Genomic DNA, 56,655 nt, shown 5'->3' on the forward strand with positions numbered 1-56,655 from the left:
CCGCCGCAAGGTGTAAGGGTTCGAGTCCCTTTCCCGGCACCATTTTCAAATCAGCAGCTTAGGAACCGTAGGGCGCGGCGAAAGCTCGCCATTCTAGGGTTTTTGATGCCGCTTTGCAGCACTGACCTGCGCGCGTCTCGCGTTCCCCTCGCCGTTGACCTCAGGCCGCGCGCCGTCGTGAGGGGAGGGAGTGACCGGCAGGCGCGGCTCCCCGGCAGTGTTCACGCCTGTTCCGCCCGATGCGGCGACTGCGTCGCCTGTGTCGAAATCGGTGCTGCATCGCTGATCGCGCGTACTGCCGGATGCGTCAAGCGACGTTCGACCGAGATCGCGTAATAGGTTTCGACGACGCCTCTCGCCTCGCCCAGCACGCGCATGTCGCCATGCGACAGCAATTCGTCGCCGATCAGCGATGCCGCGGGGAACACGCCCGCGCCAGCTTCGCCAAAGGCGCGCATCAGGGCGCTGTCGTCGAATTCGCCGACGATCCTCGGCCGCAACTTGGCGGCTTCCAGCCAGCGCAACAACGGCCCGCGCACCGCCGCCTCCAGGCCGGGCAGCAACAGTGGTGCGCCGTTCAGGCAGTCGGGGAAATTGCCGTGCAGGGCGCCGGCGACGGCTGCCGAGGCGTAGAAGCCGATCGTCGACTCTCCCAGCGTATGGCTGTAGCCGCGCACGTCCATGTTGGGCGGCAGCGGGCTGTCGGCCAGAACGACGTCGAGCTTGTGGATGGCCAACTCGCCCAGCAGGCGCTCGAGCTTGCCTTCGCGGCAGATGATGCGCATCGGCTCGGCCAGCGTCATCGATGGCGCCAGCAGGACGTAGGCGATCGCTTTCGGCACGACGTCGGCGATGCCGACGCGGAATGGAACCATGCGGCCGGTGGCCCGGCTCTGGATCGCTTCTTCCAGTTCGTTGCCCAGGCGGAAAATTTCTTCGGCATAATCGAGGGCCACGCGTCCGGTCTCGGTCAGCACCAGGCGTCGGCCCTGGCGCTGGAACAGCGTGACGCCGAGGTCCGCCTCCAGCGTCGCGATCTGGCCCGACAGTGTCTGCGGCGCGAGGCCGGAACGTTCGCTGGCGCGCACGATGCCTCCCGCGCGGGCGACCGACCAGAAATGGTGGAGTTGCTTGTAGTTCAGCATGGGCGACGTACGGTGATTGTGTCGAGAATTGAATGTATCGAAAAATTCGGATAAAAATTCAGTCGAACTGAGGTTTTATCGAACAGTCAGAGGGGTAGCATCGCAAGTGGTTCCCGCTCGTGCGGTGCATACCCATTCAAAAGGAGATCCTGCATGCGAATCGATCTGCATTGTGACAACGTCGAAGCGGCACCCGGCCTGCGTGACTACGTGGCTCGGCGCATGAGTTTCGCGATCGGCCGTTTCCAGGACCACATCCAGTGGGCGCGAGTGAAGGTCGCCGACGTCAATGGCCCACGGGGTGGCGCGGACAAGCGATGCGTCGTGCAACTGCGGCTGCGCAACCTGCCCGACGTCGTCTTCGCGATCACCCAGCTCGACGTCCGGGCCGCAGTCGATCAGGCAGCGGACCGCGTCTCGCGTGTGCTGGCCCAGCGCCTGCGTCGTCACCAGAAGCCCGAGCGCGTCGCGCTCGCACATGCGGCGCCGGCGGTGGCCTGATCGCGAAGTGACTGCCTTAGCGCCCGTTACCAAAACAACATCCATCCTCCAAGGAGTGTGACCCAACATGGAAAACCGCCTGACAACGATGACCCGCTCGGAGGCTTCCGTCCTCTCGACGAACAAGGTCATCCGCAACACCTACATGCTGCTTTCGCTGACGCTGGCTTTCTCGGCGGTGACCGCCGGGCTGTCGATGGCGCTTGGCCTGCCGCATCCGGGCATCCTCATCACGCTGGTCGGCTACTTCGGCCTGCTTTTCCTGACGACGAAGTTCCGCAACAGCGGCCTGGGCGTGCTGTTCGTGTTTGCCCTGACGGGCTTCATGGGCCTGACCCTGGGCCCGGTCGTGTCGAAGTACCTGGCGCTGCCGAACGGCTCGCAGATCGTGATGCAGGCGATGGCGGGCACCGCGGCGATCTTCCTCGGCCTGTCTGCCTATGCGCTGACCACCCGCAAGGACTTCTCCTTCATGGGAGGCTTCCTGTTCGTGGGCGTGCTGGTGGCCTTCCTCGCGGGCCTGGGTGCGATCTTCTTCTCCATCCCCGCGCTGTCGCTGACGGTATCGGCCGCCTTCGTGCTGCTGATGTCGGGTCTCATCCTGTATGAGACGAGCAACATCATCCACGGCGGCGAGACCAACTACGTGATGGCGACGGTGTCGCTGTTCGTGTCGATCTTCAACCTTTTCACCAGCCTGCTGCAGATCCTTGGCGTGATGAGCGACGACTGATGCACAACCGCGCCACAGGCCGCGCGAAGGAGCGAGCACCGGTAACAGGGTGCCCGCTCCTTTTTTCATGCATCGCCGGCTGGCCTCGCCGGGCCGCTGGCCGCCGGGGTGTCGTCACCCGGCTGAACATCGTCCGCAAGCTCCGCATCGGCTGGCGAGGGGCCTGACGCCTGGGTCGGCCGATGGCCCTTGCGCCTGTCCTCGGCGAGGGCTGCGCGCAGCAGCATCATGGTGGTCACCGGCGCGGTGACGACGATGAACACGGCGATCAGCAACTCGTGCAGCACCAGCTTGCTTGCCAGCGCCGAAGATGAAACCAGCGACGCGAGCAGGATGCAGCCCAGGCCCAGCGTGGTGCCCAGCGTGGGCGCATGGACGCGCGAATAGAAGTTCTTCAGCCGCAGCAGGCCCAGCGCGCCGATGAGCGCCAGCACGCTGCCGACGCACATCAGCAGCGCCGCCGGGATTGCAGTCCACGGGGAAAGTTCGCTCATCACGGCTCGATCACCTCGCCGCGCAGCAGGAACTTGGCCAAGGCGCTCGTTCCCACGAAGCCGAACAGGGTCATCAGCAGGGCGACGTCGAAATATACCGACGTGCTCGAGCGCAGCGCCATCACCAGCACCATCATGACGCCGATGATGTACATGGTGTCGAAGGCAAGGACGCGGTCCCGCGCGCCCGGGCCGATGACGAGGCGGACTGTCGCCAAGGCCATCGCGAGGCCGAGGCAGACGAAGGCGAACAGGGTGGCGAAGTCGATGATCGTCGCGGTCATTCGAAGATCTCCATCAGCGGTCGCTCGTAGCGCTCCTTGATCGTACGCTGCCAGGCCGATTCGTCCTCGAGTTCGAGGATATGAAGCGTCAGCACACGGTGGTCGGGCGAAGTCTCGGCCCACACCGTCCCGGGGGTCGCCGTCACGATCATCGACAACACCGCGAGGCCGTGCGGATCACGGAGGTCGAGCGGAACCTGGATGAAACCCGGACGCTGGCGCCGTCGCTCGGGGCCCAGCACGATGCCGACCACCGTGACGTTCGAGCGGATGATGTCCGCCAGCACGCGCAGCAGCAGGCGGATCGCCATCAGCGGGCGGCGCACGCGTGCCTGCAGCGGCCGCGCCGATGGCAGCATGGCGGCGACCATCAGCGCCAGCATCAGGCCGAGCAGGAGATGGCCGGCCGAGAAGCTGTCGTTCAGCACGAGCCAGACGAGCAGCAGCACCAGGACAGCGGGCAGCAGGGAAGGGTAGGTGGGTCGTTTCATCGGCCGGCTTCCCTCGACAGGCTCATGACGGCCTCGACGTATTGCGACGGGTCGTGCAGCGACTTCGCGGTTGCCTGCATGAACTCCATTGCCGGCTGGGCAGCCAGCGCCAGCGCGATGCACAGGCCGATCAGGACGGCCGCCGGCACCGCCTCGGTCACCAGGAGTTGCGGCGTCGTCCGCGCCTCGCCGCTCCAGAAGATGCGCATGCCGAGCCGCGACAGCGTGATCATCGCCGTCAGGCCCGAGCCGAGGATCGCTGCCATCAGCAGCCAGACCTCGGTGGGCACGGCAGCGCCTTCCGCTGCCCCGAACGCGGCGATCAGCAGTGCGAACTTGGCGATGAAGCTCGACAACGGCGGCAGGCCGGCGATGATCACGGTGCAGGCGATGAAGGCCATGCCGATGAAGGCCATCGCGCCGGGAATGGCAAAGCCCACCACGTCCTCGCTCATCGCTGTTTCCTCAGGCGTGTCCATGCCGAAGGCCTCAATCGTCACCGAGAGCAGGTCCGCACCATAGGGCTTGCAGCGTTCCGTCATCTCGATGACCAGGTAGAACGCGCCCATCACCAGCACCGACCCGGTCAGGTAATAGAGCAGGGGGGCGGTCACATCCCGCATGCCCAGGCCGAACGCCGCCAGCAGCGTGCCCGACGAGGCGATCACGCTGTAGCCGGCGACGCGGTCCAGCTTCTGCACGCCCAGCACGCCGATGGCGCTGTAGCCCAGGGTGAGCAACCCCAACATGAAGATGACGTCGCCGAGCAGCGCGAACGCCCCCGCCGGTTCCAGCACCGAGCCGATGCGCAGCAGGGCATAGACGCCGACCTTGGTCATGATCGAGAACATCGCGGACACCGGCGCGCTGGCCGCGCTGTAGGTCGACGGCAGCCAGAAGTTGAGCGGCCAGGCCGCTGCCTTGACGAGGAATACCAGTGCCAGCAGGGCGATGCCGACGGCGAACAGGGCGCGGTCGTCGGCCGGCAGGGCCGGTACGCGATGCGCGAGGTCGGCCATGTTGAGCGTGCCGGTGATGCCGTAGATGAGCGCCGCGCCGATCAGGAACAGCAGCGAAGCGGCCAGATTGACGACGATGTAGGCCAGGCCCGATCGCACCCGATCGGCGCCCGAGCCATGCAGCGCAAGGCCGTAGGACGCCGCCAGCAGCACCTCGAAGAATACGAACAGGTTGAAGATGTCGCCGGTCAGGAAGGCGCCATTGAGCCCCATCAGCATGAACTGGAACAGCGGATGGAAATGCACGCCTGCACGATCCCAGCGCGCGAGCGCATAGGTCAGCGCAGGCAGCGCGAGCACCGCGCACAGGGTCAGCATCAGCGCCGACAGGCGGTCGACGACCAGCACGATGCCGAACGGCGCACTCCATCCGCCGAGCCGATAGACCTCGATGCCGGTCGATGTCGCATCTGAGTTCGCCGCCGCCGACAGCAGCGCGATGGCCACGGCCAGTTGCAGCGCCGTGGCGACGAGCGCCACCGCCGCGCGCGCGCGCCGATGTGCATCGTCGAGCAACAGCAGCCCGGCGCCGGCAAGCAGCGGAATCACGATCGGCAGGATGGGCAGGTGCTGCAGCCAGCCGCTCACGATTCGGCTCCGTCTTCCACGCCGTCTACGTGGTCGGTGCCTGTCAGGCCGCGCGAGGCGAGCAGCACCACCAGCAGCAGCGCAGTGGTGGCAAAGCCGATGACGATGGCGGTGAGCACCAGGGCCTGCGGCACCGGGTCGGCATAGCGGGCAGGATCGACCGCCTGCATGGGGTCGATGATCGGCGCGCGGTCCAGGTTCAGGCTGCCCATGCTGAAGATGAAGAGATTCACCGCGTAGGACAGTAGCGTGAGGCCGATGATGACCTGGAAGGTCCGCGGGCGCAGCAGCAGCCAGGTGCCCGAGCCCGCCAGGATTCCGATCGCCATCGCATAGATGATCTCCATCAGCTCGTCCCTTCCTCTTCGGCGCGACGCTTCGCATTGCCTTCCGCCGGCCGTCGCCACTGCAGGTGCTGGCCGCGCAACGACTGGTGGGCAAGGGCGACGAGGATCAGTGAGGTGGCGCCCACCACCAGCATGTACACGCCCAGGTCGAAGGCGAGCACGGTGGAAAGATGGATGTCGCCGATCAGCGCAAGTTCGCCGTGCCAGCCCAGCGCGGAGAGGAAGGGGCGCGCTGCCAGCCATGCTCCCGCGCCGGTGAGTCCGGCGGCGAGCAGGCCGAAGGCGATCCACTGCTGCGGCAGCACGCGCAGCCTCGCTTCCGTCCAGATGACGCCGCTGAACATGTATTGCACCAGCAGCGCGGTGGCGAGGACGAGGCCGCCGACGAAGCCGCCGCCCGGCGCGTTGTGCCCGCGCAGCAGGAAGAAGATCGACACCAGCACGGCCACGGGCAGCACGAGCCGGATCAGCACCGCGGGCAGCATCAGGTAGGCGTCGGGCAGCGCGCGTTGCGGATCGGGTGGCTCGGGCACCGCCTGCTCGCGTTGCTGGAGCGGGGGGGCGACGCTTTCAGGGGCTGGTCGGAAGCGGCGCAGCAACGCATACACCGTCAGCGCGACGATGCCGACCACGGTGATCTCGCCCAGTGTGTCGAAACCGCGGAAATCGACCAGGATGACGTTCACCACGTTGAGGCCCGCGCCCTGCGGCAGCGATTGCGTCAGGAAGAAGGGCGCCAGTCCTTCGGCCACCGGCCGGGTGAGCATCACGTAGGAGAGCAGCGCCATCCCGGCGCCGACGCAGATCGCCACCGCGAAGTCGCGTACGCGGCGCAGGCGGGCGCGAAGGGGCGCGCGCTCCGGCGGCCGCCCCTCCTCCTGTGCCTGGATGCGGCGCGGCAGCCAGCGCAACCCGAGCAGCAGGAGCAGGGTCGTCACCACCTCGACCATCGCCTGGGTCAACGCCAGGTCCGGTGCCGAAAACCAGGCGAAAGTCAGCACCGTCGCAAGGCCTGCGCCGCCGGCGAAGATCAGTGCCACCAGGCGGTGGTACTTGGCCTGATAGGCCGCGCCCAGCGCGCACAGCCCGCCCACCAGCCAGAGCAGGCCGAAGGCCGGGTCCGCAGGGAGGCGACTCAGGCTGCCCCAGGGCACTCCGGTCTGCCACAGCGGCAGCATCACCGCACCGACCGCAAACAGCACCAGCACCAGCAACTGCATCTGCAGGCGGCGCGAGGCGGCATGCTCGACCAGCCAGCCGGCGTAGGCGGACAGTCGCGCCAGGCTCCACTCGAAGGCGCGCTTGCCGTCGAGACGAAACACGAACAGCACGCCGGTGGCCCGCTGCCGCTGCAGCACAAGGTAGAGCGCGGTGCCGCCGGCCAGCGCGACAGCGCTCATCAGCAGGGGCAGGTTGACCCCGTGCCACACCGCAAGGCTGTAGGTCGGCGTGTCGTTGCCGAGCATTGAGTAGGCCGCCATCGCCAGCGGCGCGCCGAGCGCCCAGCCGGGGAGGATGCCCACCACGAGGCAGGCCAGCACCAGCAGCGCGCTGGGCAGCAGCATCCAGCGCGGCGGTTCATGGGGCTGGCGCGGCAGGCCGGTGGCGCGCGCGCCGAAGAAGACCTTCAGCACGAACCGCAGGGAATAGGCCACGCTGAACATGCTCGACGCCACCGCCAGCAGCGGCAGCAGGAAATGGGAGGGATCGGCGCGGTCGAGGAATACCGTTTCGGCAAAGAACATTTCCTTGGACAGGAAGCCGTTGAGCAGCGGCACGCCGGCCATGGCCGCTGCCGCCACGAGCGCGAGCGAGGCGGTCAGCGGCATTGCGTGGCGCAACCCGCCCAGGCGTTCCATGTCGCGCGTTCCGGTTTCATGGTCGACGATGCCTGTCGCCATGAACAGCGAGGCCTTGAAGGTGGCGTGATTGACCACATGGAACACGGCCGCGACGAGCGCCAGTGGGCTGTTCAGGCCGAGCAGCAGGGTGATCAGGCCGAGGTGGCTGATCGTCGAATAGGCGAGCACGCCCTTCATGTCGCGCTGGAAGGCCGCCGCGTAGGCGCCCAGCACCAGCGAAGCCAGGCCTGCACCGCCAATGATCCAGAACCACGCCTCGGTGCCGGCGAGCACCGGCCAGAGCCGCGCCAGCAGGAAGACGCCGGCCTTCACCATGGTGGCCGAGTGCAGATAGGCCGATACCGGCGTCGGCGCGGCCATGGCGTGCGGCAGCCAGAAGTGGAAGGGGAACTGCGCACTCTTGGTCAGCGCGCCCAATGCGATCAGGGCGAGGGCGGCGGGATACCACGGGTGCTCGCGTATCGCTGCGCCCGCGGCGAACACCTGGTCGAGTTCGTAACCACCGGCCATCTGCCCGAGCAGGATCACGCCGGCGAGCATGGCGAGTCCGCCACTGCCGGTGACGATCAGCGCCATGCGCGCGCCGCGCCGGGCGTCGATGCGATGGTTCCAGTAAGCGATCAGCATGAACGAGACCAGGCTCGTCAGTTCCCAGAAGAACACGAGCTGGATGAGGTTGCCCGACAACACGACGCCCAGCATGGCCCCCATGAAGCCCAGGAAGAACGAGAAGAAGCGCGGTACCGGGTCTTCCGGCGACATGTAGTAGTGCGCGTACAGCACGACGAGCGCGCCCATCGCCGACACCAGTGCGGCGAACAGCCAGGCCAGGCCGTCGAGGCGCAGCGAGAAGTCGAGGCCCATCACCCAGGGCACGGCGTGTCGCACGACACCCGCCTGCGCAACCTCGCCATACAGGCTGGCCAGCAGCCCGGTGCACGCGAGCGCGACCAGACCCGCCAGCGCAGCGCCTGTGCGCCGCGCATGGGCGGGGAGGAAGGACGCGATCAGGCTGCCCGCGAAGGGCAGCAGGACGATCAGCGCCAGCTTCAAGCTTCGATCACTCCGGCGTCATCCAGCATCAGGTTTCCCAAAAAAAGTCGTGACTGTGCCCCGCAGGACGGAGCGCGGCGCAACTGCGCAGCGAGGCCCTGGCTCAGCGCCGCTGCGTCTGCGCCTGCTGGCGGCAAGACCTCCCTCGCGCGGGAGTGGAGGAACGATGGTGACTGGTCGCGGGCGATCGCACGTGGCGAAGGCCGACCACACGCACGTGGATCGCGCTTCAAGCCGCACTGCGCAGCCCCGATGACAGACGTCAGCACATCGGCAAAAGTTTCATCTCATGCCGGTGATGCTGGCGTCAAGGCTGGATGGGCGCGCAAGTCTCACGCGCGCATCCGACTTTGCGGCCGTGCAGGCTCAGTTGTCGGGGTGTTCGGTCGGTACGTTGCCGGCTTCGGGCTCGAGCGGGGGCGGCACCCGGCTGGCGAGGACCTTGTCGATGCGCTTGCCATCGAGGTCGACCACTTCCAGGCGCCAGTCGTCCCACACGGTGATGTCGCCGGTGTGCGGCAGGCGGCCGAGCAGCCACATGACCATGCCGGACAGCGTGTGATAGCGGCCGCGTTCTTCCTCGGGCACGGTCTTCAGGCCCAGGCGGTCCTTGAGCTCGGGAACCGGAATCAGCCCGTCGAGCAGCCAGGAACCATCTTCGCGCTGCACCGCCCAGGCTTCTTCCAGGCTGTGTGGCTGGAATTCGCCGGTCACGGCCTCGAGCACGTCCTGCAGCGTCACCATGCCCTGGACCTCGCCGTACTCGTCGATGACGAACACCGTATGTGTGCTCGAGGCTCGGAACTGCTCCAACAGCTCCATGCCGGTGAGCGATTCCGGTACGAACACCGGCATCTGCAACTGATGCGTGAGGTCGGCCTTACCGCCTTTCAGCGTCTGGTTGAAGAGCTGCTTGGAGGAGATGATGCCGAGGATCTCGTCGAGACCGCCGCGGCACACCGGGAAGCGCGAGTGGTTCGATTCGGCCATGCGCGCGAGGTTCTCGTCGAGCGGGCGGGTGGTGTCCAGCCACACGATGTCCGAGCGCGGCACCATCAGCGAGCCGATCTGGCGGTCATCCAGGCGGAACACGTTGCGCACCATCTCGTGCTCGCTCTTCTCGATGATGCCGGCTTCCGAGCCTTCCTCGAGCAGGGCGTGAATCTCCTCCTCGGTGACGCTGGGGCCGCTCTCGTCGCGCTTGCCCATCAGCTTGAGCAGCATGCCGGTCGACCAGGTCAGCAGCCGCACGAAGGGGCGCGACGCGATGGACAGCGCGTTCATCGGCCGCGCCACCAGGCGGGCGATGCCTTCCGGGTTGATCTGGCCGATGCGCTTGGGCACCAGCTCGCCGACGACGATCGACACGTAGGTGATCACCATCACGACCAGCACGGTGGAGACGACACCGCTGAGATCCTCGGCCATGCCGAGGTGCTGCATCCAGCGCGCGAACGGCGCGGCAAGTGCGGCCTCGCCGACGATGCCGTTGAGGATGCCGATTGAGGTGATGCCGATCTGGATGGTGGAGAGGAAGCGGGTGGGCTCTTCACCCAGCTTGATGGCTACTGCGGCCGCCACGTCGCCGTCTTCGGCGAGGCGTGCGAGTCGGGCCCTGCGTGCGGTGACGAGGGCGATTTCTGACATGGCGAAGAGGCCATTGACGATGATCAGTGCGATCAGGACGACTATTTCCATGGCGCGGAGCGCACTCGGCCCCGCTGCTCCTTCTTTTTGTTTCGACAGCAGAAATCATGCCCGACATGAGGTTCGCTGTCATCCATCTTTGCGCAAATCCTCGTCATGGAACGCCGCTACCGCATGAACGATGGCTTTTCTGCTGCACGCGGTACAATGGCGGCCATTTTTCGCTGAGAACGGCTGGATGAAAACCACCTTTCTGGATTTCGAACAGGCAATCGCCGAGCTCGACGCCAAGATCGAGCAGTTGCGCTTCGTGCAGGACGACTCCGCGGTCGACATCTCCGAGGAAATCAACCGCCTCGAGGCCAAGAGCCAGTCACTGACCAAGGATCTTTACGCCAAGCTCACGCCCTGGCAGATCGCGCAGGTGGCGCGCCATCCGCAGCGCCCCTACACGCTGGATTACGTGCAGCACATGTTCACCGACTTCGACGAACTGCACGGTGACCGCAGCTACGCCGATGACAAGGCCATCGTCGGCGGGCTGGCGCGTTTCAATGGGCAGAGCTGCGTCGTGATCGGCCACCAGAAGGGGCGCGACACCAAGGAAAAGATCTCGCGCAATTTCGGCATGCCGCGACCCGAGGGCTATCGAAAGGCGATGCGCCTGATGAAGCTCGCCGAGAAGTTCGGCCTTCCGGTGTTCACCTTCGTCGACACGCCCGGCGCCTATCCCGGCATCGGCGCCGAGGAGCGCGGCCAGTCCGAGGCCATCGGCCACAGCCTCTATCTGATGGCCGAGCTGAAGGTGCCGCTGATCTGCACCATCATCGGCGAAGGCGGTTCCGGTGGCGCGCTGGCGATCGCGGTGGGCGACCAGGTGCTGATGTTGCAATACTCGACCTATTCCGTGATCTCGCCCGAAGGCTGCGCCTCCATCCTGTGGAAGAGCGCGGACAAGGCCGCCGAAGCCGCCGAGACGATGGGCATCACCGCGGCGCGCCTGAAGTCGCTCGGCCTCATCGACAAGATCGTCAACGAGCCGGTGGGCGGCGCGCACCGTGACCACCGCGCCATGGCCACCTCGCTCAAGCGTGCGCTGTCCGAGGCGCTGCGCCAGGTGGATGCGCTGTCGCCAGCCGAGCTGGTCACGCAGCGCATCGACAAGCTGATGGGTTATGGCCGCTTCAAGGAGCAGGCCGCCTGAGGTGACCGGTCCGGTCGCCGGCGTGCTGGCCCAAGCCGGCGTGGCTGCCGGCTGCCGGGTGTGCTGCTGCCTTTCGGGCGGCGTCGATTCGGTCGTCCTGCTGCATCGCCTGTGCGAGTTGCGCCACGGACTGGATTTTGTGCTCAGCGCGGCCCACGTCCACCACGGGCTCAGCGCGAACGCCGACGACTGGCTCGCGTTCTGCAGTGAATTGTGCGCACGGCTGGAAGTGCCTTTCGTCTCCTTTCGCGTCGACGTACGGCGCGATCACCCCCAGGGCATCGAAGCGGCGGCGCGCGAAGCGCGCCATGCCGCGCTGGCGGAGATGGATTGTGACTGGCTGGCCTTCGGTCATCATCAGGACGATCAGGCCGAAACCCTGCTGTTCCGCCTCTTTCGCGGCGCGGGAGTGCGTGGCGCCGCGGCGATGGCGGCGGTGGAGCTGCCGTCGGCCGGACGTGCCGGGCGCCTGAGGCCGCTGCTCGGCCTGCGCCGCGCGCAGATCGAAGCCTGGGCGCGAGCGCACGCGCTTGCCTGGGTGGAAGACGAGAGCAACGCCGATCGCCGTTTCGCCCGCAACGACATCCGCCATCGCATCGTCCCGGCTGTCGAACAGGCTTTTCCTGGCGCCGTGCCGGCGCTGGCGCGCGCAGCGGAGCATTTCCACGAGGCTGCGGGCCTGCTCGACCAACTCGCCCGACAGGACGAGGCTGCATGCGGGGGGGCGACGCTCGATGGTGCGGCGCTGCTGCGCCTGGACGATGCCCGCATTGCCAACCTGTTGCGCTGGCAGATGCGGCAGCTCGGCGTTGCAGCGCCGGCGCGCAGCCGGCTTGCCGAGGCGCTGCGCCAGTTGCGCGCAACGCAGGCGCAGCGGCCGCTGCGTCTTGCTCTCGGCGCGCTCGCCTGCTGCGTGTATCGCGGACGCGTGTGGCTGGAGCGCGCCGCGCTTGCCGGGGCCCCGGCGCCACAGTCCTGGTGCGGCGAATCGCACCTGCCGTGGGCGGGCGGCCTGGTCGACTTCGAGCCTGGCGTCGGCCGCGGGCTTTCGCGCGCGATGCTGGAGCGCGCGACGAGCGTGCGGGTGGCCGCGCGCGTGCCGGGCATGCATCTTCGCCTGGCGGGGGACCGGCCGCGCCGCAGCCTCAAGAATCTGTGCCAGGAGGCCGGCATTCCGGCCTGGCTGCGCGAACGCTTGCCGGTGCTGGAAATCGACGGCGTCCCGGCGTGGGTCGGCGGCATCGGTGTTGCGGTCGATTTTGCCTGCAAGCCCGGTGAGTCCGGCATCGAGCCGGTGTGGCGCGAACGTAGCTGAGCGCCCGCCTCAACCGCGCAGCGTGGTCAGCATCTGCGCCAGTTCCACCGCCGAGCGCACGTGCATCTTCTCGAACACCCGCGAGCGATGTGCTTCCACCGTGCGCATGGAGATGGACAGGCGGTCGGCGATGACCTTGTTGTAGAGCCCCTCGAGGATCAGCTCCATGACCTCGCGCTCGCGCGCGCTCAGCGTCGCGAGGCGGGCCTCGATCGTATCGCGGTCGGCGGTGGCGCGCTGGCGCGCGTTGTCGTGGGCGATGGCCTTCTCCACGAGTGCCGCGAGGTCGAGGTCGTTGAAAGGCTTCTCGATGAAATCGAAGGCGCCTTTCTTCAGCGCCGACACGGCCATCGGCACGTCGCCGTGGCCGGTAATGAAGATCACCGGCATCGCGTTGCCGCGCGCGTTCAGGGCGTCGAAGCACTCCAGGCCGCTCATGCCCGTCATGCGGATGTCGAGCACGATGCAGCCGCGCCAGTCGGGTTGCCATTCGGCAAGGAACTCCTCGCCGCCCGGCCAGGGCCGGCAGGGCACGTCGCGCGTCTTGAACAGCCAGGCGAGCGCGTCGCGGATGGCCTCGTCGTCGTCGACGATGTGGGCGATGGCGGTGCTCATGCGGGCTCCACGGGAAGCGTGAGGATGAAGATGGTGCCGCCCTCGGGATTCGGCTCGAAGCTCAGGCGGCCATGGTGCAGTTCCGCAATCGAGCGGCAGATGTTGAGGCCCATGCCCATGCCCTCGGCCTTGGTCGTGTAGAAGGGCTGGAACAGCCGTTCGGCGATCTCGGGCGCGATGCCGGGCCCGCGGTCGGCAACGCGGATGGTGACATGCTTGCCGTCCGAGCGGGTGCCGATGCGGATCACCGGGCGCTCGGCGGCGGCGGCCTGCATCGCATCCATGCCGTTTCGCACCAGGTTCACCACGACCTGTTCGATCATCACCGCGTCGGCCTCGACGGCCGGCAGGTCAGGCGCGAGCTCGGTGACGACCTGCATGCCGCGCTTGCGCATGTCGGCCTCCAGCAGCCCCACCGCATCGCGGATCACCACATTGAGGTCCAGCGGTTCGCGCTTGGGTTCGGCGCGGCGCACGAAGTCGTGCACGCGGCGGATGATCTCGCCCGCGCGCCGCGCCTGGCGGCCGATCTTCTCGTGGATCTCGACCAGTTCGTCGCGGTCGGCCTCGGCCGTCTTCAGGCGGTTGATGCAGCCGCTGTTGTAGGTTGCGATGGCGGCGAGCGGCTGGTTCAGCTCGTGCGCCAGCGTGGAGGCCATCTCGCCCATCGTCACCAGGCGCGAGGTGGCCTGCAGGCGCTCCTGCTGCTGGCGGGCGAGCTCGCGTGCGCGCTTGCGCTCGGTGATGTCCAGCACCGAACCCATCCAGCCGGTGTGGCGGCCTTGCGCGTCGATGAGTGGCGCCTCGAAGACCAGCACGTCGAGCACCTCGCCGTTCTTGCGCCGCAACTGTACTTCGGTGCCCCCGGGCGCGGAGCCGCTGGTGAGGATCTGCCGGTGCAGTTCGTAGGTCTGCTCGAGGTGCTCCGGATCCCAGTACGGCATCGGCGCCTTGTGGCCGAGCAGTTCATCCGCCGTATAGCCGGTCATCTGGCAGAAGGCAGGATTCACGTAGGTGAGGCGGCCCTCGCGGTCGCGCGCGCGCATGCCGGTGATCATCGAATCCTCCATCGCCTTGCGGTAGGCGGACTCTTCGCGCAGCGCGGATTCGGCTGCCTGGCGGCGTGCGAGCTGGCGGCGCAACTGCCACACGCTCCACACGATGATCACACCGAACAACACGATGGCGCCGCCGAGCAGCATCATCACCCAGCGGGTTTCGGTCTTGTAGGCGGTCACCTGCAGGGTGAGGCCGTGGCCGGGGGGATCCAGGGGCGTGGTGTAGCTGACCTGCGCGGCCACCGGCGCGATCTTCGACCGCGCCGCGATTTCGTGGCCATCGGCATCGAGCACGGCGACCCGGTAGCGCTCGGCGAACCACCACGGAAGCTCGCGCACGATCAGCTTGGGCAGCGAATACACGCCGACGACCACGCCCTGCAGACCGTGATCGGTCCATACCGGAACATGCACTTCGAAGCGGTAGTCGTCGTCGGCCGCGCGGTAGACGGGGCCGTACACCGGCTGATCGCCGCCGCGTGCAAGGGCAAAGGTCAGCGCCTCCGCAGACCCTGCCGGCGACGCGTAGGTTCCGGCGTCGTCGGCGTGCGGCGGCAGCGCGCCGACGACGCGCTGGTCGGGTGACAGCCAGGTGACGCGAACGAAGCCGCGTTCGGCGCTCAGCAGATGGCGCAGTTGCGCCTCGATCGGCGGTGTCAGCGGACCGCCGCCGAGAAGTTCGGGGCCGAGCTGTTGCAGGCTGGTCTCGTTGCGGTCGAGCTGGAAGCGCAGGTTCTGCTCCATCCACAGCACGTCGCTGATCAGTGTTGCCTGTTGTTCGTCGGCATCGTGCTGGCGCGTCAGCCACACCAGCGCCGCGATCGCGCTGAGGAACAGGGCGAGGGCGATGTAGGGCAGGCGGCTGAGCCAGCGCGCGCGGGCGGGCGGTTCGACAGGAATGTTCGCCATTGCGGTCTGGCTCAGTGGCGGGCGCCGTCTGAGTCGCCGCTGGCGTTGTGGACGTCCACAATAGTCAGCCGCAAATCGCGCGGCTGATACTCGACGCGTGCCGTGCCGCGAGCGCCCGAAAACGCCCTCCCTGTGCGGCTCCCCGGCTGCCCGGCGATCCCTTTCCCGATGCGGGCGCGGAATACCAATGAGGCAAACGCCTGCAATGACGGAGGAGGCATCATGATGAAGATTCGCACACTTTTGGTTGGCCTGATCGCGGTCGGGTTGTCGGCGGCAGCCGTGGCGGCCGAGCCCATCGTGATCAAGTTCAGCCACGTGGTGGCCAACGACACGCCCAAGGGCAAGGGCGCCGAGAAGTTCAAGGAACTCGCGGAAAAATACACCGCTGGTGCGGTCAAGGTCGAGGTCTATCCCAACAGCACGCTGTACAAGGACCGGGAAGAGCTGGAGGCCTTGCAACTGGGTGCCGTGCAGTTGCTTGCACCGTCGCTCGCCAAGTTCGGCCCGCTGGGCGTGAAGGAGTTCGAGGTCTTCGACCTGCCCTACATCTTCGATGGCTACGACGACCTGCACAAGGTGACCTACGGCGCGGTGGGCAAGCAGCTCTTCACCAAGCTCGAAGGCAAGGGCATCAAGGGACTGGCCTACTGGGACAACGGTTTCAAGTCCTTCTCCGCCAACACGCCGATCAGAACGCCGGAGGATCTGAAGGGCAAGAAGATGCGCATCCAGTCGTCCAAGGTGCTCGAGGAGCAGATGCGCGAGCTGAAGGCACTGCCGCAGGTGATGGCCTTCTCCGAGGTGTACCGGGCGCTGCAGACCGGCGTGGTCGACGGCACCGAGAACCCGATCTCCAACCTCTACACGCAAAAGATGTACGAGGTGCAGAAGTACCTGGCGCTGACCGATCACGGTTACCTCGGCTACGCGGTGATCACCAACAAGAAGTTCTGGGACGGCCTTCCCGCCAACGTGCGCACCCAGCTCGACAGGGCGATGCAGGAATCCACCGAGTACGCCAACAAGATCGCCAAGGACGAGAACGACAAGGCGCTCGAAGTCGTTCGCGCCTCGGGCAGGACTCAGGTCACCAAGCTCACCGACGCCGAGCGCATGGCTTTCAAGAAGGCGCTGGTGCCGGTGCATAAGAAGATGGAGTCGCGCATCGGCGTCGAGCTGATCCAGTCCATCTACAAGGAAACCGGCTTCGATCCCTCGCGGCTCTGATTCTTCGCTCCACTCCGCTTGATGCCCGCCGATTGCCTGTGCGCGTGCGGGCTTCTTTTCTTGCAGGATGCTTTCATGCTGAGATTTCTCGATCATCTGGAGGAATGGCTGATCACCTTCCACATGGGCGCGGCAACGCTGATCATCTTCGTGTCGGTGGGGCACCGCTACGGATCCGGTCTGGATATCCCGGCGTTGTAGGACTGGCTGCCGGGAATCAACCTGGGTTGGGCGCAGGAACTGACCATCATCATGTTCCTGTGGATGGCCAAGTTCGGCGCCGCCTACGGGGTGCGCACCGGCATCCAGGTCGGAGTCGAAGTGCTCATCAACCGGCTCTCGGAACGCAACCGGGCCAAGTTCATCGTCATCGGCCTGGCGGCGGGCGCGCTGTTCACCGGCATCTTCACGCCGACCGAAGCGGCGGCCATGAGCGCGGTGTATGCGTTCTTCGTGGCGGTGTTCGTGTACCGGGACCTGGGCATGAAGAACGTGCCCAAGGTGCTGCTGAACTCGGCCAACATGAGCGCGATGCTGCTGTGCATCATCACCAACGCGGTGCTGTTCTCCTTCCTGCTCACGCACGAGAACATCCCGCAGGCAATGGCCGCCCTCATGATCGGCACCGGCGCGGGGGTGATCGGCTTCCTGATCATGGCCAACATCCTGATGCTGATCGCGGGCAACTTCATGGAGCCGTCGTCGATCGTGCTGATGCTGGCGCCCATCCTGTTCCCGATCGCCATCAAGCTCGGCATCGATCCGGTGCACTTCGGCATCACCAAGATGGGCACCACCGAGCTCACCGTGGCGGTGTGGCCCTGGCTGCTGTCGATGCTGGTGTTCCTGGTAGTGGTCACCTATGTGCCGGTGATCTCGCTGTGGCTACCGCGCACGCTCGGCATGACGTAGCTCCGGCGTGTGCGCTGGACCGAACGAAACCCGGCGAGCGCCGGGCTTCGTTCGTCTGCCGCGTGTTTCGCCGTGTTTCGTGACCGTCAGGCAGCGAGGCGCTCGGGTAGAATCGCGCGATTTCTTCCCGCGGACGCTTCATGGAATTCCTGGCTTTCTTCGTCGATCTCGTGCTGCACGTGGATCGACATCTCGCCGAACTGCTGGCGAACTACGGCAACTGGATCTACGCGATCCTGTTCCTGATCGTGTTCTGCGAGACCGGCCTGGTGGTCACGCCCTTTCTGCCGGGTGACTCGCTGCTGTTCGTCGCCGGTGCGCTGGCGGCCGGCGGCGGCATGGATCCGGCGATCCTGATCGGCGTGCTGTTCGCTGCCGCGGTGCTCGGCGATTCGCTCAACTACACCATCGGCCGCCGCTTCGGCGGCCGCATCTCGCAGTGGCCCGACAGCCGCTTCTTCAACCGTCGCGCACTGGAGAAGACGCACGAGTTCTACGAGCGCCACGGCGGCAAGACCATCATCATCGCCCGCTTCATGCCCATCATCCGCACCTTCGCGCCCTTCGTCGCGGGGATGGCGACGATGGACTATCGCCGCTTCCTCGCCTTCAACGTGCTCGGCGCGGCGCTGTGGGTGGCGCCGCTGGTGATGGCCGGCTACTGGTTCGGCAATCTTCCCATCGTCAAGAACAATTTGAGCCTGGTGATCTTCGGCATCATCGCGCTGTCACTGATGCCGCTCGTCATCGGCTGGTTGCGCCACCGCAACGAGGCGTCCCGCGCCGGGGTCTGAAGCCGGTGGCCGTCCGGTCAACGGGCGGACAGCAAAACCTGTTAAAATCCAACGTTTTCCCAAACACTGCCCGGAGTTTTCCATGGCCATCGAACGCACCCTGTCCATCATCAAGCCCGACGCCGTCGCCAAGAACGTGATCGGCCAGATCTACTCGCGCTTTGAGGCCGCCGGCCTGAAGATCATCGCAGCCAGGATGGTGCACCTGTCCGAGCAGGAAGCCGGCCAGTTCTACGCGGTGCACAAGGAGCGCCCGTTCTACAAGGATCTGGTGTCCTTCATGACCTCGGGCCCGGTGATGATCCAGTGCCTCGAAGGCGAGAACGCCATCGCCAAGAACCGCGAGCTGATGGGCGCCACCGACCCGAAGAAGGCCGACAAGGGCACCATCCGCGCCGACTTCGCCGACAGCATCGACGCCAACGCGGTGCACGGCTCCGACGCCCCCGAGACGGCTGCGGTGGAAGTGGCCTTCTTCTTCCCGGGCATGAACGTTTATTCCCGCTGAACGGTCAATTCGGGCGGCCCGTCGCGTGCATCCCGCGGTGCCCTGGCGCCGCGGGATGCACGCACGGGCCGTTTGCATTACGGTTCAGACGCTGCAGCAGGTGAAGATTCAGGCATGAGCACATCCAATCCGGTCAATCTGCTCGATTTCGACGTCGACGGTCTCGTCGCCTGGTTCGCCGGGCTGGGCGAGAAGCCGTTCCGCGCGCGCCAGGTGATGCGCTGGATGCATCACGAGGGCTGCGACGATTTCGATGCGATGACCGACGTCGCCAAGTCGCTGCGCGCCAAGTTGAAGGAGATCGCGGTGATCCGCCCGCCGGTGCCGGTGCGCGATTCGATCTCCACCGACGGCACGCGCAAGTGGCTGCTCGACGTGGGTAACGCCAATGCGGTCGAGACCGTGTTCATCCCCGAAACCAACCGCGGCACGCTGTGCGTGTCCTCGCAGGCGGGGTGCGCGCTCGATTGCGCGTTCTGCTCCACCGGCAAGCAGGGCTTCAACCGCAACCTGAGTGCGGCCGAGATCATCGGCCAGTTGTGGCTGGCCAACAAACTTCTGGGCGCGGCCGGAGATGCCGCCACCGACCTCGACGCGGGCGAGCAGGACAACGGCCGCATCATCAGCAATGTGGTGATGATGGGCATGGGCGAACCGCTGGCGAATCTCGACAACGTCGTCACCGCATTGCGCCTGATGCTCGACGACCACGCCTACGGCCTGTCGCGGCGTCGCGTCACGGTGTCGACCTCGGGCATCGTGCCGGCGATGGACCGCCTGCGCGACGAGTGCCCGGTGGCGCTCGCTGTGTCGCTGCACGCCTCCAACGACGCGCTGCGCGACCGCCTGGTGCCGATCAACCAGAAGTACCCGTTGCGCGAGCTGATGGCGGCTTGCCAGCGCTACCTCGAGCGTGCGCCGCGCGACTTCGTGACATTCGAGTACGTCATGCTCGACGGCGTCAATGACAGCGACGCGCATGCGCGCGAGCTCGTCGCGCTGGTCCGCGACGTGCCCTGCAAGTTCAACCTGATTCCATTCAATCCCTTCCCGAATTCCGGTTTCCTGCGCTCGGCGGCGGATCGCATCCGCCGCTTTGCCGGTATCCTGATTGACGCTGGCATTGTCACCACCACGCGCAAGACGCGCGGCGACGATGTCGATGCGGCCTGCGGCCAGCTCGCTGGCCAGGTCCAGGACAAGACCCGGCGCGTCGTGCGCCTGAAACAGGACATGGAGATGCGTCGATGATGCGCAAGGCGGCAATGCTGTGCGCGGCGATCGCGGCCGCGCTGCTTGCGGGGTGCGCCACCGTGCCGGGCTCGGGAGGCGCCGAGCCGACCAGCATGGGGCGCCCGCTCGCCGACCAGTCTCCGGTGGGCGAGGCGGAGACGCGCGCCCGCAACCACGTCGACCTCGCCATGGCCTACTTCGAGCTGGGGCGCTTCGACGTCGCGCTCGACGAGGCTCAGGTCGCGATGAACAACTTCGCCGGGTATGCCCCGGCCTATCACGTGACGGGTCTCGTTTACATGATGCTGGGCGAGACGGCGGCCGCGCGGGCGAACTTCGAGCAAGCCTTGCGCGCTGCGCCGGGCGACCCCGACTTCAACAATAGCTACGGCTGGTTCCTGTGCACCCAGGGGCAGGAGCGCGACGGGCTGGTGCGGCTTTCGGCAGCAGCGCGCAATCCCTATAACCGCTATGCGGCACGTCCGCTGACAAATGCCGGGCTGTGCCACCTGCGGCTGAATGAAGTGGCGGCGGCCGAACAGCAGTTCCTGCGCGCCCTCGAGCTCGATGCGCAGAATGGCCAGGCCATGCTGCAGCTTGCCGAGATCGCCTATCGCCGTGGCGACTATGAGTTGGCGCGCAGCCGGCTGGTGCGGCTGCACCAGCAGATGTCGCCGACCGCCGAGTCGGTGTGGCTGGGCCTGCGCACCGAGCGCCGGCTTGGGAACCGCGAGGCGGCGGCGAGCTATGAATCGCAGTTGCGCGGGCGTTTCGGCGATTCGCCCGAGTTCCAATCCTTGATGCAAGGGAAGTACGAGTGAGCAGCATGCAGGTCGATTCCGCGTCCCCGCCGACCATCGAAGGGGGCGCCCTCTCTGCCGGCGCACGTTTGCGCCAGGTGCGCGAGATGCGGGGCGAGTCCATCAACGAAGTGTCGCTGGCGCTGAAGCTGGCTCCGCGCCAGGTCGAGGCGCTCGAAAGCGGGCGTTACGAGGCCCTGCCGGGGCTGGCCTTCGTGCGCGGCTTCATGCGCAACTACGCGCGCTACCTGAACCTCGATCCCGCGCCGCTGCTCGCCGACGTGGACGCGGCGCTGGGCAACACGCAGGTCGACCTGTCGCCGGTCAGCAATGCGGCAGGGGATCTACCCGTGGGCGGGCGCCGACGCGCCAGCGCCGCGCCGGCGGGCATCATCGCCGCGGTACTGCTCGTCGCCGTGCTCGGCGGCTGGTATTTCGACTGGTTCGATACTGCGCCGCCGCCACAGATGGCCGAGGTGAGCGTGCCGCCGTTCGCCCCAGGGGCCACGCCGGAGGCAGGTGCTACGCCGACGGTGGCCGACGCGCCCGCGTCGTCCGCCATGCCTGTTACAGCGGCCCCCGTATCCGTGCCGCCCGCGCCTCCGATCGCCGCAGCGACGGCTCCTGACACCGCAGTGATGCCGGCTGTGCCGGCCGTCGCGGCCGCGGTGTCCGTCGCGGCTGAGCCGGCGGCCGAAGCGGTGGCGGCTGGAGTGAGCCAGCTCGCATTCCGCTTTGCAGGCCAGTCGTGGATGGAGGTGCGCGATGCATCCGGTGGGATCGTCTATTCCGGCACCAGCACGCCCGGCAGCACGCGCAACGTGCAGGGGCGTCCGCCCTTCGCCCTGGTCATCGGCAATGCTGCGCAGGTGAGCATGGAGCGCGACGGCCAGCCGGTGGATCTGGCGCCGCACATCAAGGGCACGGTCGCGCGCCTGAAACTGCAATGATGGACAGCTCAATGACGAACGATGGTTTTCTGGCGGGCCCGTCTCCGCGGCGGCTCACGCGACAGGTAAGGATCGGCCGCGTGCGTGTCGGCGGGGGTGCGCCGGTGGTGGTGCAGTCGATGACCAACACCGACACCGCCGACGTGCTGGGCACCGCGATGCAGGTGGCCGAACTCGCGCGCGCGGGCTCGGAAGTCGTGCGCATCACCGTGAACAACGAGGAAGCGGCGCGCGCGGTGCCGCACATCCGCGACCGCCTGCTGGCGCTCAACATGGATGTGCCGCTGGTGGGCGACTTCCACTACAACGGCCACACGCTGCTGGCGAAGTATCCGGCCTGCGCCGAGGCGCTCGCCAAGCTGCGCATCAACCCCGGCAACGTCGGCGCCGGCAGCAAGCGCGATCCGCAGTTCGCCGCCATCGTCGACATCGCCTGCAGGTACGACAAGCCGGTGCGCATCGGCGTGAACTGGGGCAGCCTGGACCAATCGGTGCTCGCCCGCATCATGGACGAGAACGCGACGCTGGCCGAGCCGCGCGACGCCGGTGCAGTGATGCGCGAAGCGCTGGTCGTGTCGGCGCTGGAGTCCGCGGCCAAGGCGGAGGAGTACGGCCTGCCGGGCGACCGCATCATCCTGTCGGCCAAGGTGTCGAGCGTGCAGGACCTGATCGCGGTGTATCGCGATCTCGCCCGGCGCTGCGACTATCCGCTGCACCTCGGCCTCACCGAGGCCGGCATGGGCAGCAAGGGCATCGTCGCATCCACCGCGGCGCTGGCGGTGCTGCTGCAGGAAGGCATCGGCGACACGATCCGCATCTCGCTCACGCCCGAACCCGGCGGCAGCCGCACGCAGGAAGTGGTGGTTGCGCAAGAGATCCTGCAGACGATGGGCCTGCGCGCGTTCACGCCCATGGTCACCGCCTGCCCGGGCTGCGGGCGCACCACCAGCACCTACTTCCAGGAGCTGGCGTCCGGCATCCAGGACTACGTTCGTGCACAGATGCCGGTCTGGCGCGAGCAGTATGACGGCGTCGAGAACATGACACTGGCGGTGATGGGCTGCATCGTCAATGGCCCCGGCGAGAGCAAGCATGCCAACATCGGCATCTCGCTGCCGGGTACCGGCGAGACACCGGCGGCGCCGGTGTTCGTGGATGGCGTCAAGACGGTCACGCTGCGCGGCGACAACATCGCCGCCGAGTTCCGCGCCATCGTCGACGACTACGTGGCCACCAGGTATGTGAAGAAGGTGGGCTGAGCACCGCCCGCAACGACAACGCGATCACACAAGACGTATCACTGATGAGTCAGACATTGCAGGCCGTGCGCGGGATGAACGACATCCTGCCCGACGAGGCCGAGATCTGGGAACACTTCGAGGACATCGTGCGCGACTGGCTGCGCAGCTACGGCTACCGCCCGATCCGCATGCCCATCGTCGAGCCGACGCCGCTGTTCAAGCGCGCCATCGGCGAAGTCACCGACATTGTCGAGAAGGAGATGTATTCCTTCGAGGACGCGCTGAACGGCGAGCACCTGACGCTGCGCCCCGAAGGCACCGCATCCTGCGTGCGCGCTGCCATCCAGCACAACCTGGTGGCCGGCCACGGGCCGCAGCGCCTCTACTACCAGGGGCCGATGTTCCGCCACGAGCGTCCGCAGAAGGGTCGCTATCGGCAGTTCCACCAGATCGGCGTGGAGGCGCTGGGCTTCGACGGCCCCGACATCGATGCCGAGCACATCCTGATGTGCGCGCGGTTGTGGGAGGTGCTCGGCCTCGAGGACGTGTCGCTCGAGCTGAATTCACTCGGCTCGGCGGAGGAGCGCGCCGCCCACCGCGCGGCGCTCATCGCCTATCTGGAGCAGCACCGCGAGCGCCTGGACGAGGACGGCAAGCGCCGCCTCTACACCAACCCGCTGCGCATCCTGGACACCAAGAACCCCGAATTGCAGGCCATCGTCGAAGCCGCGCCGCGCCTGGCCGATTACCTTGGCGAAGAGTCGCGCGCGCACTTCGATGCCGTGCAGCTCTTCCTCAAGGACGCAGGCATTCCCTACCGCATCAACCATCGCCTGGTGCGCGGCCTGGACTACTACAACCGCACCGTGTTCGAGTGGGTCACCACGCGACTGGGTGCGCAGGGCACGGTGTGTGCGGGCGGTCGCTATGACGGCCTCGTCGCGCAGCTCGGCGGCAAGCCGCAACCGGCGGCAGGTTTCGCGATGGGGGTGGAGCGCCTGCTCGCGCTGTGGCGCGAGAGCGGCGCAGAGCCCGAGCGCGCCATTCCCGACGTGTATGTCGTGCACATGGGGGCCGCGGCGCAGCGCCTCGCTTTCCGCGCGGCCGAGACCGTGCGCGAGCACGGTTTCGACGCGGTGCTGCATTGCGGTGGCGGCAGCTTCAAGTCGCAAATGAAGCGGGCTGACGGTAGCGGTGCCGCGGTGGCGCTGGTGATCGGCGAGGACGAGGCGGCCGCGGGCGAGGTCGGCATCAAGCCGTTGCGCGGGCCTGGGGCGCAGCAACGCGTGACGCTCGAGGCCCTGCCCGAGACGCTGGCGATGCTGATGTTCAGCGAAGAAGACGAAGACGAAGACGATTTTGACGAGGGGGCGCGCGATGGCGGTGTATGACCTGGAGGAACAGGAACAGATTTCCGAACTCAAGGCGTGGTGGACGCAGTACGGCAACCTGGTGACGACGCTGGCCACGATCGCAGCCCTGGCGGCGGTGGGCTGGCAGGGCTGGCAGTGGTACCAGAACCGCAACGCGGCCGAGGCCAGCGCCATGTATTTCGCGGTCGAGCAGGCGGTGGAACGGCAGGACGCGCAGCGCGCGCGTGACGCAGCCGGCCAGCTCATCGACAAGCAGGGCGGCACCACCTACGCTCAGCTCGGCGCCCTGCTGGCGGCGGGCCTGCAGTTCGACAAGGGCGAACTCGACAACGCCCGCCTGCAGCTCGAGTGGGCGGCCGACAAGGGCAAGGATCCGGCATTGCGCGATCTCGCGCGCCTGCGCCTTGCGGCAGTGCTGCTGCAGAAGGGCGAGCTCGACGGCGCGCTGGCGAAGCTTGAGCCCGCCCCCGTCGCCGCTTACAAGGCGCGCTTTGCCGACCTGCGCGGCGATGTGCTTGCCGCGCAAGGCAAGCCGGCCGAAGCGCGCGCGGCCTACCAGGCCGCGATCGATGCCTTGTCAGCGGGCGACGGGCAGGGGACGACCTTGCGCGAAGTGGTGCGCCTGAAACTTGAATCCCTCGAGGGCTGATCGATGAAACCCTTCATGCTGCGTGCCGTTCCTGTGGTGGCCGCGATCGTGCTGGCCACCGGATGCTCGTCCCTGTCATCCCTCAATCCTTTTGCCAGCAGCGCCCCCAAGCCTGCACCTCTGGTCGATTTCAAGCCCACGGCGAAGATCGTGCCGGTGTGGGAAGCGAACATCGGCAAGGCGGGCAATTATGTCTTCCAGCCCGCAGTGGTGGGTGACACGGTCTATGCGGCGGCGCGCAATGGTGACGTCGCCCGCTTCGAGAACGGGCGGGCGGTGTGGCGCGTGCGCGCGCCCGAGCTCTCCGCCGGCGTGGGTGCGGATGCCGCGCTGGCAGTGGTGGTGACGGTGGACGGCAAGGTCGTCGCGTTCGACGCGCAGACCGGCAAGGAGCGCTGGCGCAGCGCCATCGGCGCCGAGGTGCTGGCCCCGCCGGCGGTGAGCGGTGACGTCGTCGTCGTGCGCACTTCCGATCATCGCCTGTTCGCCCTCAATGCCGGCGATGGCGGGCGGCGCTGGGTGTACACGCGCAGCAACCCGTCGCTCGCCCTGCGCAGCCATGCCGGCGTCGTGATCGAGGGCGGCGTGGTGCTGGCCGGTTTTCCCGGTGGCAAGCTGGGCGTGATCAGCCTCGCCAACGGTGGCGCGATCACCGAGCTGACGGTCGCCGCGCCGCGTGGCGCGACCGAGCTCGAGCGTGTGGCGGATGTGGTCGGCACGCCGATCACGACGCGGCGTGAAGTGTGCGCAGTGGCCTACCAGGGGCGCGCGGCCTGCTTCGACGCAGGCAATGGCAACGCCCTGTGGTCGCGCGAGATCTCGAGCAGCGTGGGGATGGATCGCGACACCCGCTTTGCGGTGATCACCGACGATCGCGACGCGGTGAACGCGCTCGACGTCTACAGCGGTGCCAGCGCATGGAAGCAGGATGGTCTGGCGCGGCGCGGCGTGACGCGCCCGCTGCTGGTCGGCGACAACGTCGTCGTGGGGGATGCGCAGGGCTTCGTTCATGTGCTGGCACGCGACTCGGGCGCGTTCGCGGCACGTGACCGTGCCGACAGCAGCGCCATCGTCGCTGCCCCGCGTGCGCAGGGCACCGGTTTCGTGGTGCAGAGCCTGGACGGCCGCATCACCGCTTATGAATTGCGCTGAGGCGAAGATCCCGTCGTGAAACCCACCATCGTCCTCGTCGGCAGGCCCAATGTCGGCAAGTCGACCCTGTTCAACCGGCTCACCCGCACGCGGGATGCGCTCGTCGCCGATCAGCCGGGCCTGACCCGCGACCGCCACTACGGCATCGGCCGCGTCGGCGACCGTGAATACCTGGTGGTCGATACGGCCGGCTTCGATCCCGTCGCCAAGGACGGCATCATGCACGAGATGGCACGCCAGGCCGAGCAGGCAATTGCCGAGGCCGACGTGCTGATGTTCCTCGTCGATGGCCGTGCAGGACGCACCCCGCACGACGAGCAGATCGCCGCGCGGCTGCGTCGCGCGGGGCGTCCGGTGCATGTCGTCGTCAACAAGGCCGAGGGCCTGGATCGCGCCACCGTCGCGGCCGATTTCCACGCGCTCGGGTTCGGCGACCCTCTGGCGGTTTCGGCCGCGCATGGCGACGGCGTGAAGCAGCTCGTCGAGCTGGTGCTGGCGCCCTTCGCGCATGACGAGGAAGCCGCGGGCACGGAGGACGAAGGCCCCCGGGTGGCCATCGTCGGCCGTCCCAACGTGGGCAAGTCCACGCTGGTCAACACGCTGCTCGGCGAGGAGCGCGTGATCGCCTTCGACATGCCGGGCACGACGCGTGACGCGATCTCCATCCCCTTCGAGCGTGGCGGCAAGCGCTACACGCTCATCGACACCGCCGGCCTGCGGCGGCGCGGCAAGGTCTTCGAGGCCATCGAGAAATTCTCGGTGATCAAGACCCTGCAGGCCATCCAGGAGGCCAACGTGGTCGTGCTGGTGCTCGATGCTGCGCAGGACATCTCGGAGCAGGACGCACACATCGCCGGCTTCGTGCTGGAGGCCGGTCGCGCGCTGGTGGTGGCGATCAACAAATGGGACGCGGTGGACGATTACCGGCGCGAACGGCTCAAGCTCGACGTTTCGCGCAAGCTCGCGTTCCTGTCTTTTGCCCGCTTCCACGAGATTTCCGCCCTCAAGTCGTCGGGCATCGGCCCCTTGCTGAAGTCGGTCGATGCGGCCTATGCGGCGGCGACCGCCAACCTGGCGACGCCGCGCCTGACGCGCGCGCTGCAGGCCGCCGTCGCACGCCAGGCGCCGCCGCGCAGCGGTCTGGCGCGGCCCAAGCTGCGCTATGCGCACCAGGGCGGCATGAATCCGCCGGTCATCGTGATCCACGGCAACGCGCTCGACGACATCCCCGCCTCGTACGTGCGCTATCTCGAGCGCAGCTTCATGGAGGTGTTCAAGCTGCAGGGCACGCCCTTGCGGATTCAGTTCCGGACCACGCAAAATCCGTTCGCGGCCAGACCCTGATGGCGGCAGGGTAAAAAGGCAACATCCACACCGGGATTCGTTGCATACTGCACATGTTGCGGCGCAGCAAATACTCCGCTAGATTCATATAAACATAATTAAAGAGGTTCCACGATGAGCAACAAAGGGCAACTACTACAAGACCCGTTTCTGAACACGCTGCGCCGGGAGCACATCCCGGTCTCCATCTATCTGGTGAATGGCATCAAGCTGCAGGGCCAGGTCGAGTCTTTCGATCAGTACGTCGTGCTGTTGAAGAACACCGTGACGCAGATGGTGTACAAGCACGCCATCTCGACCGTCGTGCCGGCCCGTCCGGTGGTGATCCAGCAGGACAGCGGCGAGGGCGCCAACTGATCGCGCCGGTGGCGGTGACCGGCCGCGCACGCTTGCGCGCGGAGGGCGGTGATGTTTGAGCGTCCGGCCAATGGCGAGCGCGCCGTCCTCGTGCAACTCGACCTCGGTCAGGACGCGATCGAGGAGCGTCTTTCCGAACTGAAGCTCCTCGCCACCAGCGCGGGCGCGAGCATCGAGGCGGTGGTGCAGGGGCGGCGGGCGGCGCCCGATCCGAAACTGTTCGCCGGCAGCGGCAAGGTGCAGGAGATCGGCGAGGCCCTGCGGGCTCATGGCGCCGACATCGTCATCTTCAATCATGCGCTGTCGCCCGCGCAGCAGCGCAACCTCGAGCGCGAGCTGCAGTGCATGGTCATCGACCGCACCGCGCTCATCCTGGACATCTTTGCGCAGCGCGCGCGCAGCCACGAGGGCAAGCTGCAGGTCGAGCTGGCCCAGTTGCAGCACCTGGCGACCCGGCTCGTGCGCGGCTGGACCCACCTTGAGCGCCAGAAGGGCGGCATTGGCCTGCGTGGTCCGGGCGAAAAGCAGCTCGAGACCGACCGCCGCCTGCTCGGCAACCGCGTCAAGCTGCTGAAGTCCCGGCTCGCCCAGATCGAGAAACAGCGCAAGGTCAGGCGCCGTGCGCGGGAACGCCGCGACGTATTGTCTGTCTCTCTCGTCGGCTACACCAACGCAGGCAAGTCGACGCTGTTCAACGCGTTGACGAAAGCGGGAGCCTACGCGGCCGACCAGCTTTTCGCGACACTGGACACGACGTCGCGTCGGCTGTTCGTCGATGGCGAGAATGTCGTGCTGTCGGACACCGTCGGCTTCATCCGAGACCTGCCGCACGCGCTGGTGGCCGCCTTCCAGGCAACCCTGGAGGAAACCGCCGAAGCCGACCTGCTGCTGCACGTCGTCGATTCGGCGAGCGAGGATCGCGACGCGCAGATTCAGGCGGTGAATGAGGTGCTGGCGGAGATCGGCGCGGCCGACGTGCCGCAGATCCTGGTGTGGAACAAGATCGACCTCACCCACGCCCGGCCGGCGGTCGAGAGGGGTGACTGTGATAAACTCAGGCGCGTTTTTTTGAGCGCCAGAACAGGCGAAGGCCTTGATTTGCTGCGGTCGGTGCTTGCCGAAGTAGCCCGGGCCGCAAAGAGTGAAGATGCCGGACGAATGTCCGCACCGAGCGACGACGGAATTTCAGTTCAAACGTGATGACAGGCGTTCTCATGTCTCTTAACGATCCACGCTGGGGCGGCCAGGGCGACGGCAATGGCGGCCGTGGCGACGGCGATCGCCGCGACGGCAATCGTGGTAGCAACCAGGGGCCGCCCGATCTCGAGGAAATCTGGCGCGATTTCAACCAGCGCCTGTCCGGCATGTTCGGCAAGCGCCAGGGGCGCGGCTCCGGCGATGGTGGGAACGGCGGCAATGGGGGCAACGGTCCGCAATTGCCGAATTTCTCATTCAAGCAGTTCGGGGGCGGTGTTGGCGCGCTGGCGGCGCTGGTTGCTGCGATCTGGCTCGCCAGCGGCTTCTACACCGTCGATGCGAACCAGCGCGGCGTGGTGCTGCGGCTGGGCAAGTTCGTCGAGACCACCGAGCCCGGCCTGCGCTGGCGCCTGCCTTATCCCTTCGAATCGCATGAGATCGTCGACCTGACGGGCGTGCGCACCGTCGAGGTGGGCTACCGCGGTTCCGAGCGCAACAAGGTGCTGCGCGAATCGCTGATGCTGACGGATGACGAGAACATCATCAACATCCAGTTCGCCGTGCAGTACGTCTTGAACAGCCCGGAGAGCTACGTCTTCAACAACCGCTTCCCCGACGAGTCAGTGGCTCAGGCGGCCGAAACCGCCATGCGCGAGATCGTGGGCAAGAGCAAGATGGACTTCGTCCTGTACGAAGGCCGCGAGGAAATCGCCACCACCGCGCTCGAGCTGATGCAGCGCATCCTCGACCGCTACCAGACCGGCATCCAGATCAGCCGCGTCACCATGCAGAATGCGCAACCGCCGGAACAGGTCCAGGCGTCGTTCGACGATGCGGTGAAGGCGGGGCAGGACCGCGAACGGCAGAAGAACGAAGGCGAGGCCTACGCCAACGACGTGATCCCGCGCGCGCGCGGCACCGCCTCGCGCCTGATCGAGGAAGCCAACGCTTACAGCGCACGTGTCGTCGCCAACGCGGAAGGTGATGCGAGCCGCTTCAACCAGGTGCTGACCGAGTATCGCCGCGCGCCGGACGTCACCCGCGAGCGCATGTACATCGAGACCATGCAGCAGGTACTGACGAACACGTCCAAGGTCATGATCGATGCCAAGAGCAACGGCAACCTGTTGTTCCTGCCGCTCGACAAGTTGATCAAATCGACCTCTGCACAGTCCTCGGCGGCGTCGGCTCCGGCCGGTCCCCAGTCGGTGCAGGAAAACGCGCCGCAGGCCGCGAAGACCAATCCGCCGTCGGCGGCAAGCGATCCGCGTAGCCGCGAGTTGCTGCGCAATCGTGACCGGGGAGAGCGCTGATGCGTGACCGCATGTCCCTTATCGGTGGCGGCCTGCTGCTGTTGATCGCCCTGGCGTCCATGTCGCTGTTCACCGTGGATCAGCGCCAGTACGCCATCGTCTTCCAGCTTGGCCAGGTGAAGGAAGTCATCGACAAGCCCGGCCTGAACGTCAAGCTGCCGATGATCCAGAACGTCCGCTACTTCGACAAGCGCATCCTGACGATGGATACGCCGGAGCCGGAGCGCTTCATCACCTCGGAGAAGAAGAACGTGCTGGTCGACCACTTCGTGAAGTGGCGCATCGTCGACCCGCGCCTGTATTACGAGTCGGTGGCCGGCGACGAGGCGCGCTCGCGAACCCGCCTCACGCAGACGGTCAACGCCGGCCTGCGCGAGGAGTTCGGCAAGCGCACGGTGCACGACGTCGTCTCCGGTGCTCGCGACCAGATCATGGAAGACATGCGCGTCAAGGCAGACCTGGACGCGCGCAAGATCGGCGTGCAGATCATCGACGTGCGGCTGAAGCGGGTCGATCTGCCGACCGAAGTGTCCGAATCCGTCTATCGCCGCATGGAAGCCGAGCGCAAGCGCGTGGCCAACGAGTTGCGCTCCCAGGGCGCCGCCGAGGCCGAGCGCATTCGTGCCGACGCCGATCGCCAGCGCGAGATCATCATCGCCGAGGCGTACCGCTCGGCGCAGAAGGTCAAGGGCGAGGGCGATGCGAAGGCGACCGCGATCTATGCCGACGCCTTTGGCCAGAGTCCTGATTTCTATTCCTTCTATCGCAGTCTCGAGGCCTATCGCGCCAGCTTCGCCGGCAAGGATGACGTGCTGGTGGTCGACCCGGGTTCGGATTTCTTCCGCTACATGAAGGGCCCGCAGGGCGCGAAGAAGAATTGATCCGCCGGAATTGAGCCCGCATGGGCGCCTCGCTCCTGACCGCCTTCGCGCTGATGCTGATCATCGAAGGCATCCTTCCCTTCGTCGCGCCAGCCGCCTGGCGAGAGACCTTCTTGCGCCTCGCCACCATGGGTGATGGTCAGATCCGCTTTGTCGGACTGACCTCGATGCTCGCCGGCGTCGTGCTCCTGTTCATCTTTCACTGACGCCACTCATGCGCTGGGTATTGCCCGACCACATTCAGGACGCGCTGCCGTCCGAAGCCGAGCAGCTCGAAGGGCTGCGCCGCCGCTTGCTGGACGCATTCCGCGTCCGCGGCTATCAGCTCGTCATGCCGCCGCTGCTCGAGTACCTCGACTCGCTCACCACCGGCGCCGGCCAGGACCTGTCGTTGCGCACCTTCAAGCTCGTCGACCAGCTCTCGGGGCGCACCATGGGCGTGCGCGCCGACATGACGCCGCAGGTCACGCGCATCGACGCGCATCTGCTCAATCGCCGCGGCGTGTCGAGGCTGTGCTACTGCGGCAGCGTGCTGCAGACCCTGCCGGCCACGCTGACCGCGACGCGCGAGCCGTTGCAGCTTGGCGCCGAGCTGTACGGCCATGCCGGCATCGAGGCCGACATCGAGATCCTGCGCCTGCTCGCCGATGTGATGCGGCTGGCCGAAGTGCCGGCAACGCGCATCGACATCGGCCACGTCGGGATCTTCCATGCGTTGGCCGGCAAGGCCGGGCTGCTGCCGCATCGCGAGGAGGAGATCTTCGATCTGCTGCAAGCGAAGGATCTGCCCGAACTGCGCCTGCGCCTTGCCGACGTCGCCGAGCCGGTGCGCAGTGCGCTGCTGGCGCTGCCCGAACTCTACGGCGGGCCCGACGTGCTGGAGCGTGCCGCGGCGCGGCTGCCGCGCGATCCGGAGATCGTCGCTGCGCTGGAGGAACTGCGCGTGCTGGCGCGGGCGCTGGGTGATCTGCCGATCAGTTTCGATCTGGCCGACCTGCGTGGCTATCACTATCACAGCGGCGTCGTGTTCGCAGCGTACGGCGGCGGCTCGCCGGCGGCACTTGCGCTGGGCGGCCGCTACGACCGCGTCGGTGCGGCTTTCGGCCGAGCGCGCCCGGCGACCGGTTTCAGCCTCGATTTGCGCGAGTTGGTCTGGCGCCTGCCGCGGAGCCAATCCACGGGCGGGATCCTGGCGCCGCTGGCCGATGATGCGGCGCTGCAGTCCCGGGTTGCGGAGCTGCGCGCGGACGGCGAAGTCGTCGTTACCGCGCTGCCCGGCCATGATGGAACATGGAACGAAGCCGGCTGCGACCGGCAGCTTGTGTTGCGCGACGGCCGATGGACGGTCGAGCCGCTAAAGGGAGATTGAGTCAATGTCAAAGAACGTCGTGGTCGTCGGCACCCAGTGGGGCGACGAGGGTAAGGGCAAGATCGTCGATTGGCTGACCGATCACGCCAGGGGCGTGGTGCGCTTCCAGGGCGGGCACAACGCCGGCCACACGCTGGTCGTCGGCCAGACCGAATACAAGCTGAATCTGGTGCCGTCGGGCATCGTGCGTGAGGGTGTGGCCTGCTTCATTGGCAACGGCGTGGTGCTCGATGCGCACCACCTGCTCGCCGAGATCCGCACCCTGGAAGCCGGCGGCATCAAGGTGCGCGATCGCCTGCGCGTCAGCCCGGGCTGCCCGCTGATCCTCGGCTACCACAGCGCGCTCGACCGCGCGCGCGAGGACGTCAAGGCCGCCTGCGACAAGATCGGCACCACCGGCAAGGGCATCGGCCCGACCTACGAGGACAAGGTTGCGCGCCGCGCGCTGCGAGTGTACGACCTGCTCGATCGCGAGCGTTTCGCGGAAAAGCTGAAGGCGAATCTCGAATACCACAACTTCGTGCTGACGCAGCACCTGGGTGCCGAGCCGGTGGAATTTCAGCCGGTGTTCGACCAGGCGATGGCCGATGCCGAGGAGCTGCTGCCGATGGTGGCCGACGTGTCGGCCGAGCTGTATGCGATCAACAAGTCCGGTGGTTCGCTGCTGTTCGAAGGCGCGCAGGGCACGCTGCTGGACATTGACCACGGCACCTATCCCTTCGTCACCTCGAGCAACTGCGTTGCGGGCCAGGCAGCGGCGGGTTCGGGCGTTGGGCCGGGGCGCCTGCACTACGTGCTCGGCATCACCAAGGCCTACTGCACCCGTGTGGGTGGCGGTCCCTTCCCGACCGAGCTCGACATCGAGAGCAAGGGTACGCCTGGCGAGCAGATGTCGACCAAGGGGCGCGAGTTCGGCACCGTCACCGGGCGCAAGCGCCGCTGCGGCTGGCTCGACCTCGCCGCGCTCAAGCGCTCGATCATCATCAACGGCGTCACCGGTCTGTGCATCACCAAGCTCGACGTGCTCGACGGCATCGAGGAGCTGCAGCTCTGCACCGGCTACATGCTCAACGGCAAGCGCATCGACCTGCTGCCGATGGGCTCGGAAGAAGTCACCGCGTGCGAGCCGATCTACGAGACGATGCCGGGCTGGAGCGGCACGACGTTCGGCGCGCAGAGCTGGGACGCGCTGCCGCCCGAGGCGCGCGCCTACCTGCACCGCATCGAGGAGATCTGCGAGATTCCGATCGACGTCATCTCGACCGGTCCGGAGCGCGACGAGACCATCCTGCGTCGTCATCCGTTCGGCGTCTGAACGGCATCATCGATCGAGCGCATCACGGGCAGGCAGCAGGGCGCGGCGCGGTGGCTGTTGCATCGCGCCGCAAGCTGCGCCGGTCTGCTCCAGGCCGGAGATCGAGTCGCTGCGGCGACGGGATGCGCAAGATCGCAATCATCGACTCCAACGGAGTGCCCGTCGGGTCGGTAAACGAAAAAAGCCGGCTGATCGCCGGCTTTTCCCTGAAACTGGTGCCCAGAAGAGGACTCGAACCTCCACGCCTCGCAGCGCTAGTACCTGAAACTAGTGCGTCTACCAATTCCGCCATCTGGGCAGGGACGCGCATAATAGCAAAGGCGTTTGCGGGTGGAAAGGGGTTTTTGAGCTCAGATTCGCGACGCCCCGGCGCTGCATCAGCGGACAAATCCGGATCAAGCTCCTCCGGGCAATGGAAACAAAAAAGCCGCTCCGAAGAGCGGCTTTCCTGTGAAACTGGTGCCCAGAAGAGGACTCGAACCTCCACGCCTCGCGGCGCTAGTACCTGAAACTAGTGCGTCTACCAATTCCGCCATCTGGGCAAGAGCCGCGCATTATAAGCACAAACAGAAGAATGTCAATGAATCACAAAAAAAGAACCAAAGAAACTTCCGCAGCAGGCAAACCGTCGGCGGGCCATGGTACAGCGAAGGCTGCAAGGCCGCGGCTGAGCGGCACGCGCCTTGCAGATCCGCATTTCGAGCGTGAGTCGCAGAAATACGAGCAGCCCCTCCCAAGCCGCGAATACGTCCTGGATATCCTTGCCGACCGCGGCGTGCCGATGCCATTCCCCGCGCTGGCCGAGGCGCTGGACATCCAGCCTCACGAGCTGGAGCACTTCGACCGCAGGCTGCGCGCGATGGAGCGCGACGGGCAGCTCATCCGCAACCGTCGCGACGCCTACCTGCTGCCCGACAAGGCCGACCTCATCAAGGGCCGCGTCGAGGGCCACCCCGACGGCTTCGGCTTCCTGCGCCGCGACGACGGTGGACCCGACATCTTCATCGGCGCCCGCGACATGCGCGAAGTGCTGCACGGCGACCGCGCCATCGTGCGCATCTCGGGCGTCGATCGCCGCGGCCGGCCGGAAGGCCGCATCGTCGAGGTGCTCGAGCGCGCCAACAAGCGCGTCGTCGGCCGCGTGCTGAACGAGCATGGCGTGATGATCGTGGTGCCGGAAAACCGGCGCCTGGCGCAGGACATCCTGATCGCGCCGGGCGGCAAGAAGCCGCAGGCCGGGCAGGTGGTCACCGTCGAGTTGGTCGAGCAGCCGACCAAGTACGCCCAGCCGATCGGACGCATCGTCGAGGTGCTCGGCAACTATGCCGACCCCGGCATGGAGATCGAGATCGCGCTGCGCAAGCACGACCTGCCGTTCGATTTTTCCTCCGAGGCCAAGGCCGAGACGCGCAAGCTGCCGCTGAAGGTGCGCAAGAAGGACTGGGTCGACCGCGAGGACCTGACCGCGCTGCCGCTGGTCACCATCGACGGCGAGACGGCGAAGGACTTCGACGACGCGGTGTATTGCGAGCGCCAGGGCCGCGGTTACCGCCTGGTGGTGGCCATCGCCGACGTGTCGCACTATGTGGCCGCCGGCGGGGCGCTGGACCAGGACGCCTACGACCGCGGCAACTCGGTGTACTTCCCGCGGCGGGTGATCCCGATGCTGCCGGAGAAGCTCTCCAACGGCCTGTGCTCGCTGAATCCGCAGGTCGAGCGCCTGGCCATGGTGGCCGACATGAGCATCTCCATGACGGGCGACATCAAGGCCTACCGCTTCTATCCGGCAGTGATCTGGTCTCATGCGCGGCTGACCTACACCAAGGTGGCGGCGGCGCTGTACCAGCAGGACGCCGCCGCGCGCGAGGAACTCGCCGCGCTGCTGCCCCACCTGGAGAACCTCGACAAGCTGTTCCGCGTGCTGCTCAAGGCGCGCGCCAAGCGTGGCGCGATCGACTTCGAGACCACCGAGACGCGCATGATCTTCGACGACAACGGCAAGATCGCGCAGATCGTGCCGGAAGTGCGCAACGACGCGCACCGGCTGATCGAGGAGTGCATGCTCGCCGCCAACGTGTGCGCCTCCGACTTCCTCGCCAAGCGCGAACATCCGGCGCTGTACCGTATCCATGACGCGCCCTCCGAGGACAAGCTCGCCAAGCTGCGTGAATTTCTCGCCGAGTTCGGCCTTGGCCTGGGTGGCGGCGACGAGCCGCGGGCATCGGACTACGCCAAGCTGCTCGAGAAGGTGAAGGACCGCCCCGACGCGCAACTGCTGCAGACGGTGATGCTGCGCTCGCTCAAGCAGGCGATGTACAGCCCGGACAACGTCGGCCACTTCGGGCTGGCCTACGAGGCCTATACGCATTTCACCTCGCCGATCCGCCGCTATCCTGACTTGCTGGTGCATCGCGGCATCAAGGCCGCGCTGGCAGGCGAGCAGTACCGTCCGGGCAACTGGGACGACATCGGCCTGCACTGCTCGATGACCGAGCGCCGCGCCGACGATGCCACGCGCGACGTCGTCGCCTTCCTCAAGTGCTATTTCATGCAGGACCGTGTCGGCGAGGAATTCACCGGCAGCGTGTCGGCGGTGGTGCCGTTCGGCCTCTTCGTCGCGCTCGACGACATCTTCATCGAAGGCCTGCTGCACATCTCCGATCTCGGCAGCGACTACTTCCACTACGACGAGACCCGGCATGCCATGCTGGGCGAGCGCACCGGCAAGCAGTTCCGCCTGTCGGACCGGCTGAAGGTGCAACTGGTGCGGGTGGACATGGAGACCAACAAAATCGACTTCCGCCTGGTCGAGGGCCCCTTGCCGGCCGCGCGGCCGGCACAACCCGCGCAGATCGAATCTGCCACGCCGGCCGAGCCGGCGACCAGGGCGAGCACGCGCGGACGCAAGAAGGCCGCTGCGCCGGCGCCCGAGGCCGCCGTTCAGCCGACCGAAAAGCCTGCCCCGTCGCGGCGCAAGTCCGCGGCGCGCGCCGAGCCGGTAGAATCGCGCACCTCCACGCCGGCGGCGCGTTCCGCCGGCAAGAAACCGGCAAAGGATTCCCGACGTGGCTAAGACTCCCGAACACGCTCCGTCCACCGCTCACACCGGCGGCTCACGCCTGATCTACGGCTTTCACGCGGTGTCGGCCAAGCTGCGTCAGGCGCCGGAATCGGTGTTCGAGGTCTACCTGTCCGGCGACCGCAAGGACGTGCGGGTGAGGAAGTTCGTCGCGCTGGCCGAGGCGGCCGGCGTGCGCCTGACGGCCAGCGAAGGCGAGCGGCTCGACGCCATGGTCGGCACCCGCCGCCACCAGGGCGTGGTGGCCCGGGTGGATGCGACGCGGCGCGAACTCAAGCTTGCCGACGTGCTCGACAGCCTGGACGAAAACGCGCTGATCCTCGTGCTCGACGGCGTTCAGGATCCGCACAACCTCGGCGCCTGCCTGCGCGTCGCCGACGCTGCCGGCGCGCATGCGGTGGTGGCGCCCAAGGACCGTGCGGTCGGCCTCAACGCCACCGCGATGAAGGTCGCCAGCGGCGCGGCGGATACCGTGCCCTACGTCACCGTCACCAACCTGGCGCGTGCGCTGCGCGAGATGCAGGATGCCGGCATCTGGGTGGTGGGCGCGGCCGGCGAGGCGGAGAAATCCGTCTACGACATCGACCAGAAGGTGCCCATCGCCTGGGTGCTCGGCGCCGAAGGCGACGGCCTGCGCCGGCTCACCCGTGAAACCTGCGACGAGCTGGCACAGATCCCGATGCATGGCACGGTCGAGAGCCTCAACGTGTCGGTAGCGAGCGGCATCTGCCTGTTCGAGGCGCGCCGCCAGCGCCGCTGAAGTTTCCTCCGCCGGTGCGCAGCGCGATGCGGCGCACTTCAGTCGGCTGCCAGAAGCGTCGATGCGCCGTGTTGACCCGTGTCAACGGGCGCGCGCGAGCTGGCGAGAATCATGATTTTCGCCAGCTCGCGTTCCTTCCTTCCTCGATGCGCAAACCCCGATTGCGCTGATCCCGCCGTGCCTCCCCGAGCGGAAGATGAGTCCGAACCGGCCACCCGGGCGGTTCATCTTCAACCGCAACCAGGAGACTCATCATGCAGTGGATCGACCCCGCCTATTGCGACATCCGCCTCGGCTTCGAGGTGACCGCCTACGTGTACGTGCGCTGAGGCGCACAGGCCCGGCGCTCCGCACCGGGCCTGTGCGCGGTGCGCGCCGCGCCGCCCGCCTCGGCACCTCCTCGTGCAAGCGGACCGGATGCCCGCATGACCGACATCACCGCCCCAAGCCCGCCCGCCGCCGGCGAGCGCTACGTGCTCAACCCGATGTACCTGTTCCGCTGGGAGCCGACGCAGGACGCGCATGTCCTGCTCTACCCGGAAGGCATCGTCAAGCTCAACCAGACCGCCGGCGACATCATCGCGCGCTGCGACGGTCGTCGCACTGTCGCCGACCTGGTCGGCGAACTGCAGCAGCGCTATCCCGGCGACGACGAACGCGTCGCGGAAGGCGTCTACAAATTCCTGGAGGTGTTCCGTGCCAAAGGATGGATCCGTCGTCAGGCTTGACGGGCAGGGCAAGCCGCTGTGGCTGGTGCTCGAGCTGACCTACCGCTGCCCGCTGAAGTGCCCGTGGTGCAGCAACCCGGTCGATTACGCGCGTGACGGCGAGGCTGAACTCTCCACCGCGGAATGGAAGCGGGTGATGCGCGAAGGCCGCGAGCTGGGCGCGCTGCAGCTCGGCTTCACCGGCGGCGAACCCTTGCTGCGCGACGACCTGGAAGAGCTCGTCGCCGACGCCAGCGCGCTGGGCTACTACACCAACCTGATCACCTCGGGCGTCGGGCTCACCGAGAACCGCCTGCGCGCGCTGAAGGCCGCCGGGCTGAACCAGATCCAGCTCTCGCTGCAGTCGAGCGATCGCGAACTCACCGACACCCTGGTCGGCGCGCGCGCCTTCGACCTCAAGCTGAAGGTCGCGCACCAGATCAAGGCGCAGGGTTTTCCGATGGTGCTCAACGTGCCGGTGTTCCGCCAGAACATCGGCCAGGTCGCCGACATCCTGGCGCTGGCCGAGGACATCGGCGTGGATTATCTCGAGTTCGCCAACATCCAGTACTACAACTGGGCGATGGTCAATCGCGACGAGCTGCTGCCGACGCGCGAGCAGATCGACGCCGCCGAGCGCGAGGTGCGAGCCGCACGCGAGCGCCTTGGCGAGCGCATGACGATCTACTTCGTCATCCCCGACTACTATGAAGGCCGGCCCAAGGCGTGCATGAACGGCTGGGGTTCGATCCACCTGACGATCGCACCCGACGGCGCCGCCATGCCCTGCCAGGAGGCGCGCATCATCCAGGGGCTGGAGTTCCCCTCCGTGCGCGACAAGAGCCTGGCCTGGCTGTGGAACGAATCGCCCACGTTCGAGAAGTTCCGCGGCGACGCGTGGATGAGCCCGACCTGCCGCAGTTGCGACGAGAAGGAGAAGGATTTCGGCGGATGCCGCTGCCAGGCTTTCCTGATGACCGGCGACGCGGCGAACACCGATCCCGCCTGCTCGCGCTCGCCGCACCACCACCTGATCGGCGAGGCGATCGCGAGGGCGCACGCTCCGGGGCGCAAGGTGCAGCCACTGGTGATGCGCAACGACGGCAACTCGCGTCGGCTGGCCCAGGGCGGCCATGGTGGCAAGGGTGGCAGCGGCGGCGGGACGGGTTGCGGCAGCGGCAATGCGCGCGTGGAGGTCGATCATGTCTGACGCCCTGCTGCGCCTGTTCGACTCCTCGGCCTTCACCGTCGCCCTCGGCCTGGCGCTGACCGCGGCGCTGGCGCTGATGCTGCGCCTGCTGTCCTGAGGAGCTCCGCCATGGATCTCCTGCTCGAAGTGGCGGCGCGCTGGCTGCACTTCCTCGGCGCGCTGGTCTGGGTGGGCCACAATTACGCCACCGCCGTCACCCGCTCGCGCTATGTGGCGCTGACCGCGGACGACCTGTCCGATCCCGACAGCCCGCGCCAGCGCGCCCTGATGCAGCGCGAGCACGGCACTTTCCGCTACGCCTCGCTGGTCGTGCTCGGCAGCGGCCTGGCGATCCTGTGGGAGCGCGGCTGGCTGGGTAGCGCGCTCACCCTGCAGGGCAGCCTGGCACCGCTCGGCCTCGGCATCTGGCTGGCGGTGGTCATGGTCTGCAACCTGTGGTTCGTGCTGTGGCCACACCAGAAGCGGGTGCTCGGCTTCGTGCCGGCGCCGCTGGACGAGCGCCTGCGCTGCTCGCGCGTCACCTTCCTGTCGGCACGGGTGAACACCATGCTGTCGATCCCGGTGCTGTTCTTCATGGGGGCCGGCGCGCATGGCCTCGCACTGTTTTCCTGAAGCCTTCGCTGCCTGGCGGGCGCTGCCGGGCTACAGCTTCTCGGCGGCGGCCGGCCCGCTGCCGGTGCGTGTGGCGCGAGAGGTCGCGGCTGCGTGCCGGCCCGGGCCGGGGTCCGTCCTCAGCCTGCCGTTCACCTCCGCCGTCTACCGCACCCTGCAGGCGGAAACTGAAGCCTGCCTGCGGCGCCTGCTCGCCATTCCGGACGATTTCGCGGTGCTGTTCATGGCAGGCGGCGCCAGCGCGCAGTTCGCGCTGCTGCCGATGAACCTGCTGGGCAAGGGCGACGAGACCTTGACGGCGCGCGCCCTGTACATCGACAGCGGCCACTGGTCGCGGCGCGCCATCGCCGAAGCGCGGCGCTACGGCGAGGTGGCGGTCGTCGGCATTGACGCTCGCCGCTGTCCTCGCGGCGAGGTCGAGGCGGGTGACCAGCCCGGGCGGGCTCGCCTGGTGCCGGCCGGCGACGGCTCCCCGCGCCTGCGCATCGAGTTGCCGGCCGGCCGCTACGCCTATGCACACTTCACCAGCAACGAGACGGCCGACGGCCTGCGCTTCGCGGCCTTGCCCGAGGTCGCGCTGCCGCTGGCGGCGGACATGACCTCCGACCTGCTGACGCGGCCGCTGGACTGGGCGCGCGTGGGCGTGGTCTACGCCGGCCTGCAGAAGACCGCCGGCACGCCCGGCCTCGTGCTGGTGATCGTGCGGCGCACCTTGCTGGGCTGCACGCCGCGGGTGTTCGATTATGCGGCGCTGGCGGCGGCCGATTCGCGCCTGTGTACGCCGCCGGTGCTGCCGGTCTTCGTCGCGCACCGCATGCTGCACTGGATCGAGGACGAAGGCGGGGTGCCGGCGATGGCGGCGCGCCTGGCCCGGCGCCATGCGCTGCTGCAGGCAGCGCTCGACGACGGCAATGCCCATGGCGGCGAGTATCGACAGCCCGTCGCGCGGCCCTGGCGTTCGGCGGTCAATCCCTGCTTCCATCTGGCCGACGCTGCGGACACCGAGGCCTTCGTCACGGCGGCCGAGGCGGCTGGCCTGCGCGACCTGCGCGGCCATCCCGAGGTGGGGGGCGTGCGCGTCAGCCTCTATCACGGCGTGTCGGATGCGGCGGTGGAGGCACTGGCCGATTTCATCGTCGCTCACGCACGCCGGCAGGCAGCGACCCGGGCGCGGAGCCTCGCGCGGGCGGGGGCATGATCGGACCTTTGAGCCGCACGGCCTTGCGCAGCCGTTGGGCGGTGCAGCGGCTGGCGAGGGCTGCCGATGAGCTGCAGGCGCCTGACGTTGTTGCCTGCCGCCGGCATGGCGATGGAGTCGTGGCAGGCAGGGATGTTCCGCTGCGGGTGATGGGACTCGAGTTCGGTTCGCCGCTGATCCTTGCTGCCGGCCTCGACCGTCACGGCCACCTGCTGCGCAGCGGCGCGGCGCTCGGCCTGGGCGCGGTCGAGACGGGCAGCCAGTGGACGACATCCCCCCAGCCGCTGTCCCTGCATCTGGTGGCGCACCCGCGCAAGCGTGGGGAAGCCCGTCGCCCGCTTCTCGCCGGCGGAAGCGGGTCGGCCGCGCTCCACGGCCTCAGCCTGGCGAAGCCGCCTGCGCTCGACTGGGGCGAGGCCGGGGAGGCGTTCTGGCGCGCGGTCCGCGCATGGCACCGCGGCGCGGACTATGTGGTGCTCAATCCCGGGCGGGGATGTCCCTCCGCAGCGCGATTCGCCGACCTCGTCGCGGCGCTGGCTGCCCGCTGCGCACGCCTCGTCCGCGCGGGAAGGCTGGCGCTGGTGGTGAAGCTGCCGGCGACGTGGATCGAGCCCGCCGGACGGGCCGCGCTGGCGTGCCGCTTCGTGGCCGCCGGCGCGGACGGGCTGCTCGTGTCGGCGGAAGGCGCGGCTGCGGGCGCCTGCCGACGGCTGGCCGAAGTGCGCGAAGCGGTGGGACCCGCAATCGGTCTCATCAGCGTCGGCGGCATCGATTCCGTCCGCGAGGCGCGTGCGCGCCTGCAGGCCGGCGCAAACCTGATCCAGTTGCATCGCGCCGCCTTGCGTGGCGGACCGCGTGGCCCTGACCTGCTGGCGCGCATCGCCGCCCTGCGCAGCCAAGGCTGAGTGCGCATTGCGCCTGGCGGGCACCGCGCCCCGGAGCGCCTGCCCGCGACTCCTGCGGGCGTGCTTGCATGGCTCTTGCTTGCACGATCATCGCGGTGCCATCCGCCGCGTATTCTCGCCACAGCAGGCAGGACTGAATGAAATCGGCGATCACCTTCCTGATCGCAGCGAGACGCTGCGAAATTCGCGACCTCGAGCAGCTCGCGATGAATTGCGACCTGGTCCAGGCGCTGGGTGAACTCGTTCATCGGCTGCAGGGCGAGCGCGGGACCGCCAGCCTGCATCTCGCGTCGCCGGACGGTCGCTTCGAGGCGCAGTGGGCCGGTCACATGGCCGCGACGCAGGTGGCTGAAGCGGCGGTGTGCCATCTCCTCGACGGGCTCGCACCGGATGCCGGTCCGGCCTCGGGCGGCGGTGCGCGATTGTTCACCCGCATCGCCATGGTGTTGCACGCGCTGGACGGCCTGCCGGAGCTACGGGCGCAGGTCGGCGCGCGGCAGTGCGGTGCCGCGGAGGCGACGCAGCGTTATACCCGCGTCGTGTCTGCCCTGCTGGCGCTGGTCTTCGAGGCGGCCGACATTGCCGTCGATCCGGCCGTATCGCGGCTGCTGGTGTCGATGTTCAACCTGATGCAGGGCAAGGAGTTCGCCGGGCAGGAACGGGCCGCCGGTGCGGTGGCCTTCGCGACCGGGCGCATGGATGCAGGGTCTGCGCAGGCTGTGGCAGGCTTGATCGAGGCGCAGGAGCAGTGCCTGCGCCGGTTCGAGGAATTCAGCACCGCCACCTGCCTGCGCCAGTGGCGCGCGCTCGAGGCGGTGATGCCGCTGACCGAGCTCGAGCGCTTCCGCCGCAGGCTGATGTCTTTCTTGTCGGGCGCCGAGCTGGACGGCGCCATGGCTGACGACTGGTTCGCCTGCTGTACGCAGCGGCTGGACCTGATCCACCGCGCCGAGGGACACCTGGCGCAGGATCTCAAGGAAGAATGCGCGCGCCGCATGGCCGCCGTGCGCGCGGAACTGGACGATCAGCAGGGGCTGCTCGTCACGCTGTCGGCGGTCGCCGCGGAAATGCCGGGCTTGCCGCGCGCGGTAGCCGACGCCGGTGGCCAGGTCGGTGGTGCGCCGGGCAGCGAGCCCGGCAGTGGCGGGGCGGCCGGGGCAGTGGCGGCGCAAGCCCTGGGGCCGCGCCTGACCCGATCGATCGTCGACACCCTGCAGATGCAGTCGCGTCGACTGCAGCAGGTGAGCGACGAGCTGACCGCGGTGCGTGCCGCGCTGGACGAGCGCAAGTTCGTCGAGCGCGCCAAGGGGCTGCTGATGGCGCATCACGGCGTCGGCGAGGACGAGGCCTACCGCCTGCTGCGGCAGACGGCGATGAACCAGGGACGCCGCCTCGTCGATGTCGCACGCGCACTGCTGGACATGTCCGATCTGCTGCCGCCCAAGACGTGAGCGGGGCAGGCGTCAGCCGCGCGTCGGCACGGCTTGCCGCGCCCCAGTCCTGTGCAAGGCCGGAGCCTGGCCGCACTGCTGCGGTGCGATGCGCAGCCCCGATGTCGCCGCATCGGCCTCCTGGGCGCGGATCGGCCACTCCCGGCGAGCTGGCACGGATGGTGCCTTGATCCGCGTCGAGACGGGCCAAGGGCGGCCCGGCTGCAGGCGGGCGCAGGCCCGGCCACACATCGCTGCAGTGGACAACGGCGTCCATCCCACCCCGGCAGGCCTGGCCTGCGGGCAAGGATGGACGCCGTTTTCACTTCCTGCGAATGGTGACATCCGAATGGTGACATCCGAATGGTGACATCCGCACCGCCGCCTGCCGCGACGGAGGCGTTGAGAGAGGAGACGGCAACATGAGGAAGATCGTGCGCATCGACAACGTCGGCCAGACCTTCGACACGAAGAACGGCACCCTGGCGGCGCTGCGCGACATCACGCTCGACATCGAGGAGGGCGAATGCATCGGCCTGGTCGGTGCGGCGGGCAGCGGCAAGTCGGCGTTGCTCGCTTTGATCGCCGGCCTGGCCCGGCCCACGAGCGGCGTGATCCTGTGCAATGACCGTGCGGTCGCCGGCCCCGGCCCCGATCGCGCGCTGGTGTTCCAGAACCATGCCCTGCTGCCCTGGCTGACCTGCTTCGACAACGTCTATCTGGCGGTCGAGCGCGTCTTCGGCAGCCGCGAGGGCAAGGCCAGGCTCAAGCAGCGCACGCATGACGCGCTGGCCCAGGTCGGCCTCACCCATGCCGAGATCCGATTTCCGCACGAGATCTCGGCGGGCATGAAGCAACGCGTCGGCCTGGCACGCGCCTTGTCGATGCAGCCGCGCATCCTGTTGCTGGACGACCCGTTCGCCGCCCTCGACGGCCTCACTCGCGCCAACCTGCAGGAAGAACTGATGCGGATTCGCGCCACGACCGGCACCACCATGGTGATCGCAACGCATGACGCCGACGAGGCGGTGCTGCTGAGCGACCGCGTCATGATGCTGAGCCGGGGCCCGGGGGCCAGCGTGCATGCGGTGCTCGAGCTGAACCGGGCGCATCCGCGCGATCGCCTCCTGCTTGCGCAGGACATCCAGTGCGCCGAGCTGCGCGCGCGGATCGCGGCCTTCCTCGAGGGCGGGGCCTTGCGTCACGCCGCCTGAACGCCGACCGTGCCCCCGCCGGGCAGCCGGCCGCAGTGGCGGCCCGCTGCCCGGTTTGCTTTTCTGCAACGCAGCGACGGAGCCGCCGGGGTCTGCAATGTTGTGGTGCAGCATGCCGAGGGATGCACCAGAGGAGTGCCCCGGGCGGCGCCCGATGCTGCTGCCGTGTCCCGGATTAGCGGGATGTAAGGCTTTAATATCAATGACCTGTATTTATTTTTGGATTCTGGCATCGATCCTGCTTTAGATGACTCATCAGCCGGGGCAAAGACGCTTCGGCGCAGTGCTTGATGCAGAGCATGGGGACAACGGTGTCCGCCATCGAGGGGTTTCCGCGAAGCCCCGGAATGGCGAACGCCGTTTTTTATTGCCTCTTGAGTAGTGGAGCCGCCATGAAGAAACAGAAACTCGTCCTCGTCGGCAACGGCATGGCCGGAGTGCGCACGATCGAAGAACTGCTGAAGCTCGCGCCCGACCTGTACGACGTCACCGTGTTCGGCGCCGAGCCGCACGGCAACTACAACCGCATCCTGCTGTCTCCGGTGCTCGCCGGCGAAATGAGCCTGCCCGAGATCATGCTCAACGATCTCGACTGGTACCGCGACAACGGCATCACGCTGCATGCCGGCAGGAAGGTCACGAAGATCGATCGCGTCAGGCGCAAGGTCATCGCCGAGGCCGAGGACGGCAGCGTCATCGAGGCCGAGTACGACCGCCTGCTGCTCGCCACGGGCTCCGTTCCCTTCATTCCGCCGATCCCGGGCAAGGAGCTGTCCGGTGTGCTGGGCTACCGCGACATCGCCGACACCGAGGCGATGATCGCCGCGGCGGGCCGCCACAAGCACGCGGTGGTGATCGGCGCCGGCCTGCTCGGGCTGGAGGCCGCGAATGGACTGATGTTGCGCGGCATGGACGTCACCGTGGTGCACTTGGCTGACTGGATCATGGAGCGCCAGCTCGACAAGGCTGCCGCCGACATGCTGCAGGCCTCGCTCGAGGCCCGGGGCATGAAGTTCCTGCTCGCGCGCCAGACCGAGGCGCTGGTGGCGGGCGAAGGGGAGGAGGGCGCTCGCGTCTGCGCGGTGCGCTTCAAGGACGGCATGCAGATCCCGGCCGATCTGGTGGTGGTGGCCGCCGGCATCCGCCCCAACTACGCGCTGGCCGAGTCGGCCGGCATCTACTGCGGCAGCGGCCGGGTGCGTGGCATCCACGTCTCGGACACGCTGCAGACGGTGACCGATCCGCGCATCTACGCGGTGGGCGAGTGTGTCGCGCATCGCGGCACAGTGTATGGCCTGGTGGCGCCGCTGTTCGAGCAGGGCAAGGTGTGCGCCAACCACCTCGCCAACTTCGGCATCGGCCGCTACCAGGGTTCGGTGACCTCCACCAAGTTGAAGGTGACGGGCATCGACGTGTTCTCCGCCGGCGACTTCTCCGGCGGGCCGGACACCGAGGACATTGTCCTGCACGACCGCCAGGGCGGCGTCTACAAGCGCATCGTCATCAAGCACAACCGCATCGTCGGCTCGGTGCTGTACGGCGACACCGCGGACGGCGCCTGGTACTTCCAGTTGATGAAGGACCAGCAGGACATCCACGAGATCCGCGATCACCTGATGTTCGGCCAGAACCATCTGGGCGATGCCGGCCACAAGGGCGAGAACAAGGCCGCGGCGATGCCCGACACCGCCGAGGTGTGCGGCTGCAACGGCGTGTGCAAGGGCACCATCGTCAAGGCGATCAAGGAGAAGGGCCTGTTCTCGCTGGACGAGGTGAAGAAGCACACCAAGGCGGCGTCCTCCTGCGGCTCCTGCACCGGCCTCGTCGAGCAGATCCTCGCCTCCACCGTCGGCGGTGCCTACCAGGCGGTCAGCGCGCACGACAAGCCGGTGTGCGCCTGCACCGACCTGTCGCACGGCGACGTGCGCAAGGCGATCCGCCAGCACAAGCTGCTGACGATTCCCGACGCCATGGCCTTCATGGAGTGGAAGACGCCCAATGGCTGCGCCACCTGCCGCCCGGCGCTGAACTACTACCTGATCTCGACCTGGCCGCACGAGGCGCAGGACGATCCGCAGAGCCGCTTCATCAACGAGCGTTCGCACGCCAACATCCAGAAGGATGGCACCTATTCGGTGGTGCCGCGCATGCTCGGCGGCATCACCACGCCGGACGAGCTGCGCCGCATCGCCGACGTCGCCGACAAGTACGCGATTCCGACGGTGAAGGTCACCGGCGGCCAGCGCATCGACCTGCTCGGCGTCAAGCGCGAGGACCTTCCCAAGGTGTGGAAGGACCTCGGCATGGCCTCCGGCCACGCCTACGGCAAGAGCATCCGCACGGTGAAGACCTGCGTCGGCTCGGAGCACTGCCGATTCGGCACGCAGCGCTCGATGGCGATGGGCGTCGACCTCGAGAAGATGCTGTTCGGCATGTGGAGCCCGCACAAGGTCAAGCTCGCCGTGTCCGGCTGCCCGCGCAACTGCGCCGAATCGGGCATCAAGGACGTCGGCGTGATCGGCGTCGATTCCGGCTGGGAGCTTTACGTCGCCGGCAACGGCGGCATCAAGACCGAAGTCGCGCAGTTCCTGTGCAAGGTCTCGACCAGCGAGGAGGTCAGGGAGTACTCCGCCGCCTTCCTGCAGCTCTACCGCGAGGAGGGCTTCTACCTCGAGCGCACCGTGCACTACGTGCATCGGGTTGGCCTCGAGCACGTCAAGAAGCGCGTGGTCGAAGACGCGGAAAACCGCAAGGCGCTGTATGGCCGCCTGCTGTTCGCGGTGCAGGACTACAAGGACCCGTGGGCGGAACGTTGCGCCGACGATGCCGCCGCGCCCCTGCGCCGCCAGTTCGAAACCCTGGAAGCCTGAGAATGATGATGACCGAACTCGACAAGCTGACGGCGGCGGTGGATGCCGCCGACTGGAAGACGATCTGCGCACTGCAGGACATTCCGGTGCTGGGCGCGCGCGTGGTGCATTCGGTGCACGGCGACATCGCCGTGTTCCGCAATGCCGAGGACGAGGTGTTCGCGCTGCAGGACCGTTGCGCGCACAAGGCCGGGCCGCTGTCGCAGGGCATCGTCCATGGCCGTCAGGTCACCTGCCCGCTGCACGGCTGGAAGTTCGAACTCGCCAGCGGCGAGGCGGTGGCGCCCGACATCGGCTGCACGCGCGCCTTCGACGTCACCGTGGCCGATGGCCAGGTACGGCTGAAGGTCTGAGCGCCAAAAAAGCTTTCCCCCATCCCCTACAGGAGCTTTCCCCATGGACAAGAAATCCTTCCTTCAGGCCGGCCATACGCCCACGCTGCTTGCCGCCTTCCTGTATTTCGACCTCGCCTTCATGGTGTGGGTGCTGCTTGGCCCGCTCGCGGTGGGCATCGCCACCGATCTCGGCCTGTCGCATGCGCAGAAGGGCCTCATGGTCGCCACGCCGGTGCTGGCCGGTGCGCTGCTGCGCCTGGTGATGGGCGTGTTGGTCGATCGCCTGTCGCCGAAGAAGGCGGCCATCATCGGCCAGGTGATCGTCATCGCCGCGCTCGCCTACGCCTGGCTGGCGGGCGTGCATTCCTACTCCGAGGTGCTGGTGCTGGGCGTTTTCCTCGGTGTCGCCGGCGCGTCCTTCGCTGCGGCACTGCCGCTGGCGTCGCGCTGGTATCCGCCCGAGCACCAGGGCACGGCGATGGGCATCGCCGGCGCAGGCAACTCGGGCACGGCCTTCGCCGCCCTGTTTGCGCCCGGCCTCGCCATGAGCTTCGGCTGGACGAACGTGTTCGGCCTCGCCCTGATCCCGCTGGTGATCGTCTTCATTGCCTTCTGCTTCATGGCCAAGGATGCGCCGGATGCGCCGCCGGCGAAGACCGTCGGCGAGTACCTGAAGGTGCTGAAGGACAAGGACGCCTGGTGGTTCATGTTCTTCTACGCGGTGACCTTCGGCGGCTTCGTCGGTCTGGCGTCCTCGCTGGTGATCTACTTCAATACGCAGTACGGGCTGGATCCGAAGACGGCGGGCTTCTTCACCGCCGGCTGCGTGTTCGCCGGTTCGCTGGTGCGGCCGATCGGCGGCAATGTGGCCGACCGCGTCGGTGGCGTGAAGTCGCTGACCCTGATGTACGTCCTTGCCGCGGTGTTCCTGGCGATCGTCAGCTTCGGCCTGCCCGAGGCATGGATGGCGCTGGTCGTCTTCGTCGGCGCCATGCTGGCGCTCGGCATGGGCAACGGCGCGGTGTTCCAGCTCGTGCCGCAGCGCTTCAGGAAGGAGATCGGCGTCATGACGGGGCTGGTGGGCATGGCCGGCGGTGTCGGCGGCTTCTACCTCGCGTCCTCTCTCGGCTACTCCAGGCAACTGACCGGCAGCTACCAGGCGGGCTTCCTGATCTTCGCCGCGCTGGCGCTGACCGCGCTGATCGGCCTGACCGCCGTGAAGACGCGCTGGCGTACCACCTGGGGCGCCGCGCACCTGACCGCGGCGAAGATCTGACGCGTCGGCGACGGCGGGCGCGAGAGGAAAGGCCGTGGGTACGATGATCGAGATCCCCGCTTCGACACCGCTGGCGGCGCCTGCGGGTGGCTCGCCGCGCACGGCCGCCTCGCTGCAGGTCAGTCTCGGCCATGCCAGTCAGCAGGGTCCGCGGCCGCGCAACGAGGACTTCGTCGGCGCGGCCACCCCCGAGGGGGCGGAACTCGCGGCCAAAGGCATGCTGCTGGCGGTGGCCGACGGCGTCGGCGGACATGCCCACGGCCGCGAGGCCGCCGAGCAGACGGTGCGCAGCCTGCTCGCCGACTATTTCTCGACGCCGCACACCTGGGGCGTCGAGAAATCCATCGATACCGTGCTCGGCGCCGTCAACCGCTGGCTGCTCGGCCAGTCGGCGAAAGCGCGCGAGTACGCCGGGATGGCGACCACGCTCACCGCGCTGGTGCTGCGCGGGCGGCGCTACTACGTTGCCCACGTCGGCGATTCGCGCGCCTACCGCTGGCGCGACGGCGAGCTGCTGCGCCTGACCGAGGATCACACCTGGGAGCACCCGGAGCTGAACAATGTGCTGCGCCGCGCGATCGGACTCGAGGCGCGGCTGCTGGTCGATTACGACGACGCCGAGCTGGTGGCGGGCGATCGCTTCGTACTCGCCACTGACGGTGTGTGGAATGCGCTCGGCGACGGAGGCATCGCCGACGTGCTCGCGGCTCACGCCGATGCGCTGGCGGCCGCCGAGGCACTGGCGCTCGAGGCGCTGCGGCGCGGCGCCAGCGACAACAGCACCGCCCTGGTGGCCAACGTCGACGCGCTGCCGGCGGACAATCTGCGCGACCGCCTCGCCGACGGCCGGCGCCTGCCGCTGCCGCCGCGGCTGAAGGCGGGCGAGGTCATCGACGGCCTGCGCGTCGAGGAGCTGCTGCACGAATCGCGCGTCACGCTGCTGTACCGCGTCACCCGCCTCGCCACCCGGGAGGCGCTGGTGCTGAAGACCCTGCTGCCGGACGCGGGTGACGACGAGGCGGTGAGCGCCTTGTTGCGCGAGGAATGGCTCGCGCGACGGGTACCGGGGCGGGGCTTCCCGCAAGTGTTCGACCACCCGCAGCGTGCGCACCTGTACTACCTGATGAGCTGGCACGAGGGCGAGACGCTGAAGGCCAGCCTCGCGCGCGGCCATCGTTACGCGCCGCACGAGCTGGTGGTGATCGGCCGCGCGCTGCTGAAGTACGTCGGCACGCTGCACCGCCTGGGCATCGTCCATCGCGACGTGAAGCCCGACAACGTACATATCGACCGCAGCGGCCAGTTGCGCCTGCTCGACCTCGGCGTGGCGGCGTCCGACGCCGAGGATCTGGCCGAGATCAACAACCCGGGCACGCCCTCCTACATGGCGCCAGAGCTGTTCGCCGGGGGCGCCGCCAGCGAGTCGTCCGACCTCTACGCCTGCGGCGTCACGCTGTACGAGCTGCTGACGCGCAAGTACCCCTATGGCGAGGTCGAGCCCTTCCAGCGGCCGAACTTCGGCGAACCGGTGCCGCCCACGCGCTACCGCCCGGACACGCCGGAATGGCTGGAGAGCGTGCTGCTGAAGGCCTGCGCGCGCGACCCGAAGGACCGCTTCGAGACTGCGCAGGAGTTCCTGCTCGCGCTCGAGCGCGGCGCCGACCGCCCGCTCGCCACCCGCCGCCGCATGCCGCTGGTCGAGCGCAACCCGCGCCTGGCGCTGAAGATCGTCGCCGGTGCCTCGCTGCTGCTCAATGTCGTCCTGATCTACCTGCTGAGCCGCCACTAGAAAGAGCCCAAGCCATGATCCCGATCGCGCAAGACAAGATGGAAACGAAGGCGACCTGTCCCTATTGCGGCGTCGGCTGCGGCGTGCTGATCGAGCACGACGCCGAGCGCATCAGCGGCGTGCGCGGCGATCCCGACCATCCGGCCAATTTCGGCCGTCTGTGCACCAAGGGGGCGACGCTGCACCTCACCGCCCGCCCGGAGACGCGCCTGCTCCACCCGGAACTGCGCACGGTGCGCGGCGAAGCGCGCCAGCGCGTTGGGTGGGACGAGGCGATCGGCGTCGCCGCGCAGCGCTTCGCCGACGTGATCAACACGCACGGCCCGGACGCGGTGGCGTTTTACATCTCCGGCCAGTTGCTGACCGAGGACTACTACGTCTTCAACAAGGCGATGAAGGGCCTGATCGGCAGCAACAACGTCGACACCAACTCGCGCCTGTGCATGTCGAGCGCCGTTGCCGCCTACAAGCAGACCCTGGGCGCGGACGCGCCGCCCTGCGCCTACGAGGATTTCGCCCACGCCGACTGCATCCTGATCGCCGGTGCCAACCCGGCCTATGCGCACCCGGTGGCCTTCCGCCGCATCGAGGATGCGAAGAAGGCGCGGCCAGCGATGAAGATCATCGTCATCGATCCGCGCCGCACCGACACCGCGTCCAGTGCCGACCTGCACCTGGCGATCCTGCCCGGCACCGACATCTGGCTGTACAACGCGATGCTGCATGTGCTGCTGTGGGAAGGCATGGTCGATCACGCCTACATCGCCGCGCACACCGAGGGCTTCGACGCACTGCGCGACCATGTGCGCGACGTGACGCCGGCGGTGGCGGCCCAGGTGTGCGGTGTGAAGGCGGAGGACATCGTCACCGCCGCGCGCTGGTGGGGAGGCTCGCCGGCGGCGATGTCGCTGTGGTGCCAGGGGCTGAACCAGTCGGCGCACGGCACGCACAACGGCGCCGCGCTGATCGCGCTGTCTCTCGCCACCGGCAAGATCGGCAGGCCGGGCTGTGGCCCGTTCTCGCTCACGGGACAGCCGAATGCGATGGGTGGGCGCGAGGTCGGCGGCCTGTCCAACCTGATGTCGGCGCACCGCGACATGGCCAACCCCGCGCATCGCGCGGAAGTCGCCCGGCTGTGGGGTGTTGACAGCGTGCCCGACACGCCCGGCCTGACTGCGGTCGAGCTGTTCCGCGCGGCGAGCGAGGGCAAGGTGAAGGCGCTGTGGATCGCCTGCACCAACCCGGCGCAGTCGCTACCTGAGCTGGAGCTGGTGCGCGAGGCGCTGCAGCACTGCGACTTCGTCGTGCTGCAGGAGGCCTATCGCAGCACCGAGACGGCGCCTTTCGCCGACCTGATGCTGCCGGCCGCGACCTGGGGCGAGAAGGAGGGCACGGTGACCAACTCCGAGCGCCGCATCACCCATGTGCGCCGCGCGCTGCCGCCGCCGGGCGAGGCGCGGCCGGACTGGCGCATCGTGTGCGACTTCGCGCAGGCGCTCGGGCCGCTGATCGGCAAGCCGCAGGCCGCCACGATGTTCGGCTACGACGGGGTGGAGGCGATCTTCGCCGAGCACGTCGCGAGCACCGCCGGGCGCGATCTGGACATCACCGGCCTCGACTATGCGCTGCTCGATGCCGCGGGGCCGCAGCAGTGGCCTTTTCCCGCCGGCACGGCCGTCGCCGACGCGGCCGCTCGCACGCGCCTTTACGCCGACGGCCGCTTCCCGACCGCCGATGGCCGGGCGCGCTTCGTCGTGCCGGTGCAGTCGACCACGGTGGAGAAGGTCGATGCGCGTTATCCGATCCACCTCAACACCGGCCGGCTGCGCGACCAGTGGCACGGCATGAGCCGCACCGGCAAGGTGGCGCGGCTGTACAGCCATGTGGACGAGGCGCGCATCGAACTCAACGCCGACGACATGGCGGTGCGCGGCGTGAAGGCAGGCGAGCTGGTGAAGGTGAAGAGCCGCCGCGGCGAGATCGTGCTGCGCGCGGTCGCGTCGAGCGAGGTGCGCAAGGGGCAGGCCTTCGTGGCGATGCACTGGGGACGCAACGTGCTTAACTCGGCCGGCATCAATGTGCTGATGGCGGGTGATTTCGATCCGTATTCGAAGCAGCCGGAACTCAAGCATGCGGCGATCCGCATCGACAGGGTCGAGCTGCCGCACCAGATGCTGTTGATGCGCGCGGAGGACAGCGAGCGCGCGGCGACCGAGCACGCCGAGCGACTGGTGCCGTGGCTGGAACGCTTCGCCTACGCCTCGCTGGCGCTGGCCGGGCGCGACAACGCCGCGGTGGTGATGCGCATCGCGCACGACCAGCCGATTCCCGCGGCCTGGCTGGCCGAGCTCGATGCGCTGATTGGCCTCGATACCGACGATGCCTTGTCCTACAGCGACGCCCGGCGCGGCATCAGCAAGCGGGCGTTGATTGCCGGCGACCGCCTGGTGGGCTTGCGCCTGGCGGGCGAGACGGTGGCTGGCGCCTGGCTGCGCGATGTGATGGTGGACCAGCAATCGACGGCGGAGCTGCGCCGCTGGCTGCTGGCGCCGCTGTCCGCACCGCCGGCGGCGGCGAAGGGCAGGGGGCGCGTGATCTGCAATTGCCTGAACGTGTCCGAGACCGACATCGCGGCGGCGATCGCCGGCGGCGACGATTTCGATGCGCTGCAGGAGAAGCTGAAGTGCGGAACGTCGTGTGGCTCGTGCGTGCCGGAGATCAGGCGGATGGTGGCGGCGGGGAGGAGTGCGGCCTGAGGGATGGTCTGGCGCGGCTTAGCACCGTGTTGATGGATCTACTGTGCTGCCAATCCGGTCATGGCCGCGCCGGGCATTTGCTCCGAGGGCTGCGGAACTCGCCCTTCGGGCTCGGACAGTCCTCGCCCTCTCCACAAATGCCCGACACGCCCATGACCTCGTGCATTGCTGCCTCGAGGAGTGTGTTTTGCCGAGCGGTACGACATGCGCACGTGAGATCGGTCCTCTGAACCTCACTGGGACTACCCACAAAGGCAGGCCGGAGACGCGCCGGGTGTTTGCGGAGCAGGCGAGGACTGTCTGAGCACCGAGCGCAGCGAGGGCGAGTTCCGCAGCCTGCGGAGCAAATTCCCGGTGCGGCTCTGGCCGGGGAGTCAGCAACGGACAAACCGGCCAAGAAGTGGCGTAGCGGCGTCGGCCAATGCCCGGGATGCTACCGCCCCGAGCAATGCCCCCCGCTCGCCGCCTGCCCGCTGCCGAACGCGATCGGCGGGGGTTCGACGCGGCTGCCCTTGCTGCTGGCGGTGTCCAGCGCGATCAGCGCCACCACCAGCACCCAGAACAGGTTGGAGATCAGGCTGAAGAATCGTCTTCCGTTCATGTCCGGATCTCCATCAGGCGCTCACGCGCTGGCGCAGGCGCACGCCTACCATCGAGCCGACGAAGGCCAGCGCGAACCAAACCCAGCCGTGCATGCTTGCCGAGGCGATGCCGCCGAGGAAGGCGCCCACGTTGCAGCCGAAGGCCATGCGCGCGCTGTAGCCCATCACCAGGCCGGCCAGCGCACCCGCGATCAGGCGCTTCGCCGTCGGCGCACGGAAATCCGCCGGGCCGTTCCAGCGCGAGGCGGCCAGTGCGCCGTAGATCAGGCCGAAGTTGGTCACCGAGGTCACGTCGAACAGCACCGGCTCGGCCAGCCGCAGCGCATGCGGGTCGGCGCCCCAGAACGGATCGCCGGCCGGGTTCCAGCCCACGGCGGAGACAAGTTTCGCCCCCCACAGGCCGATGCCGTAGACGATGCCCCACGGCTGGCCGGCCACCACCAGGTGGGCGGTGTACAAGGCCGCCAGCAGCAACGCGCCGATCCACCAGCGCCGCGACCAGCCGGTGCCGCCTGTGATGTTCGACGTCTGCCCGCCGGCCGCGCGATGACGCTGCGCGCCGCGCGCCGCCAGCCACGACACCAGGCCGCAACCGACCACGGTGATGCCCAGCGCCACCGGCCAGCCGTAGCGCAGCAGATCCACCGGCGGCAGGCCGCCGAGCGCGATCCAGGCCGGCTGGTGCGAGGCGCCGAGGAAGCTGCCGAAAGCGAAGGTGGGCAGCACGGCGAAAGAGATCGGCGCACCGCCGCCTGCCTTGTACAGCGTGCCAGAGCCGCAGCCGTCAGCGAGTTGCATCGCTGCGCCGAACAGGAAAGCGCCCAGCACCAGGCTGATCGTCAGCGGTGCGACTGCGCCGACGAGCTCGCCCGGATGGCTGGCGAGCAGAGGCAGCGTGAACGCGGCGGCGAGCACCAGGAGCAGCATCTGCGCCCACAGGCCTTGCGGATCGCGGCGTTCGATGTAGTCGCGCCAGCCGGTGGTGAAGCCGAAGCGTGCGCCCTGCAGCACCGCGCCGAAGCCGATGCCCAGCAGGGCGAGCAGGCCCTGGCGCAGGCCTGCCGCCAGAGTGACGGCGAAAATGCCGCCCAGGCCTCCTGCGACCAGCAGGAGGCGCATCAGGAAACGCATCTGAAACCCCGCTTGCTTACTTCGCCAGCGAACGCTTGGCGTCCTGCAGCAGGGCGGTGATGCGCGACGGCTGGTTGTCCATCGGCAGGTCGGTCTTGCTCCACTCCACCACCGATTCCGGATACAGCTTCACGTTCTTGTTGCCTGCGATCTCGGACAGCACGAACCAGTTGGTCGCGGCCCAGTGGCCGGTGTTGCAGAAGGACACCGTCGGCGTGCTGTCGACACCGGCCTGCTGCACCAGGCTGCGCAGCTCGGCTTCGGGCTTGAGGGTCACGTCGCCCTTGGTGAAGAAGCCGGCGTTGTCCAGGGCGCGTGCGCCGGGCAGGGTGCCGTAGCGGGCGGATGCGTCGGCGCGCTGCTCGCCCTTGAAGAAGCTGGCCGGCCGCGCGTCGAGCAGCACCGGCGCCTTGCCCGCCTGCAGCGCGGCGGCGATCTCGTCCTTGGTGGCGATCATCGACTTGTCGTAGCGGAAGCTGAACTGGCTCGGCGTCACGTTCGGCGCGGTCGTCTCGAGGGCGCCGCCCGCGGCCTTCCACGCCGCGGTGCCGCCGTCGGCGATCGACAGGCGGCTGACACCGCCGGCCTTGAGCGTCCAATAGACGCGGGCGGCGGCGCCGAAATCGGTATGGTCACTGCCGGCATGCACGACGACGACGCGGCTGCCGGCGTCGATGCCGGCCTTGCGCAGGACGTCGGTGAGTTTCGCCTCGGATTGCAGCGCGCCCGGGTTGTCCTGCGGGCCGCGGTACTGCGCATAGGGTGTGCTGATGGCACCGGGGATGTGGCCGGCGGCGTAGTCCTTCTCGGCGCGGATGTCGAGGATGCGGACGTCGGGCTGGCCGACCAGGTTCTTCAGGTCCTGCGCCTTGATCAGGGGCGTTGCTGCGGCGGTGAC

The 56,655-nt window shown here is 67.8% G+C and carries 51 protein-coding genes, 3 tRNA genes and 1 pseudogene (2 of these 55 cut by a window edge); 40 read left to right on the forward strand and 15 right to left on the reverse strand.

The annotated features are described in order from the left end of the window. Positions 1 to 42: transfer RNA gene (locus GH664_RS02590), tRNA-Leu, on the forward strand; it begins 43 nt to the left of the window's first position. A 179-nt stretch (positions 43 to 221) separates the two neighbouring features. Here the strand turns inward: GH664_RS02590 and nhaR are convergent. Next, positions 222 to 1,145 carry a transcriptional activator NhaR gene (nhaR, locus tag GH664_RS02595; protein WP_153166591.1) on the reverse strand — a complete coding sequence of 308 codons (924 nt, stop codon included), beginning with the start codon at positions 1,143 to 1,145 and terminating at the stop codon, positions 222 to 224. Positions 1,146 to 1,298: 153 nt separating this feature from the next. Between nhaR and GH664_RS02600 the strand changes: the two genes are divergently transcribed. After that, complete coding sequence (locus GH664_RS02600) at positions 1,299 to 1,646, forward strand: HPF/RaiA family ribosome-associated protein (protein ID WP_153166592.1); 348 nt, start codon at positions 1,299 to 1,301, stop codon at positions 1,644 to 1,646. A 67-nt stretch (positions 1,647 to 1,713) separates the two neighbouring features. Then, on the forward strand, positions 1,714 to 2,379 hold the full coding sequence (locus GH664_RS02605; RefSeq protein ID WP_153166593.1) for a Bax inhibitor-1/YccA family protein: 666 nt from the start codon (positions 1,714 to 1,716) through the stop codon (positions 2,377 to 2,379). Between the two features lie 65 nt (positions 2,380 to 2,444). On the opposite strand, the gene mnhG is transcribed toward GH664_RS02605, so the two are convergent. From mnhG to GH664_RS02640, 7 genes are all read right to left on the reverse strand, one after another. Beyond that, the gene (mnhG, locus tag GH664_RS02610; protein ID WP_153166594.1) at positions 2,445 to 2,873 is read right to left on the reverse strand and encodes a monovalent cation/H(+) antiporter subunit G; all 429 of its coding nucleotides are present in this window, start codon (positions 2,871 to 2,873) and stop codon (positions 2,445 to 2,447) included. Further along, entirely contained in the window at positions 2,873 to 3,157 is a 285-nt protein-coding gene (locus GH664_RS02615) for a K+/H+ antiporter subunit F (RefSeq protein WP_153166595.1), read from the reverse strand. Before GH664_RS02615 ends, mnhG begins: the two co-directional genes overlap by 1 nt. Continuing rightward, positions 3,154 to 3,648: a Na+/H+ antiporter subunit E gene (locus GH664_RS02620; RefSeq protein WP_153166596.1), complete on the reverse strand. Its 495-nt coding sequence runs from the start codon at positions 3,646 to 3,648 to the stop codon at positions 3,154 to 3,156. The genes GH664_RS02615 and GH664_RS02620 overlap by 4 nt, the downstream gene beginning before the upstream one ends. Then, positions 3,645 to 5,255, reverse strand: coding sequence for a monovalent cation/H+ antiporter subunit D (locus GH664_RS02625; RefSeq protein ID WP_153166597.1), 1,611 nt, complete (start codon positions 5,253 to 5,255; stop codon positions 3,645 to 3,647). The genes GH664_RS02620 and GH664_RS02625 overlap by 4 nt, the downstream gene beginning before the upstream one ends. After that, positions 5,252 to 5,602, reverse strand: a complete 351-nt coding sequence (locus tag GH664_RS02630) for a Na+/H+ antiporter subunit C (protein WP_153166598.1) — start codon at positions 5,600 to 5,602, stop codon at positions 5,252 to 5,254. The genes GH664_RS02625 and GH664_RS02630 overlap by 4 nt, the downstream gene beginning before the upstream one ends. Continuing rightward, positions 5,602 to 8,517 carry a monovalent cation/H+ antiporter subunit A gene (locus GH664_RS02635; RefSeq protein ID WP_153166599.1) on the reverse strand — a complete coding sequence of 972 codons (2,916 nt, stop codon included), beginning with the start codon at positions 8,515 to 8,517 and terminating at the stop codon, positions 5,602 to 5,604. Before GH664_RS02635 ends, GH664_RS02630 begins: the two co-directional genes overlap by 1 nt. Before the next feature lie 366 nt (positions 8,518 to 8,883). Further along, positions 8,884 to 10,215, reverse strand: coding sequence for a hemolysin family protein (locus GH664_RS02640; RefSeq protein WP_153166600.1), 1,332 nt, complete (start codon positions 10,213 to 10,215; stop codon positions 8,884 to 8,886). Positions 10,216 to 10,402: 187 nt separating this feature from the next. Between GH664_RS02640 and GH664_RS02645 the strand changes: the two genes are divergently transcribed. Beyond that, the gene (locus tag GH664_RS02645) at positions 10,403 to 11,368 is read left to right on the forward strand and encodes an acetyl-CoA carboxylase carboxyltransferase subunit alpha (protein WP_153166601.1); all 966 of its coding nucleotides are present in this window, start codon (positions 10,403 to 10,405) and stop codon (positions 11,366 to 11,368) included. A 1-nt stretch (position 11,369) separates the two neighbouring features. Beyond that, positions 11,370 to 12,683, forward strand: coding sequence for a tRNA lysidine(34) synthetase TilS (gene tilS, locus GH664_RS02650; protein WP_228111350.1), 1,314 nt, complete (start codon positions 11,370 to 11,372; stop codon positions 12,681 to 12,683). Positions 12,684 to 12,692: 9 nt separating this feature from the next. Here tilS and GH664_RS02655 read toward each other — a convergent pair whose 3' ends face one another. Together GH664_RS02655 and GH664_RS02660 are read right to left on the reverse strand one after the other, a co-directional pair. Then, the gene (locus GH664_RS02655; protein ID WP_153166603.1) at positions 12,693 to 13,298 is read right to left on the reverse strand and encodes a response regulator transcription factor; all 606 of its coding nucleotides are present in this window, start codon (positions 13,296 to 13,298) and stop codon (positions 12,693 to 12,695) included. Further along, on the reverse strand, positions 13,295 to 15,265 hold the full coding sequence (locus GH664_RS02660; RefSeq protein WP_153166604.1) for a PAS domain S-box protein: 1,971 nt from the start codon (positions 15,263 to 15,265) through the stop codon (positions 13,295 to 13,297). The genes GH664_RS02655 and GH664_RS02660 overlap by 4 nt, the downstream gene beginning before the upstream one ends. A gap of 225 nt (positions 15,266 to 15,490) precedes the next feature. On the opposite strand from GH664_RS02660, the gene GH664_RS02665 reads away from it, so the two are divergent. The 20 genes and pseudogenes from GH664_RS02665 to GH664_RS02760 all read left to right on the forward strand — a co-directional run bounded on the left by GH664_RS02665 (position 15,491) and on the right by GH664_RS02760 (position 33,883). Next, entirely contained in the window at positions 15,491 to 16,495 is a 1,005-nt protein-coding gene (locus GH664_RS02665) for a TRAP transporter substrate-binding protein (protein WP_153166762.1), read from the forward strand. A 75-nt stretch (positions 16,496 to 16,570) separates the two neighbouring features. Beyond that, positions 16,571 to 16,696, forward strand: a complete 126-nt coding sequence (locus GH664_RS02670; protein ID WP_255424898.1) for a hypothetical protein — start codon at positions 16,571 to 16,573, stop codon at positions 16,694 to 16,696. Between the two features lie 162 nt (positions 16,697 to 16,858). Then, a pseudogene (locus GH664_RS02675) lies at positions 16,859 to 17,407 on the forward strand (TRAP transporter large permease subunit); the annotation flags it as partial. 140 nt (positions 17,408 to 17,547) lie between these two features. Further along, entirely contained in the window at positions 17,548 to 18,201 is a 654-nt protein-coding gene (locus tag GH664_RS02680; protein WP_153166605.1) for a DedA family protein, read from the forward strand. An 82-nt stretch (positions 18,202 to 18,283) separates the two neighbouring features. Then, a complete protein-coding gene (ndk, locus tag GH664_RS02685; protein WP_153166606.1) occupies positions 18,284 to 18,709 on the forward strand; it encodes a nucleoside-diphosphate kinase in 426 nt (141 codons plus the stop codon). Positions 18,710 to 18,823: 114 nt separating this feature from the next. Next, on the forward strand, positions 18,824 to 19,960 hold the full coding sequence (gene rlmN, locus GH664_RS02690; protein WP_153166607.1) for a 23S rRNA (adenine(2503)-C(2))-methyltransferase RlmN: 1,137 nt from the start codon (positions 18,824 to 18,826) through the stop codon (positions 19,958 to 19,960). Continuing rightward, the gene (pilW, locus tag GH664_RS02695; protein ID WP_153166608.1) at positions 19,957 to 20,763 is read left to right on the forward strand and encodes a type IV pilus biogenesis/stability protein PilW; all 807 of its coding nucleotides are present in this window, start codon (positions 19,957 to 19,959) and stop codon (positions 20,761 to 20,763) included. The genes rlmN and pilW overlap by 4 nt, the downstream gene beginning before the upstream one ends. A gap of 5 nt (positions 20,764 to 20,768) precedes the next feature. Continuing rightward, entirely contained in the window at positions 20,769 to 21,692 is a 924-nt protein-coding gene (locus GH664_RS02700) for a RodZ domain-containing protein (protein WP_153166609.1), read from the forward strand. Positions 21,693 to 21,703: 11 nt separating this feature from the next. After that, positions 21,704 to 22,951, forward strand: a complete 1,248-nt coding sequence (ispG, locus tag GH664_RS02705) for a flavodoxin-dependent (E)-4-hydroxy-3-methylbut-2-enyl-diphosphate synthase (RefSeq protein ID WP_153166610.1) — start codon at positions 21,704 to 21,706, stop codon at positions 22,949 to 22,951. Between the two features lie 44 nt (positions 22,952 to 22,995). Next, positions 22,996 to 24,324, forward strand: a complete 1,329-nt coding sequence (gene hisS / locus GH664_RS02710; RefSeq protein ID WP_153166611.1) for a histidine--tRNA ligase — start codon at positions 22,996 to 22,998, stop codon at positions 24,322 to 24,324. Then, entirely contained in the window at positions 24,311 to 24,955 is a 645-nt protein-coding gene (locus GH664_RS02715; protein WP_153166612.1) for a tetratricopeptide repeat protein, read from the forward strand. The genes hisS and GH664_RS02715 overlap by 14 nt, the downstream gene beginning before the upstream one ends. 3 nt (positions 24,956 to 24,958) lie before the next feature. After that, positions 24,959 to 26,107 (forward strand): outer membrane protein assembly factor BamB, encoded by a 1,149-nt coding sequence (gene bamB, locus GH664_RS02720; protein WP_153166613.1) that lies wholly within the window; start codon positions 24,959 to 24,961, stop codon positions 26,105 to 26,107. 15 nt (positions 26,108 to 26,122) lie between these two features. Then, positions 26,123 to 27,451 carry a ribosome biogenesis GTPase Der gene (der, locus tag GH664_RS02725; protein WP_153166614.1) on the forward strand — a complete coding sequence of 443 codons (1,329 nt, stop codon included), beginning with the start codon at positions 26,123 to 26,125 and terminating at the stop codon, positions 27,449 to 27,451. A 114-nt stretch (positions 27,452 to 27,565) separates the two neighbouring features. Then, positions 27,566 to 27,808: an RNA chaperone Hfq gene (gene hfq / locus GH664_RS02730; protein WP_153166615.1), complete on the forward strand. Its 243-nt coding sequence runs from the start codon at positions 27,566 to 27,568 to the stop codon at positions 27,806 to 27,808. 51 nt (positions 27,809 to 27,859) lie between these two features. Further along, positions 27,860 to 29,008, forward strand: coding sequence for a ribosome rescue GTPase HflX (gene hflX, locus GH664_RS02735; protein WP_153166616.1), 1,149 nt, complete (start codon positions 27,860 to 27,862; stop codon positions 29,006 to 29,008). Positions 29,009 to 29,022: 14 nt separating this feature from the next. Continuing rightward, positions 29,023 to 30,318, forward strand: a complete 1,296-nt coding sequence (gene hflK / locus GH664_RS02740; protein WP_153166617.1) for an FtsH protease activity modulator HflK — start codon at positions 29,023 to 29,025, stop codon at positions 30,316 to 30,318. Beyond that, the gene (hflC, locus tag GH664_RS02745; RefSeq protein WP_153166618.1) at positions 30,318 to 31,199 is read left to right on the forward strand and encodes a protease modulator HflC; all 882 of its coding nucleotides are present in this window, start codon (positions 30,318 to 30,320) and stop codon (positions 31,197 to 31,199) included. Before hflK ends, hflC begins: the two co-directional genes overlap by 1 nt. A gap of 20 nt (positions 31,200 to 31,219) precedes the next feature. Then, entirely contained in the window at positions 31,220 to 31,405 is a 186-nt protein-coding gene (locus GH664_RS02750; protein WP_153166619.1) for a DUF2065 domain-containing protein, read from the forward strand. Continuing rightward, positions 31,402 to 32,568 (forward strand): ATP phosphoribosyltransferase regulatory subunit, encoded by a 1,167-nt coding sequence (locus tag GH664_RS02755; RefSeq protein ID WP_368857348.1) that lies wholly within the window; start codon positions 31,402 to 31,404, stop codon positions 32,566 to 32,568. The genes GH664_RS02750 and GH664_RS02755 overlap by 4 nt, the downstream gene beginning before the upstream one ends. A 4-nt stretch (positions 32,569 to 32,572) precedes the next feature. Then, on the forward strand, positions 32,573 to 33,883 hold the full coding sequence (locus GH664_RS02760; protein ID WP_153166621.1) for an adenylosuccinate synthase: 1,311 nt from the start codon (positions 32,573 to 32,575) through the stop codon (positions 33,881 to 33,883). Between the two features lie 213 nt (positions 33,884 to 34,096). Here the strand turns inward: GH664_RS02760 and GH664_RS02765 are convergent. After that, positions 34,097 to 34,181, reverse strand: a tRNA-Leu gene (locus GH664_RS02765). A gap of 159 nt (positions 34,182 to 34,340) precedes the next feature. Continuing rightward, positions 34,341 to 34,425: transfer RNA gene (locus tag GH664_RS02770), tRNA-Leu, on the reverse strand. A 125-nt stretch (positions 34,426 to 34,550) separates the two neighbouring features. Here GH664_RS02770 and rnr point away from each other — a divergent pair. The 15 genes from rnr to GH664_RS02840 all read left to right on the forward strand — a co-directional run bounded on the left by rnr (position 34,551) and on the right by GH664_RS02840 (position 54,024). Beyond that, on the forward strand, positions 34,551 to 36,956 hold the full coding sequence (gene rnr / locus GH664_RS02775) for a ribonuclease R (RefSeq protein WP_228111369.1): 2,406 nt from the start codon (positions 34,551 to 34,553) through the stop codon (positions 36,954 to 36,956). After that, positions 36,949 to 37,722: a 23S rRNA (guanosine(2251)-2'-O)-methyltransferase RlmB gene (rlmB, locus tag GH664_RS02780; RefSeq protein WP_153166623.1), complete on the forward strand. Its 774-nt coding sequence runs from the start codon at positions 36,949 to 36,951 to the stop codon at positions 37,720 to 37,722. Before rnr ends, rlmB begins: the two co-directional genes overlap by 8 nt. A gap of 254 nt (positions 37,723 to 37,976) precedes the next feature. After that, positions 37,977 to 38,051, forward strand: coding sequence for a pyrroloquinoline quinone precursor peptide PqqA (pqqA, locus tag GH664_RS23895; protein ID WP_083903151.1), 75 nt, complete (start codon positions 37,977 to 37,979; stop codon positions 38,049 to 38,051). A gap of 96 nt (positions 38,052 to 38,147) precedes the next feature. Then, positions 38,148 to 38,450, forward strand: coding sequence for a pyrroloquinoline quinone biosynthesis peptide chaperone PqqD (pqqD, locus tag GH664_RS02785; protein ID WP_153166624.1), 303 nt, complete (start codon positions 38,148 to 38,150; stop codon positions 38,448 to 38,450). Next, positions 38,419 to 39,639, forward strand: coding sequence for a pyrroloquinoline quinone biosynthesis protein PqqE (pqqE, locus tag GH664_RS02790; protein WP_228111351.1), 1,221 nt, complete (start codon positions 38,419 to 38,421; stop codon positions 39,637 to 39,639). Before pqqD ends, pqqE begins: the two co-directional genes overlap by 32 nt. Positions 39,640 to 39,747: 108 nt before the next feature. Continuing rightward, positions 39,748 to 40,251 (forward strand): hypothetical protein, encoded by a 504-nt coding sequence (locus GH664_RS02795; protein WP_153166625.1) that lies wholly within the window; start codon positions 39,748 to 39,750, stop codon positions 40,249 to 40,251. Beyond that, positions 40,229 to 41,449 carry a 3-phosphoserine/phosphohydroxythreonine transaminase gene (serC, locus tag GH664_RS02800; RefSeq protein WP_153166626.1) on the forward strand — a complete coding sequence of 407 codons (1,221 nt, stop codon included), beginning with the start codon at positions 40,229 to 40,231 and terminating at the stop codon, positions 41,447 to 41,449. Before GH664_RS02795 ends, serC begins: the two co-directional genes overlap by 23 nt. After that, complete coding sequence (locus GH664_RS02805; RefSeq protein ID WP_153166627.1) at positions 41,446 to 42,354, forward strand: dihydroorotate dehydrogenase; 909 nt, start codon at positions 41,446 to 41,448, stop codon at positions 42,352 to 42,354. Before serC ends, GH664_RS02805 begins: the two co-directional genes overlap by 4 nt. Before the next feature lie 137 nt (positions 42,355 to 42,491). Beyond that, entirely contained in the window at positions 42,492 to 43,805 is a 1,314-nt protein-coding gene (locus tag GH664_RS02810; RefSeq protein WP_153166628.1) for a nitrate regulatory protein, read from the forward strand. 401 nt (positions 43,806 to 44,206) lie between these two features. Continuing rightward, on the forward strand, positions 44,207 to 44,998 hold the full coding sequence (locus tag GH664_RS02815; RefSeq protein WP_153166629.1) for an ABC transporter ATP-binding protein: 792 nt from the start codon (positions 44,207 to 44,209) through the stop codon (positions 44,996 to 44,998). Positions 44,999 to 45,390: 392 nt separating this feature from the next. Continuing rightward, a complete protein-coding gene (gene nirB / locus GH664_RS02820; protein ID WP_153166630.1) occupies positions 45,391 to 47,868 on the forward strand; it encodes a nitrite reductase large subunit NirB in 2,478 nt (825 codons plus the stop codon). Positions 47,869 to 47,870: 2 nt separating this feature from the next. Beyond that, positions 47,871 to 48,221 carry a nitrite reductase small subunit NirD gene (nirD, locus tag GH664_RS02825; RefSeq protein WP_228111352.1) on the forward strand — a complete coding sequence of 117 codons (351 nt, stop codon included), beginning with the start codon at positions 47,871 to 47,873 and terminating at the stop codon, positions 48,219 to 48,221. Between the two features lie 43 nt (positions 48,222 to 48,264). Continuing rightward, positions 48,265 to 49,479 carry a NarK/NasA family nitrate transporter gene (locus tag GH664_RS02830; RefSeq protein WP_153166631.1) on the forward strand — a complete coding sequence of 405 codons (1,215 nt, stop codon included), beginning with the start codon at positions 48,265 to 48,267 and terminating at the stop codon, positions 49,477 to 49,479. Between the two features lie 43 nt (positions 49,480 to 49,522). Continuing rightward, entirely contained in the window at positions 49,523 to 51,268 is a 1,746-nt protein-coding gene (locus GH664_RS02835) for a bifunctional protein-serine/threonine kinase/phosphatase (RefSeq protein WP_153166764.1), read from the forward strand. Between the two features lie 38 nt (positions 51,269 to 51,306). Continuing rightward, a complete protein-coding gene (locus tag GH664_RS02840; protein WP_153166765.1) occupies positions 51,307 to 54,024 on the forward strand; it encodes a nitrate reductase in 2,718 nt (905 codons plus the stop codon). Positions 54,025 to 54,457: 433 nt separating this feature from the next. On the opposite strand, the gene GH664_RS02845 is transcribed toward GH664_RS02840, so the two are convergent. The 3 genes in view from GH664_RS02845 to GH664_RS02855 are tightly spaced (at most 16 nt apart) and all read right to left on the reverse strand, a layout consistent with a single transcriptional unit that may run on beyond the window. Next, positions 54,458 to 54,625, reverse strand: coding sequence for a hypothetical protein (locus GH664_RS02845; RefSeq protein WP_194270308.1), 168 nt, complete (start codon positions 54,623 to 54,625; stop codon positions 54,458 to 54,460). A 13-nt stretch (positions 54,626 to 54,638) separates the two neighbouring features. Next, entirely contained in the window at positions 54,639 to 55,757 is a 1,119-nt protein-coding gene (locus GH664_RS02850) for a YeeE/YedE family protein (RefSeq protein ID WP_153166632.1), read from the reverse strand. 16 nt (positions 55,758 to 55,773) lie between these two features. Continuing rightward, positions 55,774 to 56,655, reverse strand: the 3' portion of a protein-coding gene (locus GH664_RS02855) for a sulfurtransferase (protein ID WP_153166633.1). Its footprint extends 96 nt past the window's final position; the window shows 882 of its 978 coding nt (coding positions 97-978); its start codon lies beyond the right edge, outside the window — the gene reads right to left on this strand; its stop codon occupies positions 55,774 to 55,776.

The organism is Thauera sp. 2A1 (assembly GCF_009469595.2).
GTDB lineage: Bacteria > Pseudomonadota > Gammaproteobacteria > Burkholderiales > Rhodocyclaceae > Thauera.

What these genes read in the sequence shown, in the direction of transcription:
- nhaR (WP_153166591.1), bottom strand. Translation starts at nt 1,145, where the DNA reads ATGCTGAACTACAAGCAACTCCACCATTTCTGGTCGGTCGCCCGCGCG.
- GH664_RS02600 (WP_153166592.1), top strand. Translation starts at nt 1,299, where the DNA reads ATGCGAATCGATCTGCATTGTGACAACGTCGAAGCGGCACCCGGCCTG.
- GH664_RS02605 (WP_153166593.1), top strand. Translation starts at nt 1,714, where the DNA reads ATGGAAAACCGCCTGACAACGATGACCCGCTCGGAGGCTTCCGTCCTC.
- mnhG (WP_153166594.1), bottom strand. Translation starts at nt 2,873, where the DNA reads ATGAGCGAACTTTCCCCGTGGACTGCAATCCCGGCGGCGCTGCTGATG.
- GH664_RS02615 (WP_153166595.1), bottom strand. Translation starts at nt 3,157, where the DNA reads ATGACCGCGACGATCATCGACTTCGCCACCCTGTTCGCCTTCGTCTGC.
- GH664_RS02620 (WP_153166596.1), bottom strand. Translation starts at nt 3,648, where the DNA reads ATGAAACGACCCACCTACCCTTCCCTGCTGCCCGCTGTCCTGGTGCTG.
- GH664_RS02630 (WP_153166598.1), bottom strand. Translation starts at nt 5,602, where the DNA reads ATGGAGATCATCTATGCGATGGCGATCGGAATCCTGGCGGGCTCGGGC.
- GH664_RS02640 (WP_153166600.1), bottom strand. Translation starts at nt 10,215, where the DNA reads ATGGAAATAGTCGTCCTGATCGCACTGATCATCGTCAATGGCCTCTTC.
- GH664_RS02645 (WP_153166601.1), top strand. Translation starts at nt 10,403, where the DNA reads ATGAAAACCACCTTTCTGGATTTCGAACAGGCAATCGCCGAGCTCGAC.
- GH664_RS02655 (WP_153166603.1), bottom strand. Translation starts at nt 13,298, where the DNA reads ATGAGCACCGCCATCGCCCACATCGTCGACGACGACGAGGCCATCCGC.
- GH664_RS02660 (WP_153166604.1), bottom strand. Translation starts at nt 15,265, where the DNA reads ATGGCGAACATTCCTGTCGAACCGCCCGCCCGCGCGCGCTGGCTCAGC.
- GH664_RS02665 (WP_153166762.1), top strand. Translation starts at nt 15,491, where the DNA reads ATGAAGATTCGCACACTTTTGGTTGGCCTGATCGCGGTCGGGTTGTCG.
- GH664_RS02670 (WP_255424898.1), top strand. Translation starts at nt 16,571, where the DNA reads ATGCTGAGATTTCTCGATCATCTGGAGGAATGGCTGATCACCTTCCAC.
- GH664_RS02680 (WP_153166605.1), top strand. Translation starts at nt 17,548, where the DNA reads ATGGAATTCCTGGCTTTCTTCGTCGATCTCGTGCTGCACGTGGATCGA.
- ndk (WP_153166606.1), top strand. Translation starts at nt 18,284, where the DNA reads ATGGCCATCGAACGCACCCTGTCCATCATCAAGCCCGACGCCGTCGCC.
- rlmN (WP_153166607.1), top strand. Translation starts at nt 18,824, where the DNA reads ATGAGCACATCCAATCCGGTCAATCTGCTCGATTTCGACGTCGACGGT.
- pilW (WP_153166608.1), top strand. Translation starts at nt 19,957, where the DNA reads ATGATGCGCAAGGCGGCAATGCTGTGCGCGGCGATCGCGGCCGCGCTG.
- GH664_RS02700 (WP_153166609.1), top strand. Translation starts at nt 20,769, where the DNA reads ATGCAGGTCGATTCCGCGTCCCCGCCGACCATCGAAGGGGGCGCCCTC.
- ispG (WP_153166610.1), top strand. Translation starts at nt 21,704, where the DNA reads ATGACGAACGATGGTTTTCTGGCGGGCCCGTCTCCGCGGCGGCTCACG.
- hisS (WP_153166611.1), top strand. Translation starts at nt 22,996, where the DNA reads ATGAGTCAGACATTGCAGGCCGTGCGCGGGATGAACGACATCCTGCCC.
- GH664_RS02715 (WP_153166612.1), top strand. Translation starts at nt 24,311, where the DNA reads ATGGCGGTGTATGACCTGGAGGAACAGGAACAGATTTCCGAACTCAAG.
- bamB (WP_153166613.1), top strand. Translation starts at nt 24,959, where the DNA reads ATGAAACCCTTCATGCTGCGTGCCGTTCCTGTGGTGGCCGCGATCGTG.
- hfq (WP_153166615.1), top strand. Translation starts at nt 27,566, where the DNA reads ATGAGCAACAAAGGGCAACTACTACAAGACCCGTTTCTGAACACGCTG.
- hflX (WP_153166616.1), top strand. Translation starts at nt 27,860, where the DNA reads ATGTTTGAGCGTCCGGCCAATGGCGAGCGCGCCGTCCTCGTGCAACTC.
- hflK (WP_153166617.1), top strand. Translation starts at nt 29,023, where the DNA reads ATGTCTCTTAACGATCCACGCTGGGGCGGCCAGGGCGACGGCAATGGC.
- hflC (WP_153166618.1), top strand. Translation starts at nt 30,318, where the DNA reads ATGCGTGACCGCATGTCCCTTATCGGTGGCGGCCTGCTGCTGTTGATC.
- GH664_RS02750 (WP_153166619.1), top strand. Translation starts at nt 31,220, where the DNA reads ATGGGCGCCTCGCTCCTGACCGCCTTCGCGCTGATGCTGATCATCGAA.
- GH664_RS02760 (WP_153166621.1), top strand. Translation starts at nt 32,573, where the DNA reads ATGTCAAAGAACGTCGTGGTCGTCGGCACCCAGTGGGGCGACGAGGGT.
- pqqD (WP_153166624.1), top strand. Translation starts at nt 38,148, where the DNA reads ATGACCGACATCACCGCCCCAAGCCCGCCCGCCGCCGGCGAGCGCTAC.
- GH664_RS02795 (WP_153166625.1), top strand. Translation starts at nt 39,748, where the DNA reads ATGGATCTCCTGCTCGAAGTGGCGGCGCGCTGGCTGCACTTCCTCGGC.
- serC (WP_153166626.1), top strand. Translation starts at nt 40,229, where the DNA reads ATGGCCTCGCACTGTTTTCCTGAAGCCTTCGCTGCCTGGCGGGCGCTG.
- GH664_RS02805 (WP_153166627.1), top strand. Translation starts at nt 41,446, where the DNA reads ATGATCGGACCTTTGAGCCGCACGGCCTTGCGCAGCCGTTGGGCGGTG.
- GH664_RS02810 (WP_153166628.1), top strand. Translation starts at nt 42,492, where the DNA reads ATGAAATCGGCGATCACCTTCCTGATCGCAGCGAGACGCTGCGAAATT.
- GH664_RS02815 (WP_153166629.1), top strand. Translation starts at nt 44,207, where the DNA reads ATGAGGAAGATCGTGCGCATCGACAACGTCGGCCAGACCTTCGACACG.
- nirB (WP_153166630.1), top strand. Translation starts at nt 45,391, where the DNA reads ATGAAGAAACAGAAACTCGTCCTCGTCGGCAACGGCATGGCCGGAGTG.
- nirD (WP_228111352.1), top strand. Translation starts at nt 47,871, where the DNA reads ATGATGATGACCGAACTCGACAAGCTGACGGCGGCGGTGGATGCCGCC.
- GH664_RS02830 (WP_153166631.1), top strand. Translation starts at nt 48,265, where the DNA reads ATGGACAAGAAATCCTTCCTTCAGGCCGGCCATACGCCCACGCTGCTT.
- GH664_RS02835 (WP_153166764.1), top strand. Translation starts at nt 49,523, where the DNA reads ATGATCGAGATCCCCGCTTCGACACCGCTGGCGGCGCCTGCGGGTGGC.
- GH664_RS02840 (WP_153166765.1), top strand. Translation starts at nt 51,307, where the DNA reads ATGGAAACGAAGGCGACCTGTCCCTATTGCGGCGTCGGCTGCGGCGTG.
- GH664_RS02845 (WP_194270308.1), bottom strand. Translation starts at nt 54,625, where the DNA reads ATGAACGGAAGACGATTCTTCAGCCTGATCTCCAACCTGTTCTGGGTG.
- GH664_RS02850 (WP_153166632.1), bottom strand. Translation starts at nt 55,757, where the DNA reads ATGCGTTTCCTGATGCGCCTCCTGCTGGTCGCAGGAGGCCTGGGCGGC.